The sequence below is a fragment of the Leptospira sanjuanensis genome, from assembly GCF_022267375.1.
Classification (GTDB): domain Bacteria; phylum Spirochaetota; class Leptospiria; order Leptospirales; family Leptospiraceae; genus Leptospira; species Leptospira sanjuanensis.
On the sequence record NZ_JAIZBH010000001.1, the window covers coordinates 1,274,577 to 1,332,247 of the forward strand.

48 protein-coding genes (1 of these 48 only partly in view) are annotated in these 57,671 nt (G+C 45.9%); 17 read left to right on the plus strand and 31 right to left on the minus strand.

Features of this window, described 5'->3' with window-relative positions; all coding sequences use genetic code 11:
* From LFX17_RS05725 to LFX17_RS05765, 9 genes are all read right to left on the minus strand, one after another.
* Positions 1-337 carry the 5' portion of a DinB family protein gene (locus LFX17_RS05725; protein WP_238729400.1) on the minus strand. Its footprint begins 188 nt before the window's first position, so 337 of the gene's 525 nt are visible here — the first part of the coding sequence; the start codon lies at positions 335-337; its stop codon lies beyond the left edge, outside the window.
* Between the two features lie 134 nt (positions 338-471).
* The gene (locus LFX17_RS05730; RefSeq protein ID WP_118955368.1) at positions 472-1,062 is read right to left on the minus strand and encodes an energy transducer TonB; all 591 of its coding nucleotides are present in this window, start codon (positions 1,060-1,062) and stop codon (positions 472-474) included.
* Positions 1,063-1,065: 3 nt separating this feature from the next.
* Entirely contained in the window at positions 1,066-1,482 is a 417-nt protein-coding gene (locus LFX17_RS05735) for an ExbD/TolR family protein (protein ID WP_135780669.1), read from the minus strand.
* Positions 1,483-1,902, minus strand: a complete 420-nt coding sequence (locus LFX17_RS05740; RefSeq protein ID WP_118955366.1) for an ExbD/TolR family protein — start codon at positions 1,900-1,902, stop codon at positions 1,483-1,485.
* Between the two features lie 26 nt (positions 1,903-1,928).
* A complete protein-coding gene (locus LFX17_RS05745; RefSeq protein WP_238729401.1) occupies positions 1,929-2,756 on the minus strand; it encodes a MotA/TolQ/ExbB proton channel family protein in 828 nt (275 codons plus the stop codon).
* A gap of 144 nt (positions 2,757-2,900) precedes the next feature.
* Positions 2,901-5,864 (minus strand): TonB-dependent receptor, encoded by a 2,964-nt coding sequence (locus LFX17_RS05750; RefSeq protein ID WP_238745579.1) that lies wholly within the window; start codon positions 5,862-5,864, stop codon positions 2,901-2,903.
* Complete coding sequence (locus tag LFX17_RS05755; protein ID WP_238745581.1) at positions 5,861-6,481, minus strand: LA3241 family PerA/PerB upregulated protein; 621 nt, start codon at positions 6,479-6,481, stop codon at positions 5,861-5,863. Before LFX17_RS05755 ends, LFX17_RS05750 begins: the two co-directional genes overlap by 4 nt.
* 48 nt (positions 6,482-6,529) lie before the next feature.
* Positions 6,530-7,915: an oxidative stress response protein LipL48 gene (gene lipL48, locus LFX17_RS05760; protein WP_238729404.1), complete on the minus strand. Its 1,386-nt coding sequence runs from the start codon at positions 7,913-7,915 to the stop codon at positions 6,530-6,532.
* Between the two features lie 169 nt (positions 7,916-8,084).
* Complete coding sequence (locus tag LFX17_RS05765) at positions 8,085-8,399, minus strand: LIMLP_04285 family protein (protein ID WP_238745583.1); 315 nt, start codon at positions 8,397-8,399, stop codon at positions 8,085-8,087.
* Positions 8,400-9,307: 908 nt separating this feature from the next.
* On the opposite strand from LFX17_RS05765, the gene LFX17_RS05770 reads away from it, so the two are divergent.
* The gene (locus LFX17_RS05770) at positions 9,308-9,898 is read left to right on the plus strand and encodes a TetR/AcrR family transcriptional regulator (RefSeq protein ID WP_238745585.1); all 591 of its coding nucleotides are present in this window, start codon (positions 9,308-9,310) and stop codon (positions 9,896-9,898) included.
* 55 nt (positions 9,899-9,953) lie between these two features.
* Positions 9,954-11,063: an alkane 1-monooxygenase gene (locus LFX17_RS05775; RefSeq protein ID WP_238745587.1), complete on the plus strand. Its 1,110-nt coding sequence runs from the start codon at positions 9,954-9,956 to the stop codon at positions 11,061-11,063.
* Positions 11,064-11,291: 228 nt separating this feature from the next.
* Here the strand turns inward: LFX17_RS05775 and LFX17_RS05780 are convergent, their stop codons facing one another.
* From LFX17_RS05780 to LFX17_RS05795, 4 genes are all read right to left on the minus strand, one after another.
* The gene (locus LFX17_RS05780; RefSeq protein WP_238745589.1) at positions 11,292-11,663 is read right to left on the minus strand and encodes a nuclear transport factor 2 family protein; all 372 of its coding nucleotides are present in this window, start codon (positions 11,661-11,663) and stop codon (positions 11,292-11,294) included.
* A 120-nt stretch (positions 11,664-11,783) separates the two neighbouring features.
* Positions 11,784-14,309 (minus strand): aminopeptidase N, encoded by a 2,526-nt coding sequence (gene pepN / locus LFX17_RS05785; protein ID WP_238745591.1) that lies wholly within the window; start codon positions 14,307-14,309, stop codon positions 11,784-11,786.
* A gap of 165 nt (positions 14,310-14,474) precedes the next feature.
* The gene (locus LFX17_RS05790; RefSeq protein ID WP_238729409.1) at positions 14,475-15,731 is read right to left on the minus strand and encodes an MFS transporter; all 1,257 of its coding nucleotides are present in this window, start codon (positions 15,729-15,731) and stop codon (positions 14,475-14,477) included.
* Between the two features lies 1 nt (position 15,732).
* Positions 15,733-16,311 carry an NUDIX hydrolase gene (locus LFX17_RS05795; protein WP_238731514.1) on the minus strand — a complete coding sequence of 193 codons (579 nt, stop codon included), beginning with the start codon at positions 16,309-16,311 and terminating at the stop codon, positions 15,733-15,735.
* Positions 16,312-16,493: 182 nt separating this feature from the next.
* Here LFX17_RS05795 and LFX17_RS05800 point away from each other — a divergent pair, with 182 nt between their 5' ends.
* The 4 genes from LFX17_RS05800 to LFX17_RS05815 are packed head-to-tail and all read left to right on the plus strand — an operon-like array spanning position 16,494 to position 21,770.
* Positions 16,494-18,518 carry an ATP-dependent helicase gene (locus LFX17_RS05800; protein ID WP_238745593.1) on the plus strand — a complete coding sequence of 675 codons (2,025 nt, stop codon included), beginning with the start codon at positions 16,494-16,496 and terminating at the stop codon, positions 18,516-18,518.
* Positions 18,519-18,520: 2 nt separating this feature from the next.
* Entirely contained in the window at positions 18,521-19,168 is a 648-nt protein-coding gene (locus LFX17_RS05805) for a tetratricopeptide repeat protein (RefSeq protein WP_240009034.1), read from the plus strand.
* Positions 19,072-21,396: an LIC_12586 family protein gene (locus LFX17_RS05810; protein ID WP_238745594.1), complete on the plus strand. Its 2,325-nt coding sequence runs from the start codon at positions 19,072-19,074 to the stop codon at positions 21,394-21,396. The genes LFX17_RS05805 and LFX17_RS05810 overlap by 97 nt, the downstream gene beginning before the upstream one ends.
* Positions 21,366-21,770 (plus strand): hypothetical protein, encoded by a 405-nt coding sequence (locus LFX17_RS05815; RefSeq protein WP_238729412.1) that lies wholly within the window; start codon positions 21,366-21,368, stop codon positions 21,768-21,770. Before LFX17_RS05810 ends, LFX17_RS05815 begins: the two co-directional genes overlap by 31 nt.
* A 65-nt stretch (positions 21,771-21,835) precedes the next feature.
* Here the strand turns inward: LFX17_RS05815 and lpxB are convergent, their stop codons facing one another.
* From lpxB to LFX17_RS05865, 10 genes are all read right to left on the minus strand, one after another.
* Positions 21,836-23,131, minus strand: coding sequence for a lipid-A-disaccharide synthase (gene lpxB / locus LFX17_RS05820; protein ID WP_238745597.1), 1,296 nt, complete (start codon positions 23,129-23,131; stop codon positions 21,836-21,838).
* Complete coding sequence (locus tag LFX17_RS05825; protein ID WP_238745599.1) at positions 23,085-23,933, minus strand: LpxI family protein; 849 nt, start codon at positions 23,931-23,933, stop codon at positions 23,085-23,087. Before LFX17_RS05825 ends, lpxB begins: the two co-directional genes overlap by 47 nt.
* Before the next feature lie 13 nt (positions 23,934-23,946).
* Positions 23,947-24,180 (minus strand): FmdB family zinc ribbon protein, encoded by a 234-nt coding sequence (locus LFX17_RS05830; protein WP_118955349.1) that lies wholly within the window; start codon positions 24,178-24,180, stop codon positions 23,947-23,949.
* A 37-nt stretch (positions 24,181-24,217) separates the two neighbouring features.
* The gene (locus tag LFX17_RS05835) at positions 24,218-25,651 is read right to left on the minus strand and encodes an SH3 domain-containing protein (RefSeq protein ID WP_238729416.1); all 1,434 of its coding nucleotides are present in this window, start codon (positions 25,649-25,651) and stop codon (positions 24,218-24,220) included.
* Between the two features lie 19 nt (positions 25,652-25,670).
* Entirely contained in the window at positions 25,671-27,290 is a 1,620-nt protein-coding gene (locus tag LFX17_RS05840; RefSeq protein WP_238729417.1) for a TolC family protein, read from the minus strand.
* Between the two features lie 44 nt (positions 27,291-27,334).
* A complete protein-coding gene (gene sucD, locus LFX17_RS05845; RefSeq protein WP_135780686.1) occupies positions 27,335-28,210 on the minus strand; it encodes a succinate--CoA ligase subunit alpha in 876 nt (291 codons plus the stop codon).
* A gap of 12 nt (positions 28,211-28,222) precedes the next feature.
* Positions 28,223-29,395: an ADP-forming succinate--CoA ligase subunit beta gene (gene sucC, locus LFX17_RS05850; protein ID WP_238729418.1), complete on the minus strand. Its 1,173-nt coding sequence runs from the start codon at positions 29,393-29,395 to the stop codon at positions 28,223-28,225.
* Between the two features lie 577 nt (positions 29,396-29,972).
* Positions 29,973-30,611, minus strand: coding sequence for a Holliday junction branch migration protein RuvA (ruvA, locus tag LFX17_RS05855; protein WP_238745601.1), 639 nt, complete (start codon positions 30,609-30,611; stop codon positions 29,973-29,975).
* 83 nt (positions 30,612-30,694) lie between these two features.
* Complete coding sequence (locus tag LFX17_RS05860) at positions 30,695-31,750, minus strand: MBL fold metallo-hydrolase (protein WP_238745603.1); 1,056 nt, start codon at positions 31,748-31,750, stop codon at positions 30,695-30,697.
* 97 nt (positions 31,751-31,847) lie between these two features.
* Complete coding sequence (locus LFX17_RS05865; protein ID WP_238745605.1) at positions 31,848-32,102, minus strand: hypothetical protein; 255 nt, start codon at positions 32,100-32,102, stop codon at positions 31,848-31,850.
* 112 nt (positions 32,103-32,214) lie between these two features.
* Here LFX17_RS05865 and LFX17_RS05870 point away from each other — a divergent pair, with 112 nt between their 5' ends.
* The 6 genes from LFX17_RS05870 to LFX17_RS05895 all read left to right on the plus strand — a co-directional run bounded on the left by LFX17_RS05870 (position 32,215) and on the right by LFX17_RS05895 (position 37,258).
* Positions 32,215-32,808 carry a DUF4256 domain-containing protein gene (locus LFX17_RS05870; protein WP_238745607.1) on the plus strand — a complete coding sequence of 198 codons (594 nt, stop codon included), beginning with the start codon at positions 32,215-32,217 and terminating at the stop codon, positions 32,806-32,808.
* A 165-nt stretch (positions 32,809-32,973) separates the two neighbouring features.
* Positions 32,974-33,234, plus strand: a complete 261-nt coding sequence (locus LFX17_RS05875; protein ID WP_238745609.1) for a hypothetical protein — start codon at positions 32,974-32,976, stop codon at positions 33,232-33,234.
* A 470-nt stretch (positions 33,235-33,704) separates the two neighbouring features.
* Positions 33,705-34,703: a fatty acid desaturase family protein gene (locus tag LFX17_RS05880; protein ID WP_238745611.1), complete on the plus strand. Its 999-nt coding sequence runs from the start codon at positions 33,705-33,707 to the stop codon at positions 34,701-34,703.
* Positions 34,704-34,749: 46 nt separating this feature from the next.
* Positions 34,750-35,676: an aspartate carbamoyltransferase gene (gene pyrB / locus LFX17_RS05885; protein ID WP_238729426.1), complete on the plus strand. Its 927-nt coding sequence runs from the start codon at positions 34,750-34,752 to the stop codon at positions 35,674-35,676.
* A gap of 6 nt (positions 35,677-35,682) precedes the next feature.
* Positions 35,683-36,048, plus strand: a complete 366-nt coding sequence (locus LFX17_RS05890; protein WP_238729427.1) for a DUF2203 domain-containing protein — start codon at positions 35,683-35,685, stop codon at positions 36,046-36,048.
* Positions 36,032-37,258: an LL-diaminopimelate aminotransferase gene (locus LFX17_RS05895; protein WP_238745613.1), complete on the plus strand. Its 1,227-nt coding sequence runs from the start codon at positions 36,032-36,034 to the stop codon at positions 37,256-37,258. The genes LFX17_RS05890 and LFX17_RS05895 overlap by 17 nt, the downstream gene beginning before the upstream one ends.
* A 268-nt stretch (positions 37,259-37,526) precedes the next feature.
* Here the strand turns inward: LFX17_RS05895 and LFX17_RS05900 are convergent, their stop codons facing one another.
* The 5 genes from LFX17_RS05900 to LFX17_RS05915 form a co-directional block, all read right to left on the minus strand.
* Positions 37,527-39,929, minus strand: a complete 2,403-nt coding sequence (locus LFX17_RS05900; RefSeq protein WP_238745616.1) for a right-handed parallel beta-helix repeat-containing protein — start codon at positions 39,927-39,929, stop codon at positions 37,527-37,529.
* A gap of 197 nt (positions 39,930-40,126) precedes the next feature.
* Positions 40,127-41,401 carry an LVIVD repeat-containing protein gene (locus tag LFX17_RS05905; RefSeq protein ID WP_238745618.1) on the minus strand — a complete coding sequence of 425 codons (1,275 nt, stop codon included), beginning with the start codon at positions 41,399-41,401 and terminating at the stop codon, positions 40,127-40,129.
* A gap of 9 nt (positions 41,402-41,410) precedes the next feature.
* Entirely contained in the window at positions 41,411-41,956 is a 546-nt protein-coding gene (locus tag LFX17_RS20965) for a TPR end-of-group domain-containing protein (protein ID WP_406600661.1), read from the minus strand.
* Positions 41,868-44,822, minus strand: a complete 2,955-nt coding sequence (locus LFX17_RS05910; RefSeq protein ID WP_406600662.1) for an anaphase-promoting complex subunit 5 domain protein — start codon at positions 44,820-44,822, stop codon at positions 41,868-41,870. The genes LFX17_RS20965 and LFX17_RS05910 overlap by 89 nt, the downstream gene beginning before the upstream one ends.
* Positions 44,823-44,995: 173 nt before the next feature.
* Positions 44,996-45,901, minus strand: coding sequence for a hypothetical protein (locus LFX17_RS05915; RefSeq protein WP_238745620.1), 906 nt, complete (start codon positions 45,899-45,901; stop codon positions 44,996-44,998).
* A gap of 927 nt (positions 45,902-46,828) precedes the next feature.
* On the opposite strand from LFX17_RS05915, the gene LFX17_RS05920 reads away from it, so the two are divergent.
* From LFX17_RS05920 to LFX17_RS05940, 5 genes are all read left to right on the plus strand, one after another.
* The gene (locus LFX17_RS05920) at positions 46,829-47,998 is read left to right on the plus strand and encodes a transcriptional regulator (protein ID WP_238745622.1); all 1,170 of its coding nucleotides are present in this window, start codon (positions 46,829-46,831) and stop codon (positions 47,996-47,998) included.
* A gap of 148 nt (positions 47,999-48,146) precedes the next feature.
* Positions 48,147-49,601: a transcription termination factor Rho gene (gene rho / locus LFX17_RS05925; RefSeq protein ID WP_238729434.1), complete on the plus strand. Its 1,455-nt coding sequence runs from the start codon at positions 48,147-48,149 to the stop codon at positions 49,599-49,601.
* 19 nt (positions 49,602-49,620) lie between these two features.
* Positions 49,621-49,824, plus strand: a complete 204-nt coding sequence (gene rpmE / locus LFX17_RS05930) for a 50S ribosomal protein L31 (protein ID WP_118955328.1) — start codon at positions 49,621-49,623, stop codon at positions 49,822-49,824.
* Positions 49,825-49,882: 58 nt separating this feature from the next.
* Positions 49,883-50,674 carry a pentapeptide repeat-containing protein gene (locus LFX17_RS05935; protein WP_238745630.1) on the plus strand — a complete coding sequence of 264 codons (792 nt, stop codon included), beginning with the start codon at positions 49,883-49,885 and terminating at the stop codon, positions 50,672-50,674.
* Positions 50,671-50,859: a hypothetical protein gene (locus tag LFX17_RS05940; RefSeq protein WP_238729436.1), complete on the plus strand. Its 189-nt coding sequence runs from the start codon at positions 50,671-50,673 to the stop codon at positions 50,857-50,859. Before LFX17_RS05935 ends, LFX17_RS05940 begins: the two co-directional genes overlap by 4 nt.
* Positions 50,860-51,802: 943 nt before the next feature.
* Here LFX17_RS05940 and LFX17_RS05945 read toward each other — a convergent pair.
* The 3 genes from LFX17_RS05945 to ispG form a co-directional block, all read right to left on the minus strand.
* A complete protein-coding gene (locus tag LFX17_RS05945; RefSeq protein WP_238745632.1) occupies positions 51,803-53,095 on the minus strand; it encodes a FecR family protein in 1,293 nt (430 codons plus the stop codon).
* A 4-nt stretch (positions 53,096-53,099) separates the two neighbouring features.
* Positions 53,100-54,899, minus strand: coding sequence for an adenylate/guanylate cyclase domain-containing protein (locus LFX17_RS05950; protein ID WP_238745634.1), 1,800 nt, complete (start codon positions 54,897-54,899; stop codon positions 53,100-53,102).
* Between the two features lie 557 nt (positions 54,900-55,456).
* Positions 55,457-57,448 carry a (E)-4-hydroxy-3-methylbut-2-enyl-diphosphate synthase gene (ispG, locus tag LFX17_RS05955; RefSeq protein WP_238747686.1) on the minus strand — a complete coding sequence of 664 codons (1,992 nt, stop codon included), beginning with the start codon at positions 57,446-57,448 and terminating at the stop codon, positions 55,457-55,459.
* Positions 57,449-57,671 lie beyond the last annotated feature (223 nt).

The window sequence follows — 57,671 nt, forward strand, 5'->3', positions numbered from 1 at the left end:
ACCCGGTAGCCGGATCTATCAAATAGGAGAGTTCGATGATTTTATTTTCTTCGATCGATTCCAGTTTTCCTAACAATTCGAAAATCTTCTCCCTTGCCGCTAACGGCGAAGATTCATAGAACGGATTTCTATTTCTTCGATCGTAAGATACGTTCGACGTTTCGAGAGCCGCGACCAGATTTTCCAATACTTCGATGCAATGTCGAACGTGTTTTCCGAGACTGGAACCTTTGTTGGGAGCGATTTCCAGCGAATATTGATCCGGTTCGATCGTTGATAAAAAATCGGTCAACTGATGAAACGTATGTTGAATATTTTGGTATTGTATGGGCAACATCGAAAAGTTCTTCGGGTGAAAACTTTAAAAGTTACATGGAGATTTCTTTTTTCACGTTTTTGCAATCATTTCGAGGAAATGAAAATCAAAAAGGGGACAGAGCCGTAACCCTGTCCTGGGAATTTTGAGTGGGGTTAATAAAGACTGAAACGAACCGGTATCAATACTTTTACGGTGATCGGTTTGCCTTCCAGCATAGAAGGAGAATATCTCTTTTTGTAAAAGGCTTCGACTGCGGCTTCGTCCAGACCGAATCCGAGAGGCTTTCCAACGGAACGAACTCGAAGAACATGTCCGTCGTCTCCGATGATTACTTCGAGCGTGGACGTTCCGGTAATTCCTGCGCCTCTCGCTTCCGATGGATATTCCGGAGTTACGTTCGGCGTTAAGTCAACGGGAGCGGTTGCACCGGAAATGATCGCGTCTTGTGCACCCGCGATTCTCGGATCTTCCTTCTTCTTAATCGTATCCGTAACTTCGAATTCTCCGTCGTCCGCCGCTTCGCCAACGTTCGGTTCTTGTATGACCAAGTTGTCGACAAAAGCCACTTCGTCGACGAGTCGATCCAAGCGGTTGAATTCGATCGACGGAGTATACCAAAAGAATAGGATCAGAAGTTGAAGAACTAAGGATGAGGATAGAAAGAATTCCATCCTATATCGATCGATGAATCTTCTGAGCTTACCTCTTCGGATCGTCATGAGTATGGATTTGGATTGTTCCATCGATCAAAGACCTCCGCCTTGCGTAGTCTTTGTTACGAGAGATACTTTGAGAGCGCCCGCTTCCTTCAGGAGTTCGAATGCGTTGTCCAGTTCGGCATAAGGAAGATCTTTGTCCGCATGGACCAGCACTTTAAGATCGGGAGTCGTTGTCAGTTTCGCTCTTACATTATTGATGGCTTCGTTCAAAGGCATCCTAACTTGATTGAAGTAAACTGCTTTGTCCTTATCCGCACTGAGATATAAGTTCGCGATTTTCTTGTTGAGTTGTTCTCCGCCCGGCACGTCCGGAAGTGCGATCGGCAGATCCGGATCCGTATCAAGAACGGAAGTCACCATAAAGAAAACCAGAAGGAGAAAGGCTATATCGGCCATCGAGCTGACAGGAATGGACGGTGGATTCTTTTTCTTTTTTAAGCTCATTTATTTCAGCCTTTTTACGGAGATCTGTTTGAATCCCCGAATTTGAACGGCGGATAACGCGTCGAGCATGTTGCCGTATTTCGTGTCTCCGGTCGTTTTGATCAATGCGACTTTGTTTTCGATATCCGGGATATCCATCAGATTGAGTTGTTCCCTGAAATCGACCAGGTTTCTGTAATCCTTCGTGCCGATGCTTTTGTTCTTCATCTTTACGAGCTCGCCCGTGACGAGGATTTCGTAGATATTTTCGCGGAGAACCAAAGTCGGATTGGAATTCTTTCTCGGAAGCTGAATGTTCAAACCTTCCTTTACGAAGAATACCGCAGTCACCATGAAAAACACCAATAGAAGGAATGCGATATCCGACATAGACGATGCGGATATCTCCTCTAATACGCGTTTCTTTTTGATTCGGATCATAATGATACCTATATTCAAAAAAGCGATTATGCTTTCTTAGAGTTTCTTTTTAAGAATTCTTTGTAAATTCTGTTTGCCGCTTCCTCGATTTCGGAAGTGAATCCGTCGATTCTTGAAGTCAGATATTGGTGAAAGGTCATCGCTGGAATCGCAACGATCAAACCCGCGGCGGTGGTGATAAGCGCTTCTTTAATACCGCCAGCCACCACTTTCGCGTTTACTTGATCGGCGTTTGCGATCGCGTCGAACGCGTTGATCATCCCCGATACGGTCCCTAAGAATCCGATCAAAGGAGCGATGGTCGATACTGCCGCAAGAATTACGAGTCCTCGTTCGAGAACGGTGATTACTTCCGCCGCCTCTCTTTCCACGCCTTTTGCGAAGATTTCCGCGTCGCCGGAAGATACGTCTATGCCGCCCGCAAGAACTTGTGAAATTTTATATTCTTTTCTTTCGTCCAAAAATCCTTGAACTGCGTCGAGTCCTTTCGTGTCCATCGCTTCGCCTAAGTCGATGTTGTATCCCTTAGGAAGAAGTTTTGCGGTCGCAATGAAATAGATTCTTTCGAAGATGATTCCGAGTGCGACGATGGAGGAAAGGGCGAGAGGATACATGGTCCAGCCGCCGAGAAGGAAAAGATCCACGAATCCCCAGTTTTTACCCGCTTGTTGTGCGGGGGTTTCCGTTTTCGTCTCTTCGGCCGCGGGCGCCGTTGTTCCGGTCGCTTCCGTCTTAGCCGGTTCCGATACTTTATCCTGTGCGAATATTACATTTGTGGAAAGCGAAATGAGTCCCGAGAGAATGATCGCCGTTGCGACCCATTTGAATTCTTTTTTTATGGAAGAAAATTTCATCGATATCTCCGATTAAAATATTCCTGTAATATACTTTTGGATTGTTACCGGATGATTACAAAGAAATTACGGATTTGAGACTTAAAGACGGGGAAGAAGAGCCGAATCCGATTCGATTTCGAACCGGATTCGGAGAATTTAAAATCAGAGTTTGTATGTAGCGGAGAAGGAAACATCGACCCCGGTTCTATATTTTTGGAACACGTATTCCTGACCGGTAAGCGGATCGGTTTGCGTGATCTTGAACTGGGTGTTCATGATGTTTCTTGCGGCTGCCCTAAAGTCCAGTCGATCGTTGTGTCTGTATGTGTAGACTACGTCCGAAGTTCCCGTTCCTTTTTGAATCGCGTTAGGAACTCCGTCCGAACCAACGAGAGCGATCCGATCGCTGAAGTAGTTATAGTAGAATCCGACGTTGTGTTTTTTCGTTTTGGAAGTGAATACGTCTATTCTCATGTTCGCAACGAAATCGGATTGTCCCTGGAGCGGGCGATTGAGAGTGGTCGGCGCATAAGCAGCGTAAGTCGAAACAGGATCCACTTGGCCCGTTGCGATGAAGCCGTAGATGTTCGCGTCGATCACATCCACTCTGGACTTGATAAAGAATACGTTCGCTTCCAATCTTAACCACCAGAGAAGTTCCTTACGGTAATCCAACTCGATCCCTCGGATGGTCGCTTGCTGCGCATTCGCGTATTTGTATACCAAACTCGCGCTTCCCGCGACCGGTAATCCGATCAACTCGATCGGATTGGAGAGATTCTTATAGAACGCTCCGACTCCGATATAGTCCGTGTTGGTCACGTAATATTCCCATCGAACATCGTAGTTGTGGATGTAAGTTCTTTGAAGACTTGCGTTACCGAAGATTCTATCCGCCTGAAAGTAGGCCGCAAAACCGAAAGGAGAAAGTTCTCTCAAGTCGGGTCTTGTCAGAGTTTGCGAATAACCGAATCGGAGATTCATGTCTTTTGCGAATTCCCAAGCAACGTTTGCGGAAGGAAGTTTATCCTTCGTTCTCAATTCTCCGATACCGTTGTTGTTGGTGTCGCATACGTTGGATCTTACTAGAAGAAGTCTTTCCTCTTCCGAATTCGTTTTACAACCGTAGTTCGGAATGAATCCGTTCCAGCTGTTCTTAAGATCGTATGTTTGAGTTTTTTGATAACTGTCTTCGTATCGAACACCGACGATGGATTTCAACTTCGCCATGATCGGAACTTCCAATTGTGCGAAAGCCGCTTTGAGAGCTTGTGCGGCGTCGTACGCGTTGTTACCGGAAGCGCGTTCGAAAATTTTTCTATTGCCGTTTATGTATGTAAGCGGGTTGTAGATGATTTCGCCGGGAATCGGGTAGAGATAATCGCGATCGCTGCCGGAAAAGTTTCTTTGTGCGAATTCTCTGAATTCGAAATGTTTGAAACGATCCAGATTGCTCACGCCGAGTTTCAGCTTACTCTGAAGTCCGTCCCATTGACTGAATGGAATCTCGTATTTCAACGATTGGCTGCGGGCGGTGTCCGCGGTAGTCGAAAAGTATCTTGTTCCGTCCGGGTTATTCCCTAATCGACGGAATCCGTTTGCGAGATCGGTTCCGCCTTGGGACCAGGCTTGGTTGCTCGCGTTTGGTTCGTCTCTTTCGGCTAACGCGTAGTTGACGTTCCATTCCAGCTTATGCGGTCTTGCACCTCCTAAAGCGCGGATTTCGTGCTCGCCTCCCAAGGTATTGTTGAAGATCGTTCTGCTCACGAAGTTCAAGTTGGAAGATTTAAAGTTGAAGTTGTCGATGTAATTCGTTCCTTCCCCTTCTCTTACGATCTTATCGGACTGGACCGAATATAAGGTTTTAATAAAGAATTGCTGACCGATCTTCGGTTCGTATGCGAGGTTTAAGTTGTTTCCCCAGAGAACTTCCTCGGTATAGATCTTTTGGTTGTTCTGGTTCAACGGACGCAGCATATTCGAATCTTTTAAATAAAGGGAAATCGGATTCGACGCTTGAAAACGTGCGTTGGCTTCTTCCCTATAGTTATAACTTCTGTTATACGTGGTTCCGGCGAGTACTCCGAATCTTCCCCATTTTTCCGTTTTGAACGAGTTCCCCGCGGAAATGCTGAAGGATTTGTTAAACGGAGAATCCTCTTCTCTCGGAGACCATTCTTGGTTGAACGATAACGCTCCCAGCTTCATCAAATTTGTCGGAATTCCGCCGAAACGGTCTCCTTCCACGAACGGAACGACTTTCGGTAAACCGGAGATTAAATCGGGTAGTTGCTGATTTTTAGAAGGCAAACCGAAGTTGTTGTTCATGTCGCCTACGTTGAACGTTTTGAATTTATGACCCGCTACTTGCGTGTTCTTACCGACGCCTAAAGATACGGAAAGAAGAAGGTTGTCCGGATATTCTTTCGTTTCGATCTTAACGATCCCTCCGGAAAATTCCGCGGAATCTTCCGCCGAAGCCGTTTTGATTACGCGGATATTTTTGATGACTCCCGCGGGAAATAAATCCAAAGGAACGATCCGTTTATCGGGTTCGGGAGAAGGAATGATGGAATCGTTCAGAATCGTATTCGAATATCTCTCACCCAAACCGCGGACGAAAATAAACTTACCGCCGACAAGAGTGATCCCCGTTACTCTTCGAAGGACGTCGCCCGCGGAAGAATCCGGACTTTTCTTGATCGCTTCCTCGCTGATTCCGTCGGAAACTACGCCGCTTTTTCTTTGAAGAGCGAGTAACGCGGATTCGGAATTTTCAAGACCGCGTCCTTTCACTTCCACGGTGTCGAGAACCTGAGCTCCCATAACGACGTTCATCGGAACTTGCCCGCCCGGTGCGATCGTAATCTTTTTGAACTGCGTAGCGAAGCCCATCATTTGGAATTCGACCGTATGTTCTCCCGCGGGAAGATTTAATTCGTATTTACCGTCGAAATCGCTTCGCGTTGCCGCTTTGATCGAACGAACGATAACTACCGCACCGAAAACCGGATCTCCCGATTCCGAATCCACGATCTTTCCCCTGAGTTTCCCCGTATTTTGTCCGAATACCGGGCTTGCCAATATCGAGACAAAGAATAATAAGCTGATTGTTTTCTTTTTCATGTTCCGTACGTACAAACTTTAAATTGATTTTTATGTTCTATAACGAGTTTGATTTCATCGATATGAATCGTCTTTAGATCGACTTCCAGATCGAAGTCCTTGATGATATAGCCGTTGATGTTTGTCAGCTTACGCACGTTATACGGCTTAGGAAGAGGGAGAACTTTGATTTTCCCTTTGGTTCCTTGAAGATTTTGTCTGACTTTATCGATTCCTGCCGTGCGTCTTATTTGAAGAAGATACATCGCGTCTTCGATTTTAGAGTTCGCTATGATGTTGTTTTGATCTAAATTATTAGGAAGATAAATAGTTCGTATTTCGTTCGGACTGCAAGAGTATTGGAACTGATCGTCCGTATTCCCTTTGGAATTTCTGATTTCGGTCAGGGCTTTTTCCAAAGCTTCTTCCACCGATTTGGAAGAATGATCGATATGATATGAATCCTTAAGTTCGGATTTAAGGACGTCCCTGTCTTTTTGAATCTCCGCCGCGAGTTTCGGATCCAAGATTTCCTTGTCGAAGTCGGGCCGTTGTCCTTTTTGTTTGCAATCGATGATCGAAAGAGATACAAGAAGGAGGAGAAGAATATTTAAAAAATTGAATGTTTTCTGGAACATATTCGAAAGCGAAAGAGGATTCTCTTTGGAGAATCCTCTTCGGTAAAATTATCTCGCTCTATAAACCGTCCATCCGCTGGCCCAGTTTTGACCGCTGATCATACCGCCGTAAGTGGTATTATCGGTAAAGAACGCGTCAGAGGATTGTGCAGTAAGGGCAGAACCGGCCGCCGCTGCAGCTTCACCAGAAGGTTGATAATCCGGTTTTGTCGCAAAAGCGCAGTTGTCGGAATCACCCGAACCTAAAGAAACGACCGGAAGTGCGGTAAGTCCTGTTGAAGGAAGAGTGCAAGCCGCAGTGTTTCCGTTTGTTTTAGCCGCTTCTACAAGAACGTTTGCGAACGTAGGAGAGGTCGTAGGACCGCCGCCGGTTGCGTTCAACACGCAGTCGATGTTTCCGGATTGGAATCCGTAGATCAGACCGTTCGTGAATTTTCCTTGAAGACCTTCTCTCAAGCGAGCGCCGAAACCGTTGGAGACGCTTTTTCCGAGAAGAGTAAAGTTGGAAAGTTTAACGTTAGTCGTCGTTTTGGAAGTTGCGGATGCGGTTCCGGAACTGTGAGTTCCGTCCATTTCAAATCCGTGAGGATCGGTCGAAGCCGTTCCGCCGCAAGTGGTTGGATATTTTTGAGCGATTACGAACTGAACTTTTCCGGTGTATGCTTCATCCAAGTCGAGGTCGTCGTCCATACCGCCTGTCATCAGAAGATATTTTCCGGTCCATGCCCCGCCCCAAGATTCAACGCCGTCGTCCAAATGTCTATGAACTTGAACGTGATCCAAAGTAGTGCCGCTACCGACCACATACATGGAAATTCCGTTCAGCTCGTCTCCGACAGATACTTCGTTTCCTGCAAATTCAACGATGGTGTAACTGAAACTTCCGGAAGTGCCCGTATCGTTTGCACCGCTATTGTATTGGAGACCGGTTCCGCCTTCCGTGTTCTGAGCAGCCGCTCTGGAACCGATACCGTCGCCTACGATCAAAATTCCACCCCAGTCGCCCGGCGCTCTGTTGCCGGATGTTTTAGAAGAAGTGAAACAAACCGGAGCCGCAGCGTCGCCTTGTGTAACGATCTTTGCGCCTTGTTCGATGATCAACGCGGAACCTGCCGTTCCGAAAACCACCGCGCCTCTTGCAAACGTCAAAGTTGCGCCGCTTTTTACTCTTACGATTCCGCTTAAAGAAGTGGAAGAGTAGGCTGCGAAACTTTGACTGGAAGTGATGTTTCCGGAAAGAGCGGTGTTTCCACCTTGAATTGAAGCTCCATCACAGATCGCAGAACCTGCGTTATCATTGGAGCTAGCCAGTAAGGCCAGAAGAATGGCCATGTTGTTGTCTTTTTTATCTTCTTTGCAGTTTGCGAAAGAGGATAACAAGAGCGAGAAGCTTACCATTAGAAGCGACACTCTTTTGAAATAAGTCGATTTCATCTTATGACTCCTTGGAGAATAAACCTAAAAGGTCTAAAAGTAAAATAATCGGAGGGCGTTACGTTGGAGTTACAAACGGATATAATTCCCGTAACTTTCGTTTCGGGTAACAGAATTGATTCGAAGAATTTTTCCGCTGTTTTCATAAATATAAAATATTACTAATATATTACGGAAGGGCGAAAAAAAGAATCAGAAGCACTCCTAAGGAGCCGAAAGCGAAATAGCGATCTCCCTTTGTCTCCTCTTTTGATTCCTCTTCCTTATTCCAGGAAACTTCCTTTTTTTCCACGGTGACAGCATCCTTTTTGAAGCCGCGTTTGGTTCCGTCTTCGTATTCCACGATGACGCCTTGTTCGTTTTCGGAAGTCTTAACGTTCTCGATCGTTTCATTCGTTTTAACGTTTTTAACGGTGTCTGCAAAGAGTCCGTTGAACGAGAATAACGCGAATAATAAAAGAGTAATGGATGAGCGTGTAATCATTTTGTAATTCTTCCCAATGAGGATGTTTACCGCTTCTCATTATTACAAAATCACACAAGAGGAAAAACGCTGCGAATGTTACAAACGTGTTAAAGATGATCGATCGGTTTCTTATAGAATGTTTAAGTCGGATTGAAAATTGTGCGGTTATTGAAACAACTTGGAGGCGTTATAACGAATCGGAATGACTTCGTTTAACAAATATGTTATGGGACAGGGTTTCTAAGGATATCGGTTCAAGAAGCTTAAAGAAGAATCACGCGGGTCGAAATCGTCGAGTTACAATCTAATTCCGGCTTTATGAAAAGAATTCAAAACTTCTAAAGAGGAAATCCAATCTCCCACATGAGTGCTTTTCAGATCTTTCGTGTTTAGATTTCTGGGCGTCGTCCTCGTTTCCGGAGAATATTCGGATCGTCTCTTTCAAAGAATTTTCTAAATGAATCGGAGAATTGTTTGGTTTCCCATTCTTCGATTTGTTTCTCTCGCGTGAAAAATAGGAACGATTTCCGAGTGGTGTGAATCGCTTCGGATAAGGTCTGTTTTGGGACCTTCAAGACTGGGACCGATAGGAAATCAAACCGAAACTCAGGCAATTCCAATCACGGAAGCATTGATAGAGACTGTTTTCCGAAACGAAAGGATGGAAATTCTTCGTGTTTTGAGTCTACGAAGTTTGATTCTTTCCTCCACCTTGGGTAGGAATCCGGACTTTCCTGCCCTTTGATTCTTTGAAGTGTCTGAAAAATTGTCAGGAAACGGCACTATTACAAAGAAAATTTCCGGAATGCTTCCTTTCAAAATCACCATTTTCCCGTTTTTCAGATTTTTTTCTTGCACTTGATTTGATTTTTTATATAATAACAGGTGTTCTATAAAAACGATTGTTCGAAATTAAGGAGAATCCATTGCCAAAGGTTGTAGATCACGACGCGTATCGAATTTCCATTTTAAAGCGTTGCCTCGATTTGTTTGCAAGGAAGGGGTATGCGACGGTCACGATGCGGGAGATTTCCAGAGAGCTTCGTGTTTCTACGGGAACTCTATATCATTATTTTCCGACAAAGGAAGTTTTGTTCGAGCAAATGGCGCGATGGATCGTTCGGGACGACGCGGAGCAATTGGAAACGATTCGGATCGAAAGTCGATCAAAGGATTTTCGGGAAAGGCTTGAGGTTCTTTTCGATTTCGTGGAAGAAAGGGAAGGGCATTTTCAAAAACTCATTCTGATCGCTTCCGATCTTTACCGATTGGAAGAGTCCGAACCGGCAAGGGCGATCTTAAAGGAATGTTCTTCCGTCTTTCGGGACGCGATCGAAAGTCACCTCGCGTTGAATAACGAGGAACTGGAAAAACTGTTCTTCGGAGTTTTGATCGGAACCGTTTTTCAAAGAATGCTGGATCGCGAAACGGCGGATTTTGAAAAGACGTTCTCCCTTGTCAGAGGTTTTGCTCCTTTGATTTCGATCGGTTTGTTATTGGAACCTAAAAGAGCATGATGCGGTTCTATCGACTTGCGTCGCTCATGAAAGAGAAAATGGAGAGAATTTTGTTATGACCAATTTGAAACGTTATTCGTTTATCGTTTGTTTTTTAGTGCCGGCCTTTGCGGTGCTCGGATATTATTTAGGCGGAGCATATAACTTTCTTACCTTCGCGGTTGTGTTCGGTTTATTACCGATCTTGGACGTTGTGATCGGAGCCGATCCGTCCAATCCGGTGGAAGAGGAAGTTCCTGCGTTACAGACCGAATTCTACTTTCGATTTTTGACATATATTTGGGCGTGGGTCCAATTCGGTCTTGTCCTTTGGGCCTTGTACGAAATTCAAACGAAGAATCTTTCCGCTCTGGAATGGTGGGGATTCGTTCTGGCGATCGGTATCAACACCGGAGGAATCGGCATTACCGTGGCGCACGAATTGGGTCATAAAAGCAGGAAGATCGAACAATGGTATTCCAAGTTCATTCTGATGACCGTTTGTTATATGCATTTTTTCATCGAACATAACCGCGGCCATCACGTGAATGTTTCGACTCACGAAGACCCGGCTTCTTCCCGAAAAGGCGAATCCTTTTACCGTTTTTATCCGAGAACGGTTTTCGGTTCTTATTTTTCCGCTTGGAAGTTGGAAGCGAAACGTCTTTCGAAAGCGGGTAAATCTTCGTTTTCTTTGGAGAATGAAATGATCTCTTCCACGATCATTCCACTTCTGTTTATCGGATTCGTTACTGCGACATTAACTCTTTATACCGGTCGTTTTTCCTGGGAAGTTCCGGCGTTCTTTTTCATTCAGAGTTTTATAGCATTCTCCCTTTTGGAACTCGTAAATTACATCGAGCACTACGGTCTTCAAAGAAAGGAGATCGCTCCCGGAAAATTCGAAAAAGTGCAGCCGATCCATTCTTGGAATCAAAATTTTGCGGTGAGTAACGCGTTTTTGTTTCATCTTCAAAGGCATTCGGATCATCATGCGAACGCAGGAAGACGTTATTCCGCTTTAAGACATTTCGAGGAAAGTCCGCAGCTTCCGTACGGATATGAAGTGATGGTGTTGATTGCCCTGTTTCCTCCTCTTTGGTTTAAGATTATGGATTGGAGACTGGAGGCCTGGAAAAAGAAATATTACGGTGAGACTGCGCTTGCTGCCGGAGCGAAAGCTTGAGCAGGTCAAGAAAACTGTAAAAGGAGAGATTTGTCGGAGGTACGACGATCCAACCGTAAAATTTCGAGCCCCACCCTAGTTGGGTGGTGGGGAGAGGTGGCGGGATTGTGTGGGAGATTTTCCCATATCAGAAAAATTGCATGCAGTCCAGCGGGATTTTCGTATCTTGTCGGAACACTGAAAAATTTGCCGGAGGCTTGTTGTAAAAAAAATCTTTCGAGACCTCGATCAAAACGCGCCGTTTTCGTTGGGGGATTCTTTGGAAAGGAGTTGGCCTAAGTCCCAAAGTTCCGCAACTAAATCGCCTTCAAAGCGGAATATATGAACAACGGCTATATCGGGTTCTGCAGGATTTTGTCGGGTGACGAGTGAATGTGTAATCACAGTATTACCCTCTTCGAAAACCTGTTTTACTTCGATTGTTTTGTTCGGACTGGATTTGTGCGCTTCTTCCATCGCAGTTAAAAGAGAATTTCGATCCCCTTTGAAATACTGATTGTGGTGAATGAAATTCGTAGCGATATATTTTTCGTAAGCGGATCGGACGTTGCCGGAACCCGCCATTTGTAGGAATGAGATCGCCTTTTCTTTGTTCGTCATAGTTGTTATTATTCCTGTCGGTGTTACGACGACCTTTTCGGAGGATTTTCCAATAACCGAAAAATCCCTTTTCATCAACCGTAAAATTTTTTGCACGGCGTGGGAACTCCTACGAAATCCTCACTGTCTCGAAAGAATTTTCACCGTCCTTTCCAAATCATCCCTGTGTTGTTTTAAGTCCTTCTTGAGCAACGCAGGAATTTCCTTCTGCTCTTTCAAAAAACGATTCGTTTTGTCGACGAGCGCTTGATTCGGTTCTACACCCGGAAACAAGATATTTCCAAAAGCGGAGGAAAAATGAGAATCGCGATCCTTATAAATTCCGATCACCGCAGCAAAGTATAAGTCTTCGTATTGCTTTAGCATATCTTCCTGATGATCCCAGTAAAAACCGCGCATTCCGTAACGAAGCGTATCCGTGGAACGTATCGTTTTTGCATTCGTGAATTCTTTCCAGGCTTCGGCTTTGGATTTTGCATCCGGATAGGCGACTCTCGCACCGTACGCTTTTTTGGCGCCCAGATCGGAAGTGTCCGCTTTTTCCTCTTGCGAGATGAGATCGAGCGCGTCTCTGTTTCCGAACGCGGAGAGGCGAGTCAAAATGCTCCATCTTCTTTCCTGATCGATTTTAATTCCGGGAATGACGATCCTTCCATCCAAAAGATCTTTTAGGTAGGAGAGTTGACCGGGCGTTCTCGAAGTTCCTTCCAGCATTCGATACCATACGATTTTTTCCTCTTCCTTGGTGGATGAGTCGTGTAACCCGCGTTTGGCGAGTTCGTTCAGCTTCGTGGACCATTCTTCCCTGTGTTCTTTTTTGAGATAACTCGCTGCGATGGAAGAAGCCTTCGTTAGGATATGGCTGCTTCGAACCGCGATATCCTCTTCGTAAATTCCTTGTGCGAATACCAGTTCGAGAAAATCCTTCGGAGAAATTTCCGCGTCGCGCGTCATCTGCCACAGGGAACCCCAGAGAATTCTCCGTGCAAAACGATCCTTAAGTTTGTTCAAAGAAGTTTTTAAAAGGGCGATCCCATCCTTCGGGAGATATGTCTTCGCATACGCATAATCGTTCGTGTTCAATACTACGATCTCGGAAGATCCCTGTTTGTGTTTATAAGGGAGAATCGTTTCTTGTCCTTTGACGACTACGCGGTCCTTCCACGCGACTTCGAACGCGTCGCCATGCAGGGAAAAAATCGTAACTTCCAGCGCGTGTGTTCGAAAAAGTCCGTTCTTTTCGGAAGGAAGCTGCCGGATTAACAGATGATCCTCTTTCCATTCGGGAAGGAGAGTGTTCACTCCGGTCGTATCCAGCCACTCTTTACTCCAGCCGCGGATATCGATTCCCGACGTTTCGGACATCGTATCCAAAAAGTCGGTTTGAACCGTATTCGAATTTGCGAATTTCTGAAAGTATTTCCGCATCGCTTTTCGAAAAGAATCCTCTCCGATATAGTACATCAACTGTCTAAGGACGGAGGCTCCTTTGGAATAAGAGATCCCGTCGAAGTTGCTAATGGCGTCTAACGTGTTTTCTGCGCTTCCGGCGATCGGATGAGTCGTGGACAACTGATCTTCCCGATACGCCCATTCTTCCCGAACGTAAAAATGTTCGAGTGCGTCCGGAAATAATTTTCCGTGCGACATCGCGTAATAGGAAAGATAATCCGCAAAACTTTCGTTCAACCAAAGATCGTTCCACCATTTCATCGTGACAAGGTTTCCGAACCACATATGAACCATCTCGTGATAGATCGTATTGGCTCTTCCGAGATATTCGGAGTAGATCCGGGGACTTCTAAAAATATAATGTTCCGAAAACGTAACCGCTCCCACGTTTTCCATCGCGCCCATGTTGAATTCGGGAACGAAGATCTGATCGTATTTGCCGTACGGATACGGAAGGTCGAAATACGATTCTAAGAACGCAAAGGATTCCTTCGTAATCGCAAACAGATTCTCCGCATCCAAATATTTGGAAAGGGACTTTCTGCATAAAATTCTTAGGGGAATGTTTTTGTATTTATCTTCCCAGACCTCGTATGGTCCGGCGATCAATGCGAACAAATACGTGGAGAACAAAGCGGTCTTCTGAAACCGAATGAAGATTTTTTCTTTTTGAACTTCTTCTTGGAGAGGAAGAGTGTTGTGGACGTATTTCCATTCCTTCGGACCTAAGAGAGAAAGTTCGTATGTCGCTTTGAGATCGGGTTGATCGAAACACGGAAACAATCGGTGCGCTTCGAACGGTTCGAAGTCCGTATGAAGATATTCCGAATTGTCCGAAGGATCTTTGAACTGATGAAATCCCGAACCGCTGTGATTGTAGTCGTTCACGTACTTGATCTTGATTTCATTCTTCCCTTGATTGAGCGATTCACCGGGCAAATCCAATGAGGAATCGGTTTTGGTATAACCGGAAAAATCCTTTCCGTTCAGCAGAAATACTTCGATCTTCTTCGTTACGAAGTCCACTTTGAGTTTTCCCTTTCCTTTGCCCGTATAAAAAAAGAGAATCTTCGTTTCTCCCCGATACGTGGACGATCCCGCTTTCAGATCGAGGCGAATTTCGTAGCTGACTTGGTTGACGAGGCTCGCTCTTTCGAGAGCTTCCGATTGTGTGAGTATATTTGGAGCGTCCATGTGATTTCCGTTTTTACAAGAACGCGGGGGTTCCGTAAAGGAAAAAGAGAACGCCCGTGTCTAAGATTTTTCCAGCAATAAATAATTTATAGAGTGTTTTAAAATTCAATTTTTCATTCAGAAACGAATTCGCTATAAGGTTCCGGCTCGTTTAAAGCCGGGTTCCTAAAGAATATCTTTGAGCTGCATTTTCCGAAGACGGGGAGCGATTCCACCCACGAACGCGACCGTCAAAAGGGTCAACGCGCCTCCCGCTACGATGGACTTACGGATTCCGAGCCATTCCGCGGTCACGCCGGATTCGAATTCTCCGATTTCGTTCGAAGAACCGATAAAGATATGATTCACCGCAGAAACCCGTCCCCTCATGTGATCGGGCGTATGCATCTGCACGATCGTATGACGTATCACGACGCTGACCATATCGAAAGCGCCGGCCGCCGCAAGACAAAGAAACGAAATTCTATAATCGTTAGAAAGTCCGAAAAGAATGATGCTAATACCGAAACCGAACACGCAGGAAAGAAGAATCCAACCCGAATGTTTTTTCGGAGGTCTTGCCGCGATGAAGAACGCGCAAAGAACCGCGCCCACTCCTTGAGCAGAACGAAGAATTCCGAAAATCTCCGGACTTTGTCCGAGAATCTTTTCGGTAAACGAAGGAAGAAGTGCGACCGCGCCTCCGAACAACACCGCGAACAAGTCGAGTGAAATCGCTCCGAGAATGATCTGATGCGAAGAAACGAATTTCCATCCGCTGCTGAGGCTTTGCCAGATGGTTTCGCTTTCTTCCGGTTTCGGAGGAACCGGTTTTCCTTTTACGAGAAGCATCATCGTTAAACCGAAGGCCATCAGCAAAAGATCCGCCGAATAGGCGAAATAGAGACCGGCTACGATCAGCATTCCTCCCGTAAGAGGACCTAAAACCAAAGAAGTCTGCCACGCGATTCCGCTCCAAGTCGCCGCGTTCGGAAACGTTTCCTTGTCGACGAGCTGCGTTTGAAACGCTGCCGTTGCCGGATTTAAAAATCCTCTCGCGATTCCGGAAAGAAAGATCACTCCATAGATCGGATACACTCCGAAATCGCGGAGAATCCAATTCATATTAGGAACTACTAATACAAGGAGCAGAAGGGAACAGATCGACAAAAGGCCGAGGGCGGATGTGATGATTTTTTTTCTAGGAAACGAATCGATGATAAGACCGGAAAACAAGGCCATCGTGATCGAAGGAATCGCTTCCGTAAGTCCGATAAATCCGACGTGCAGGTTGCTTCCCGTGAGATGATACATTTGCCAGCCGACCACGGTGGTTTGAATGCTGATGGAAAGAGTCACCATAAACTTGCCGAAAAGAAAGGAACGATAATCGGCGACTTTCAGCGCTTGAAAAGGATCGTGTTTTGTTGAAGTTCGAGTCATTCTAATTTTGGATTGGGTTTTTTATAAAATACATTCCGAGAGCGGCGACCATCATTCCGTGATGAAGAATGTTTTCGTCGATCAAACGGGGAACGTTGCGCAGAGGTGTTTCAAAGATTTCGATTTGTTCGCTGTCGTCCAGATCCTGATCGTGAAGTTTACGAACGTTTTTCGCAATAAAAGTATGACACCAATTGTTCAAGATCGCGGGGTTTCCGGTAACCTTTCCCAAGTATTCCCATTCGTCGGAGACGTAACCCGTTTCTTCCACGAGTTCGGCTTGTGCCGATTCGAGAAGAGTCGCTTTCTCGGCGATTCCTCCGGGGATTTCCAAACTGAAACGATGGATTCCGTGTCTGTATTGATCGATGAGAAGAATTTTGTCGTCCGGAGTGAGTGCGATCACGTTGACCCAATCCAAGGATTCCAAATGAAAAAAGTCCCTCGAAACTTTTCGGTCGGGGGAGGTGGTATGCCAGGAAACGAGTTTGAAAATCGGGGTTTGGATCAGGTCTTTTCGATCGTTTTTGGACCAAAGATTCGAGAGAGGATCGTATTCTTCCGGGTTAAAAGGTTTCATTCTCATCTCCATTCTTTCCAAACCTGTTTTTTTATCCAAGAGAGAATTCCGACCTTGGGAAGAATGACGTTTTTTAGGAAAGAGATCAAGTGGACGGAACTCCTGCCCACAATCGTTTCTAAGAATTCCGGGATGTACAGGATTGACAGAATCTTTCCCGCTCTAATTATGTCACATGTCCCATGAAGCTCAATCCTGAACAGGAAAAAGCGGTTCGTCACGTTGACGGACCGATTCTCATTTTTGCCGGCGCCGGCTCCGGAAAAACGCGCGTGATCTCCAACCGAATCGCGCATTTGATCGAAAACGCGGGAGTTCCCGCGGGAAAAATCGTGGCCTTATCGTTTACGAACAAGAGCGCGCGCGAAATGGAAGAGCGTGTTCGCAAAATGATCCCGCGCCAAAAGCTCAAAGGAATCGTATTGTCCACGTTTCATTCTCTCGGACTCAATATTCTCAAAAAACACATCGGACTTTTGGGATACAAACACCCGTTTCTTTTGATGAACCAAAACGATCAGGAAGGGTTCGTAACTACATTACTCATCGCTAATAAAGTAGAATTAAAAAAAGCGAAAGTTTCCGAGGTTCTCGGAAAAATTTCGAGGATCAAAAACTCCGGACCGGCTTACAGAGAATATCTGGACTCTTCCTTGGTCGAATCGGATCAGATCGCGAATCTCATCTTCGACAGTTATCAGACCTCTCTCAAAGAACAGAATTCTCTCGACTTCGACGATCTCATTCTTTTACCCGGAGTGCTTCTCCGCGATTTTCCGGAAGTAAGAGAAGAATATCATAAGAAGTATCAATACTTTATGGTCGACGAGTTTCAGGACACGAATCAGACGCAGTATGTTTTTCTAAGATCGCTCATGGGGGAGAATCGAAATCTTTGCGTGGTCGGAGACGACGACCAATCCATCTACGCGTTCCGCGGATCGGATCTCAGTTTGATTCTCGGATTCGAAAACGATTTTCCCGAAGCCAACGTTGTGCGCCTTTTGGAGAATTACAGATCCACACAAGTAATCATACAAGGCGCCAATTCGCTTATCAAAAACAATCTTTCGAGAAGATCGAAGGAATTATTTTCCTCCATACCCGGAGGAAGAAAGATCCGTTACATCGAGCGGATGGATGAGAAGGACGAGGCCGCGTACGTCGTCGATTGTATCCGCGACGAAATCATCAAGGATGCGAGAGTCGGAAGCCAGATCGCGATTCTTTTCAGAACCAATTTTCAAACGCGCCCGTTCGAGGAGGAACTCAGAAGCCGTTCCATTCCGTATAAACTCGTGGGCGGATATAATTTTTTCGATCGAAAGGAAGTTCGGGACATGATCTCTTACATCCGTCTGATCGCGAACACGAGAGACGACGCTTCTCTACTCCGAATTTTGAATTATCCGAAGCGCGGGATCGGACCGGGAAGTATTTCTCTCATCCACGAAAAAGCCGCGCACATGGGAGAATCCTTATACGAAATTCTTTTCCGAGTCTGCGAGTCCCCCGATTTCATTCCGGGTCTACAGAAAAAGATTCAATCCGAGATTTACAACTTCGTAAACCTGATCGAACGGACCAAAAAGAAATTTTCGACGGCGCCTAAGATGTATTTTGCGTTCCGCGAATTCATCCAAGAAGTGGGAATCGAAAAGGAAATCCTTCTCGAGGAAAAAGACGAGAAGGTCGCCAAGGCGCGCTCCTTCAACCTTTCCGAACTCGTGAACATGATGTCGTACTTTGAGGAGAATCACGATTCTCCCGAAAAACCGACTCTGTTTGATTTTATCAACCGGCTCAATTTGCTTATGGAAGACGAGACTCCTTCCGAAGATGATAAGGAAGACAATCGGGTCCAGCTCCTCACGATTCATCAATCGAAAGGATTGGAATTCGATTCCGTTTATGTCGCAGGAATGGAAGAAGGAATTCTTCCCAACTCTCGAGTGTTAACCGAAGAATCCTCCGTGGACGAGGAAAGGCGTTTGCTCTACGTTGCTATGACCCGTGCCAGGAAGCATTTATGCTTGACAGGGGCCGCAAATCGACGCAAATTTGGGGAGCAAATGGCTACCCAGGCCTCCCGGTTCCTTACGGAAATCGATTCGGAGACTATGGACTGGGTTTCCAATGATGAGGTTCGGCAACAGGAGACGGATGACTTCTTCGCCGAGCTTGAAAAATTGAAAACAGGATCGTAGACATGACTTTTTACAGAAATATATTTACTCTGGTGATCATTCTCCTTCTTTCCGCTTGCGCGAGCGGTCAGAAATCCGTGGATTCCGGCCTTTCTCAGGAATCCGCAGTCCGCTCCAAGATTCAAGGAATCGATTCCCAACTTTCCGTTTCCAATTTGGACGAAAAAAAACGTTCGTCCTTACTCATGGAAAAAGCAAAATTACTGCTTCAAATCGAATCCTATAAAGAAGCTTCCATCGTTTTAAAACAAATCCAAAGCTCCAAGGAAGGAAAAGGTCTGGAACACTTAGATCATTATCTGGGAGCCGCTTATCTCGGAATCAACGACACGGAAAACGCGATCGTTCACTTCAGAAAATCCGAGTCCTTGGATAAGAATTACGAGTCCACCACCCGTAAGAAAATGTATGCAAAGGCCCTCTACCAAGAGGAGAAATACGGTCTCGCACTCGGAATTTTGGGCCGCGCTTCCAGAGAAAGGGACTTTGAAAAAGACATTCTTTTTTACGAAACCGTAGCCAACAGCTTTATGCGGATCAAGGAATTCAAAAGATGCCAGATGGTTCTGGAAGAGGGTCTTCAGAAATTTCCGGAAAGTCCGGTTCTGAAGGAAATCCAGGAACAACTTTCTCAGGTTCTTCCCCGATAACTCGCCCCGACTTCAAATTCAACTTCCTAAACAGGGTTCTACAAAAGATCAAAACGTTAGAGCCCGTTGATCTCGTCCGCTTTTTCGGTTCTTTCTTTACGTTCTTAAAAGAAAACAAAAGAACCAGAATCATTCTCATCTCCTTTTTGATCGTCGTCGGAGTTCACGCGATCGTAGTCGAATCGGTCGGCTATTACGTTCGAAATTATCTTTTGGATCTCCGAGGTCTGAAGGAACTTTCCAGAAACTTTATCAACAAAGAACTCGGACGCGCGGTGACTCTCGGAGTCGTGGAATACGATTTTCCGAACGCGGTCGTATTCGAGGACTTTCGAATTTCTTCCGAAGAGGATTTCGCTCTCAATCATATTCTTTTTCGAACAAACAAGATCCAATTCAAGCTCGGCGGATTGTGGAAAGGACAACCGTATATTCGCGGAATCGTAGTCAAAGATTCCGCGATCAACATCGATCTGCAGGATCAGATCGCGGGAGAATTGATCGGTTATATCCAAAAGATCAACATTCCCGAAATCCGGCTGATGAACACCACGATCACGATCTCGCGCGGCGGAGAAGAGGTTTTGAACGCGTTGAAAGGAATCGATATCGTGATCACCAAACGGCCCGAAGGTGTAACCGTTGCGGTGAGCGATTCTTTGTTTCCGTTCCCGTATTCCCGTTTTATTCAGGGAAGTTTCGAGACTCAGTTCGATTCTCCCGAATCGAAAAGCAAATTCCGTTTTCAGAACGTAAAAGCGGAAAAGATCCGCGGAGTGTATTCTCTTTTCGGAAGAATGGCTCCGAGTTCCGGAAAAATTTCGGGAGAATACGAGATTCTTCTGAACGGAAAGAAGGTTTCCATCCAAGGAAAGAATCAGTTCACCAACATATCCGGAAAAATTCTCCAGGAACTTCCTTTGGGTTTGAAAATTCCCGATCTCAAAGACGCGGATCTCGTTCACGAGATGGATCTGAAGCTGGATGAAACCGGTGAGAAACAGATTCATACGTTTACAAAAGAAGAGAATCTGTTTCGTCTAACGTATTTCCTGAATCCGAAAAAGCTCGCGAGCTGGGAAGTCTTTGCGGACTGGAAAAACATCCGGGAACTAAAGACGATCTTTCAGTTTCCGGGTGATTTGGAAACTCTCGAAGGTCAGATCAACCTCAAAGGGAAATGGGAAGAATCCGGCAATTACGGGGATTGGGTCAAAAGCAGCGTTTCTCTGAGCCTTTTGGGATTTCATTGGAAAGATCCGTTCTTCGACGTTCGTCTCGATCAGGCCGAGCTGAACATCGCGCCCGGAAATCTGATAGACTTGAATGCGAAGGGTTCTTTGTTTCAAGAAGCGATTGCCACCAAAATCACCGGCAAAACGGGATGGAAAAAAGCGGTTCGCGGGAACGGTTCTTTTTATTATCCTTTATACAACGATTGGAAGTGGGAACTCGAATTGGATCGGGTTTCGGTGAAGGATTTTCTTCCCGTGTATCATTCCTGGAAAAATTGGATTCGAACCGATATCAAGACGCGTCAGGAAAAACTCGTTCCCGAAATCAGTTGGACAAGAACCCCGTTTTATAAATATCTAATGGAGTTCCTTACGATCCAAGTTCGCTGGAAATTGAAATCCTTTCGATTCAAGGATCGGGATCTCGGAAGAGCGACGTTGGACGGAAAGATCGTTCCTTTCTTTTCGCGATTGGATCTGAAAGGATATCGCGAAGAGAATCAGTTTGTGGAGGCGTTCGCCAATTTCACCTTCGGTCAAAACAATCCGTATACGGATCTGAGAATCAAGGTAACCGAAATGCCTTGGGAAGAACCGGTGAACGGATTTTGCGGATCTTGGATTCTGCCGGAAACGGTAACTTCGGATACTACGATCCGATTTTTCGGAGACGATTTTTTGGCGCTTCATAATTCCCTCAACGTGTTGCATAACGTGAGTTTCAACCGTGCGCGTTTTCAGGACAAACGATCGCTTCCTTTGAATCTGAGAGAACCGTTCGATTTCGGATACGAACTCAATCTTTTGCCGACTCTCTCTTATTATAGGAATATTTTTTGGAAAAATGAAAGCGCGGATCTTACGGGTTACGGCGCCGTCGAAAATCATCGCATTCGAATCAACGCCAATGGAAAGTTGAACGATGCGTTTATCAGTAGAAAATTCAAGGAGGAGTCCGGAGAATGCAAACTGGAATCGATCGGAGACAGATAATTCTCATCTCGGCCGGAATTCTTTTGACGATTCTTTTGGCGTTCGGGATTTATCTTTTTATTTTCAGAAGTTCCGGCATTCAGGTCGGAAAGAGTTCCGAGTTCAAGGTGGATCTGATCGGCACATGGAGAGTTTCCCCCATCGTTCCCGCTAAACAGATTCGTTTTATCAGCGAGAAGGAAGCCGTTCTTTTGGAAGAAAACGGGGAAACAAAGTTGTATCTTCTGGAAGACGGAGAAGGACTTCAACTCAGAAGAAGAGGGGAAGAAACTCCGAGCGGTTATTTTTTATTTCGCGAATTGAAGTTGAATACGTGGCAAGGTCTTTGGGGCGATGATCTTGTTGTTCTGAAGCGGATTTCAGCGGAAAATTGAAGAAGTGTAGGAACTACCACATTGTATCGGAGTTGTTTGTCCCTCCGATGTGGGAACTCCTTCAACTATCCCGGTTCTTCCGTTTTTTCCAAACCAGACTTTTTAGCTCCCCCTTTAATCAGTTTCGTAATTTCTCTCGAAGCGTGGCGGGACGAATTCTCGTTTCCCAACGCTTCCTTAACCTTACGGATCTCTTCGATCGTTTTCGAACGGTATTTTTTGTTTTCCAAAAGTGCGATCGATTCTTCCACGATGTGAGGAGGGGTGCATTCCGCTTGAACCAATTCTCTGCAAATTTCCTTTCCGGAAAGAATATTCACAAGTCCGATATGCGGAGTACGGATAAACAGAGAACCGATCACATACGTGAACATGCTGACTTTGTAAAGTATGATCATCGGTTTCTCGAAGTAGGCGACTTCCAGCGTGGCCGTTCCGGAGGTTACGAGAACCAAATCCGAAGCTTCGATGGCGCGCAGAGAACGATCGAAAAGATATTCGATTTTTAGATTCGCGTATTTCGTTTTAGCGAGTTCGATTTGTTCGAGGATAAAGACTTCTTCCTTCTGATTGATGTTCGGCAAAAGGAAACGGATCTTCTTTTTTTCATTTTCATAATGATCGGAAAGTCGTCCTGCGGTTTCCAAAAGATCGTTTAAGATCCTTCGAATCTCGCCGCTACGCGAACCCGGCATCAACGTAATGGTGGAATGAAAATGCGTTTTATCTTCCGGCTCGGGAATGGCGGCTTCCTTGCGGATTTTTTCCCTCAAACGAACGGCGAGAGGATGTCCCACGAATTCGCAAGGCACTCCGTATTTGTCATAAATTTCTTTCTCGAAGGGAAACAAAACGAGCATCAAGTCGATATTGTCTCGGATCGTATAAATCCGATTGAACTTCCAAGCCCAGAGCTGCGGAGAAACGTAGAAGATGACGGTGACGCCGAGCTTTTTTAATTCTTTTGCGAGACGAAGATTGAAGCCCGGATAATCGATCAGAATGGCGTGTGTGCAATTTTTTTCTACGGCTACGTTGAGAAGTCTTCCGATGAGCGCCTTTAAGAACCTGTATTTGAAAAGAATCGCGGAAAATCCGATGATCGACAATTCTTCCATGGATTCGATCGACGTGAATCCTTCTTCGATCATTCTTTCCCCGCCGACTCCGAACGTTTCGAGATCGGGAAAGTTTTTCTTGAGTTCGCGGATGAGTTCTCCTCCCAAGAGATCTCCCGAATGTTCTCCGGCCAACATGAGAATTTTCGGATCTTCTTTTTTGCTCGGCGCGGCCGGGCGTCTGGACGCGGAAGGGCTACTTGATTTTTTGGGTTGTTGAGTTGATTTTCGTAAGGTTGCCACTGCCGATACTCAAGATGTGGATTTTTAATTTTTCTGCAAGGTTAATAAATTCTTTGGGATGAACGATGATCGTCTCTCCGGTTCGGAGCGCGAGCGTGCCGCAGTTGTTTTCATACATTGTGCGGAGAGTTTCCTCGCCGACTGTGGGAAGATCGAAACGGTGATCCTGATTGGGTTTGGAACTTTTACAGACGATCGCCTTTCCTTTTTTTGCGTACGAACCGCCTCGTTGGATCGCGAGGTCCGTTCCTTCGACTGCTTCGACCGCGAGGACTGATTTGTCGAGAACTACAACCGTTTGACCGATGTCGAGACCCGCCATCTTTTCCGCGTATTCCATTCCGAAAGCGACGTCTTCGAGTTCCTTTTTGCCGAGGGACTTTTTCGTGTATCTGCCTTCGGGAAGAAAGAGGGATTTTAAATACGTCTTTTGGGAAATGATCGTGATCTTTTCCTTGGCAAACTCGTCCGAGACCGTCTTGAAGATCGAGTAATCGTGTTTGTTGATCATTCTCGCGAGAAGGCTGATCGCTTTCAGATCAAATTTAAGATTTTTGAATATGATTTCTTTTTTAACTTTTCCGAGAAGAAGAAGCCGATCTATGTTATGTTGTTTGCATAACTTCATCAGCGTCCCGATCTTCACGATATGAATCGGCAAATTGCGGTCCGCGTATTCCCCGACCTGAAAGTCGGATTCGATGATCGAGAGAAAGAGAGGATTCTCTCCGGCCGCGAGAGCCTCTTTCATACCGATATGCGGGAGCTCTCCCGCTCCGGCGAGAATTCCTAATCTTCCCAAAACGAACGGCCCGTTAATCCGAAGAGGAAGAAGCGGACTTTGTGGATTCTCCCGAACCGCTTTTTTTGTAATCGGTCACGTAAAAGCCGGTTCCTTTGAAGATGATCCCGGAGCCGTTAGATATCATTCTTTCCACTTCTCCTTTTTTTCCGCAGAGGTGACAATCCTGGATCGGATCGTCCTTCATGGAATGGAATTGTTCGAACGTTTGTCCGCAGGCTTTACATTTGTAGTCGTATGTCGGCATGGATTTCTCTCTATTCGAATGTTCTAATTTAATATTGCTACGGCACGAATTTGAACTGGAATACGCTCAGGCTCGAATCGCCGTTCTCCCTCGCCATCGGAAGACAAAGTCTCCAGCGAATTCCGGCAACTGAGTCGATCGTTTCGAGGGAATCGATTCCCGAAAGAACCTTTTTTTCCGCAACGATCAACCCGCCTTGAAAACCCGCACCGCCGCTTTGTATGTTTAGACGGAATCTCTTCTTGGAAAAATTGTCTCCGGTGATGTAACGGTTTCGATTGATGGAAATACTTTCCTTATCCATCTCGATCTCGAAGGCTTTTTGCAATTCTCCCGGCGAACCCGCATACAACGTGAAAACGGGGAGGGGCTCGTCTCCGCCTAAAAAGGAAACGTAAAATTCCAGATCACGGAACGGCTCTTCCACCGCGCGGCAAATCGAGTCGTATTTATTTTGGGAAGAATGAAGAACGATTCCCGTGTCTCCGTCGAGTGCGATCTTTTCGGTGGGATGATATTCTCCTTGAAATCCGATCGGAGCCGACGTTTCTTTCCAAGCTTCAAAGTCCCACACGGGCGCTCTATCCAAGGCGCGAAAGGATTCTTCCATGGATTGAGAGATCGTAAGATCGGACGCGACGTTTTTTAAGAAGCCGGAGAAGATCCATCCTACGTTTCCATTGCGAAGATCGAGGACTTGATTCCAGCTTCCCCGTTTGCCCGCGATCGTTTCCGTGCGCGAATCTCGGTCGAGTATGAATACGGTTTCTCCGCCCTTGAATTGGAACGCGATGGGGTTTTCGGTGCCGGGTCCCGTTCTTACGTTCAGATTCTTTCCTTCGATTTCCGCCTTACCACCGCTAAACGGAGAATCCTCTCTTCCCGAAAAGTATTCGAGTAAACGGGACAGTTTGGATCTTCCGTTCTCGTCGAGTTCTTTTGCGGAACCGGCGGACAAAGATTTCAACAACGCAATGTTGTATTCGTTGTAGAGCGGAAGAGGGTTGGACGAAATGAGTTTTGTGAGATATCGGGAAAGAACTTCTGCGGTTTCGTATTCGGCGCCGAGAGTGAGCTTCTTACAAAGCGCCCTGGTTTTGAGAAAGGAACCGTCCGGTAAAAAAGAAAAGAATCGATCTTCGAACGTATAAATCGTCCTTCCGCCGACTTCCCTTTTGGAGAATTTGAGTCCTGATTTTTCCGCGAACTTTTGCGCGGTCTTTTCCTTTTTTTCGGAAGCTACGGTTAAAAGTTGCGCGTTGAATTCAGCGAGAGACAGGGAAGCATACGAGTAGTCTTCCAAATCCGGATCTTTTTTTCTTAATACTTCTAAGACAACGTCTTCCCAATTTCCTTTCGAGAAATTCCTATATACGGAATCGGTTTTGCGGGTCAGAAGTTTCCAGACGAGAAAACCGAGCAGGATGGAAGCGAAGATAAGACCGAGGACTACAAAAAAACTCTTTCTCAATCGTACCTCGACCTTTCTATCAATCTAAATGAGGGAGAAGTTTGTCCCGATCCACTTGAAAGCGTTCGAGCAAAGAATTCTTTGCAAGATAATAGCGAAGAAGATCGATGTTGAAGTTCACTCTCGCTTGTGTCAGTCTGAGTTGATCCTGAACGTGCGTGTCGAGTGCGTTCTTTACGGAAACGGCATCGGCTCTACCTTGACGGAAACTTCTTAAAACTCCGTTGTAATAGTTTTCGGTTTCTCTTTCGGTAATGATGTTGTTTTTATAAATTCTGTGGCTCGCTTCGAGAGCTTCGATTCTGGTTTTCACGTCGTCTCTGACTTCGTTTTTCAGTTCTTCTTCTCGGAGTGTCGCCTGACGCATTCCGATGTTCGCGTCTCTTACCCCGGCATAAATTCCTTTGTCCATGATCGGATAAACGAAGTTCATTTGTCCGGTCCATTCCTTGTATTTTGCGGTGGGAATCCCGTGATTGGAGTCGGTGTAGTTTTCCTGCGGAGAAACGATGTTCTGCGCTTGGCTCGCACCGGTTCCGGAAATCGTCAAGGTAGGAAGACGGTCGTTGTTTGCGTTCTTCAGAGCCGCTTCCGCGATTTCTTTTTGTTTGAGCGCGTTCAAGAAATCCGCTCTGTGTTTATAAGCATATTCTAAATCTTTTGTATATTCCGGTTTTTCCACCAGTTCTTCCAGAAGATTGGTTTCTTCGGAGAGAGCGGTCCCTTCCGGAATTTTTAGGGAACGAACGAGCTTCCGTTTCGCTTCTTCTTTTTGAACCTGTGCGGTTTCCAATTGGTTTTCCGCTTGGGCAAGAAGAGCGTTCCACTGATTGACTTCGAAACTTTCGGAAAGTCCGAGGCCTTGTTTACGAATGGTAAGATTGCGTATGTTCTTCGTATTTTCTACGAGCTGTTTGTAGGTTTTGACCGCTTGGGTTTTGATCGAGTAATCCCAGAAGTCAACGAGTGAATCCACGATTACGGAAGAGATTTGCTGAGACACTTGGTTCTTTGCGATCTCCGCTTGGGATTCTAAGATTTTTACTTCGTTTCTACCTTTGTATCCGAATGCGTTTTTGAGCAAGTCTTGGCTGATGGTCGCTCTTACGAATCCGGTGTATAAAGGAGGAATTCCTAAGGCGGAAAAGCCTGCGGGAGTGGTCGCCGCATTTTCAAACGCGTTCGAGTCGAATCTTCTCGTTCCCGCTTCTACTTTGAAATAGGTTCCGGTGGTTTGGAGAGTTTTTTCAATCCCGCCCTTGATCGTATCATCGGAGATTTTCGTTCCTGAGAGGAGGTTCGCTTGGTTGAAAGGAAGAATGTTCTGACTCGATCTTCCGTCCGCTACCAATCTCCAGGAATACTTGGAATCGTTTTTCAAAAAGTTCGTATCGGATTTCGCCAATTCGTAACGAAGATTCTGTAAGCTATAATTGCTTTCGAGCGCTCGCTTTACGGTTTCTTCCGTGGAAAGTTTTAGCGTCTTATTCGATGTCGCGCCGGAGCTGGAAGCTGGAGCGTCGGTTCCTTCCGCAAAAAGTGTCGCAGACAGAAGAAGAACGAAACTTCCTAAAAGTATCCGGGAAATTTCCCGAACTTTCGGAATCCTTGTTTGAGAATTTTTGATCTTATTTTCCATTCCGTGCTCCTTCCGTTTTGGACCCTTGTAAGAGTAGACCCTGGTTACCCCAGAGCCTTCTTCATTTTTTCTCCAACTTCCGCGATCGATTGGCAAACTTGAATGCCCGCTTCCTGCATCGCTTTCATTTTGGAAGTCGCCGTTCCCAAACCGCCGCTGATGATCGCACCTGCGTGTCCCATTCTTTTGCCGGGAGGTGCGGTTTGACCGGCGATAAAGCCGACTACCGGTTTTTTTACGTGATTTTTGATGTATTCCGCCGCTTCTTCTTCCGAAGTTCCGCCGATTTCACCGATCATCACGATTCCTTTTGTTTCAGGATCTTCGTTTAACAATTTGATCGCTTCGGTGTGGTTCATACCGGGAACGGGGTCGCCTCCGATTCCGATACAAGTGGATTGTCCCAGACCTTGTTTTGTGATCTGAGCCACCGATTCGTAAGTCAAGGTTCCGGAACGGGAAACGATTCCCACGGAACCCGGACTGTGGATAAAGCCCGGCATAATTCCGAGTTTCTGTTTTGCGCGGGGAGTGATCACACCGGGGCAGTTCGGTCCTACCAGTTTTGTTTTAGAATTTCGGAGTACGCTGTAAACTTTCAGCATATCGTGAGTCGGAATTCCTTCTGTGATACAAATTACGAGAGGGAGTTCCGCGAGAATTCCTTCTATGATCGCGTCCGCCGCAAAAGCGGGGGGAACGAAAATTACGGCGGCATTTACGCCTTCGTTTTTTACGGAGTCGTGGATCGTGTTAAAAACGGGAACCTTATCTTCCCATTTGCTTCCGCCTTTTCCGGGAGTCACTCCGGCTACAACCTTTGTGCCGTAAGCGAGCATTTGTGTCGCGTGAAAAGAACCTTCCTTACCGGTGATCCCTTGCACTACAACTTTTGTGTTTTCGTCTACTAATACTGCCATGTATGTTCTCTCTTATTGAATGAGTTTGGCAATCGTACTTGCCGCTTCGCGGAGATCGTCGACTCCGGTGATTTTCAGTCCGCTTTTGTTGAGGACTTCTCTTCCGAGTTCCGAGTTGGTTCCTTGCAGACGAACCACGAGAGGAACTTTCAAATCCACGGCTTTAGCCGCTTCGATGATTCCTTCCGCAACCATGTCGCAACGAACGATCCCGCCGAAGATGTTTACGAAGATACCTTTTACGTTCGGATCCCCTAAAATGATTTTGAATCCGTTGGTTACGGTGGTTTTACTTGCCCCGCCCCCTACGTCCAAAAAGTTCGCTGGTTCCGCGCCGGCGAGTTTCACGATGTCCATAGTCGCCATTGCGAGACCCGCTCCGTTTACCATACAACCGATGTTACCGTCTAACTTGACGTAGTTGAGGTTGAACTCGGAAGCTTGAACTTCGAGAGGATCTTCTTCCGTAATGTCGCGAAACGCCGCGTTATCCGGATGACGATAAAGAGCGTTTTCATCCAGGTCGATCTTGCAATCTCCCGCGATGATTTCATTCTGTTTCGTGAGAATGAGAGGATTGATTTCTAAAAGAGAAGCATCTTCTTTGATATAAGCTTCGTAGATCGCGAAAAGAAGACTTTGAAACGATTTGTGGGATTCGATCGGAAGTCCGAGTTCGAACGCAAGTTGTCTCGCTTGATTGAGTTGGAGTCCGATTCCCGGATCAACGGCGATTTTTAGGATTTTTTCAGGATGAGTTTCGGCAACTTCTTCGATTTCCATCCCGCCTTCCGTGGAAGCCATAATGATGGTTTTGCGGATGGAACGATCCAAAAGGATGCTTAGATAATATTCCTTTGCGATGTCGATTCCTTGTTCCAGGTATACTTTCAGGACTTTTTTTCCTTCCGGGCCGGTTTGGGGAGTGACGAGTTGCATTCCGAGAATTTTGTCGATGGCGGCAAGAGCGTCGTCTTTGGTTTTGGTCACCTTAACACCGCCGCCTTTTCCACGCCCACCGGCGTGAATCTGCGCTTTTACAACTACTACGGAACCTTCGGTTGCGTATGTGACTTCGTCGTGGGCTTTGGATCCGTTTTCTTTATTATCGATTACGACTCCAAAAGGAACGTTGGCTTTGTGCCTTCTCAGGATTTCTTTTGCCTGATACTCGTGAATTTTCATGAATTAACCTTCATTGAACTTAGTTCAGTGCTTTTAGTAGGAGGTACAGTTTACTCAAAATTTATAATGTTTTCGGTAGGAACTTTGGTGTCAGTAAAAAATTAGAAGGATTGCCGAACGGTTTCTAGGAAGTTTTGGGATCGAAGGATTCGTAAGAAATTGGACGGTGAGTCCTGAGTCTTTCGAACGGCGAAGGGACCGCAACCGTCTCTCGTCCGATTTGATCGACGGGGTTGAATGGGCCGGGTCCAGGCAGGAGGTCGTTTCTGCGACAGTCGCCTTTTTGATGGTCGTTTCGACGACAGTCAACTAAGGAGGAAGGAAGAAGATTCGGTTATGGCCGTTTGGAACCGTTTCGGATTCGCGGGTATTGGATAGAGATTTGCGGTGTAAAAACGAAAGGCCCGTGTTCCGTCCGAAGGTCGCGAAAAAAAGCGGATTTGTGGGAACTCCTTCGGTTCCTCTGGACTCTGCGATTTTCTGGAAAGATAGGTGACAGTCGTATATCGCGGATCGAAATCGATAATTTCGTGGGAGTTCCGGCGTTCAACATTGTAAAACGGGGTTGTGGGAACTCTTACAAACTCTTTAAAATTTCACGGATAATTTCTCCTGGGTCGGTTTCCGGAGAATTCTTCAGAACCTTATCCACTTCTTTGCTCGCGGACTTCTCATCGAAACCGAGTTGAACCAAACCGAGAATCGCGATTTCCCTTTTTCTTGCGACGGCCGCTTCTTCCGGCGTTGGAGCGGAAGCGGGAAGTGAAATCGAAAGTTCCTTCGGGGTTCCGGAAAGGAAGAGTTCTAACTTTTTTAAGTTTTGTTTTACTTCAAAGAAGATCTTTTCCGAAGTTTTACCTTTCACTTTCGGAATTTTTTCGAGCTCTTTCGCTTCTCCGGACTGGGCGATTCGATAAAGATCTTCTGCGGAAAAAAAAGAAAGAATCTTAAGCGCCGTTAATTCTCCGATTCCTTGTAAACCTTTGATGACTTTAAAGAATTCTTTATCTTGTTCGTTCAAAAATCCGAAGAGTCTTTGTCCTCGTTCGCTCATCGCGTGAAAAATATGGAGGCGAACATCTTTAGCGGAAGGAAGGGTTTTGAGTTCGAGATAGGTTTTGAATGAGATCGTTACTTCGTACGTCACTCCGCCGGTTTCGATGTGTGCGAAGCCGACTTCTAATTTTTTGAGAATTCCATTTAAACCGGAGATCATCGTTCCATCCAAGGTTCAAAAGACGGAGAGTAAAGTGAATTTTGTCGAAGTTACAACGATCCCCCGTAAAAAATACTTTTCCTTTAAAGATCGATGATTTCTCCGATGGTCCAGACCTTGAGCGGAGGAGCGGTCCCGTTTTTTTCGGAATGTAGTTTTTTCAGAAAGAGCGGAGCTTCCGAAGGAAGATCATCCCCGAGCATAAAAGTTCCCCAATGCATCGGTAGGAGAAGGGAAGAGCGTAGGATTCCGCTTACTTCCAGCGCCTCTTTCGGGCCGATATGCGCAGGTTCCATAAACCATCTAGGTTTGAATGCTCCGATCGGTAAAATCGTCGCGGAGAATCCTTGCGGAAATTTTTTTCCTATATCGGAGAAGTGTTTTGAAAAGCCGGTATCGCCGCCGAAGTATATTCTAATATTCTCTAATTCGAATGCATAACTTCCCCAGTGATACTGGTTCATATCGGTGAGGCCCATTCTACTCCAATGTTTTGCGGGAAGAAAATGAATCTTCGTGCCTGCGTATTCCGTCGTGTTCCACCATTCCTGAATGATCGAATTTTCAAAACCTTCGTCCTTGGCAAAATCACCCATCCCGGAAGGAAGATGAACGGTCGCCTCAGGAAATAATTTCTGGATTCGTTTGATGGAATCGATATCGAGATGATCTCTATGAGCGTGGCTGACCGCAACGACATCGATTCCGGGTAAATCCTCGGGTTGAATCGGAAGCGGGGTCAAGCGAGTAAGAAAAGGAGGAATCCCGGTAAATATCGGATCGGTAAGAATGTGCATTCTCTTTCCATGAAAGTTTGCGGCGATCCAAACGGTTGCATGACCGAGCCAAATGATTCTTACCTTGCCTTCGGGTGCGAGAAAATCTTCCTTCTTCCTCGGAATCACATCCGGAATTTTTTGAACGTCTCCGTCTACGGTTACCGGATCGACCGGACCGAAAATTTTCCAACGAAGAACGGAGAAGAAACTTTTGTTTAGTCTTTCATCTTCCTCCAGATTATGATATTTTCCGTTTTGAAAGTGAGAAGAACGGACACGTTCCGGATCGATCGCAAAACAAGTTTGTAAGAGAATAACTACGAATAGGAAGAACAGAAAAACAAATAAAAGCTTTTTCATAAGTGTGTAATGAATCGTTCGATCCGGTTTTTTTTTCCAGGTTCCGTAAACAGTCTGTGTTCTGCGATTCTTCTTTTGAAAAAAACGACGCGGGGATTTACGTATGTCGCCTAAACAAAGGCAAAGATTTGCTATTTGATCCGCCCGATTGAATGTGTACGACAGTTACATAAATGCAGTTCACAGCTCCGATTGCCTGCAATTTAAGAATCGATTCGGCATTCGTATAAACTGGACGCAGCGTTAAGATCCGCATTCCGCATTCTGCGTTCTGCGTTCTGCGTTCTGCGTCCACGTTCCACGTTCCACGAAAATCTACGACAGACGCATAAATCCGAAAAATCTGCGACATTCGTAAATTTCAAATCCCATAACTAACTCCAAAAAAAATAAAACCGTTGTATTTTACGCATACGAACGCAGACAATCGTTTTCATCCATTAGCCAGAAACGAGGTGAATTCCTTGGGACAATCGAAATCCGCAACCGATACAAAGGGAACTCGAAAAGAATTATCCCCGCCTGAACAAGAAGAGCTGCTTCGAACGTTGAAGGAGCGGTTTGAAAAAAACGGGAAACGCCATAAAGGAATCCTCTGGGCCGATGTTCAGAAACGACTGGAAGCGAACTCCAAAAAACTCTGGTCGCTCCGGGAAATGGAACGAACCGGCGGCGAACCGGACGTCGTCGATTTTGATAAAAAGACCGGAGAATATATTTTCTATGATTGTGCGGCGGAAAGTCCGAAAGGACGAAGAAGCGTTTGTTACGATCGCGAGGCATTGAATTCCAGAAAAGAGTATAAACCCGCTGACAGCGCGATCGATATGGCGTCCGCTATCGGCATTGAATTGTTAAACGAACAACAATATCGTGAGTTGCAAACTTTGGGAGAATTCGATATGAAAACTTCCAGCTGGGTGCGGACTCCTCCTTCGATTCGAAAGCTGGGTGGCGCTTTGTTTTGTGATCGGCGTTACGACGCAGTATTTCTTTATCACAACGGAGCCGAATCGTATTATGCTGCCCGAGGTTTTCGCGGTTCGCTTCGTGTTTAACATTGCGAGGCGAATTCGCCTCCGATCTCTCCTTTAATTCCGCAAAACGGTGTGTACATTCCGACATCCTTAGCCGGATCTATTTTTCTATTTCCTTAATCTTTTTCGATGATATGCTTTTATGATTTGAGAAGAATTTTTTCGATCTCGAAAAGGAGAAACCAAATGAAACTTATATCTATTCTATGGATCTTCCTCTTAGCTTTCGTTATGGTGTTTTGGTCCTGTTCCAATTACGGTCTCGATCAAGACAAACAAAAGAAGGATGAAGATAAAAAGAAATGTCAAACGGCGGTGGCCGCGTATTTGTCGTGCACGTCTTCCAATCCCGCCATGGGCGCATGTGATTCCTTGTATCTTGGAGTTCTCGGTGTTTGCGGAGGCGGTGGATATGGCGGCGGTTCAGGCGGAGGGGGCGGATACTGAGTTTTATTTTCCGAAATGTGGGAATATTATAAAAAAATAATTTATTTTCGAACGGGGACTTGTCTCTGTGAACGAAACGATTTTTATCTTTCTATTCGACTTTTCAAAACGGCTCAGGCAAATAGGCGCTGTTTGAGTCGTCTCGTTTGAGAATTCTGCATCGTATTGCTTGCAGCGGAAACGATCGATGTTTCTCTTTTTAAAAAATCTCGATTTGTGGAGGGTTGCCCCAAAAGGGATCGGAAAGAACGAAACGTTTCACTTCGGTTTCTATTCTTTGCCGAGTGCGATTCGTTGCGAGGTTACAGGATACATGGATTACGAGTCGCACTTATCTTTTTCTTTTCGCCGTTTTTAAACGAGACGTTTCGATTTTTTGTCGCAGTCCGACTCGAAACATTCGGTCATTTTCCATTGCAGAAAATCCCGGGCTTTTTCACAAAGGAAGAAACACATTGTGAAAGCCTAAAATGTCTTATCCTCCTCGAAGAAATCTTCCCGAAAAAACGAATCGAACGATCGCTTTTTTGTTAAGCGCATTCTTTTTTACGTTGTATTTTTGGAATCCGATTTTCAATCGGATAGACGGCTTTTTGTTTTCAATTTCAAAGCCGACCGCGGTAACGATTTCTATGGCGGTCGAAACATCCGAATCGATTTTTTTCGCTACGATCCTCCTTCTTTTTTCCGCGATTTTTTCTTATACGCAGTGGGCGCTCATCCACGAATGCGTTCACGGGAATTTTTCGAACTCGCGGGATGAGAGTCATCTTACGGGAAGAATTCTTTGCATTCTTTTCGGGACTCCGTATCAGGTCGTAAAAACCGCGCATCTCATGCACCATAAATTCAACCGTGCGGAAGGGGAGCGAATCGAATATTTGGAAAACAACAAGACGCCGATTCGGATTCAGAAAATCTTATACTACGTTCGGCTTTGTTTAGGAACGTATTTTCTGGAAGCCGCAGGCGGTTTTCTTCTTTCTCTTCCCTTGTCTTGGAGTGCGCCGATTTCGGGGAAATACGTTTCCAAATATCCGGTTCACGCGGCGTTCTTCAAACAGATCCAAAAACGGGAAATTTTGCGCGAACTTAGAATCGATTCGTTTTTGATTCTTCTTTTATACGGTAGCGCGTTTTATTTTGCGGGTCCGCGGATCGGATTTTTGATCGCGGTCTTATTCCTCCGGGGTTTTATCGTTTCCTTTTTGGATCATTCATATCACTACGGAAAGGAAATCGATAACGTATATTCCTCGTATAACCTTTCTCTTCCGAAATCGTTTTCGTTTCTTTTTCTCAACTTCAACTATCATCGAGTGCATCATCATTTTCCGGGTTGTCCTTGGAACAGGCTGCCGGTTCAATTCGCGAATTCGAATGATACGATGGATTCTCCCCTTTGGAAACAAGCTCTGCGTCAACTGCGAGGGCTTTTGATTCTTCCCGAAAAATCTCAAAACATCTGACTCAATTTGATTGTCAAAAGGGGGTTTTTCTACATTCTGTCGCTTAATGTCCTATAATCATAAGAACGTCCTCGACACGGAACAATTCTCAAAAGCGGATCTTGATTTTCTTATCGGAAAAACGAGAGACATGGAACGATTGGTCGAACAGAACAAAGCGTTCGGAATCCTAACCGGAAAACTTTTGGCTTCGTTGTTCTTTGAAGCTTCCACAAGGACCAGACTTTCCTTTGAAGCCGCGATGGAACGTCTCGGAGGAAGAGTGATTTCCACCGTGGGGTTTCAGTTCTCCTCGATCTCGAAAGGGGAAACGTTGTATGACACCATGAAGATGATCGAAGCCTACGCGGATATCGCGGTGATCCGTCACCCGGTCGAAGGTTCTTCCCGAATCGCCGCGGGCGCGGTGAAGATTCCGGTCATCAACGCCGGAGACGGTGCGGGGCAGCACCCGACGCAGGCTATTCTAGATCTTTATACGATCATCTCCGAAAAAGGAACGTTAGACGGTTTGACCGTCGCGTTTGTCGGAGATCTGAAATACGGCAGAACGATTCATTCGCTTATCAATTTACTCAGACATTATAAAGTTCGTCTGTATCTGATTTCTCCTCCCGAACTTGCGTTACCGGATTCTTATAAAAAAGGTCTGGAAGGATATCCTCTGACACTCGAAGAGACGACCGATATCAAAGCGGTTTGGGATTGCGACGTCGCTTACGTTACTAGAATTCAGGAAGAACGTTTTCCCGATCACAAGGAATACGAACGTCTCAAGGATCTTTTTAAGATCAACAAGGAGTTGATTCTCGCTTCAAAGAAGGAGACGACGATTCTTCATCCTCTTCCGAGAGTGAACGAACTTTCCACGGATGTCGACGATCTTCCGAATGCGGCGTATTTCAGACAGGCAAGATACGGAGTCGTAAGCAGAATGGCTCTTCTTTGTCTTTCTTTGGGTCAGGATTTCTAATCGTCTTTGGAACGGAAACTCTGGACATACGAAGAGGCTCGTAAAATTCTACCCGTAATCAGGGAGATTACGGAGGAATATTATTCTCACGTATCGGAACTGACGGTTCAGCTTCGGGAGCGGATTCTTCCCGAAAACGAAATGGAAAAAAAAGAGGAAGAAGTTCGGATTTCGATCTTCGAATGGTCTTCCAAAATTCAGGAATACGGAATCGAAGTCAAAGGACTTTGGCTTATCGATTTCGATAACGGACACGGATATTATTGCTGGCACCTCGGAGAGGAGGATCTTCTTTACGAACACGGTTACGAGGAAGGTTTTGCCGGAAGAAAACTAATCGATAAGGATAGGGAAGATGGCGAACATCAATGAGAATTATTTAAAATTAAAAGCGGGATATTTATTTCCGGAAATTTCAAAACGCGTAAAGGCTTATTCCGAAAAAAATCCTTCCGCAAAAATCATCCGCTTGGGAATCGGGGACGTGACGCTTCCGATCGTTCCTTCGGTCGTAAACGCGATGGTTGAAGCTTCCAAGGAGATGGGAACCGCGGGCGGTTTTCACGGTTACGGACCGGAACAAGGATATTCATTTTTGCTAAAGTCCATTGCCGATAACGACTACGCACCTCTCGGAATTAAAATCGACGAAAGCGAGATTTTCGTTTCGGACGGATCCAAATGCGATTGCGGAAACATTCAGGAAATTTTTTCCACCGATGCGAAGATCGCAGTGGCCGATCCGGTTTATCCCGTGTATGTCGACACGAACGTGATGGCGGGAAGAACGGGAGAGATCGGAGCCGACGGAAGATACTCCAATCTGATCTACATGCCCGCAACGAAAGAAAACGGGTTTCAACCGGAAATACCGAAAGAAAAAGCGGACATCATCTATCTTTGTTATCCGAACAATCCGACCGGAACCGTGACCACGAAAGAAAACTTAAAGGCTTGGGTGGAATACGCGAAGAAAAACAATTCCATCATTCTTTACGATTCCGCATACGAAGCGTTTATCAGCGAACCGGGCGTTCCGCGTTCGATCTACGAAGTCGAAGGCGCAAAAGAAGTCGCGATCGAGTTTCGTTCCTTTTCCAAGACCGCGGGATTTACTGGATTGCGCTGCGCTTATATCGTCATTCCGAAAGAACTCAAAGGAAGAACCCGCGGAGGAGAAGAAGTCTCCATCAATTCATTATGGAGCAGAAGACATACGACTAAGTTCAACGGAGTTTCGTATGTGACTCAGAAAGGCGCGGAAGCTTGTTATTCTCCGCAGGGCAAAAAAGAAATCCAAGGTTCGATCGCGTATTATATGTCGAACGCGGCAAAGATTCGCGAAGGTTTGAAAAAGGCCGGCTACGAAGTGTTCGGCGGAGTCAACGCTCCTTATATCTGGCTCAAAACTTCTGATAAACTTACCTCTTGGGATTTTTTCGATCTACTTTTGGACAAAGCGCAGGTTGTGGGAACTCCCGGTTCCGGATTCGGTCCCGCGGGAGAAGGTTATTTCCGCCTCAGCGCCTTCGGTAAAAAAGAGGATGTGGAAGAGGCGATCGCAAGAATCTCTTCGCTTTAAGTTTTAAACGTTAAGTCGATCGACTTTGAAAAGGGGACTTTTTTAGTCCCCTTTTTTATGAGAATGTGGGAACTGCTGCAGCGGTTTTCCGGCGGGTTGTTCTAAGCAAAAAGCCGTCGTTATGGAATGCGCCTGACAACGATTCGATGAACGACTCTATGACGTTTCGTTTGGGAATAACGACGGAACGGAGACGTCTGCAAATCGATGTCGTTTTAAAAAATCCGAATAAAAACGAGCTTACACTCGGACCACGCGCGTCTCCCGATCAAGGCGCGCAGTTTCCGTTGACTTCAAACGCTCCGATCGAATAACCGAAAGACCCGAGCGGAACGGGAAGAGGAGCGACGTCGTTCGTTCTCGTGTTTCCGAGCAAGTCCGATTGATACAGTTGCAGCACAGGAGGAGCGAAACCCGGATCGACTCCTCCGTAAACGGAATTGCAGGGGGAAGAGGAGCTGAGCCTAAAAACCTGAGTCGCGCTTGTGGGCGCAGCAAAGTTCGGATTGTGCGAAAAGTTCATTTGCAGATTGTTTGTCAACGGAAGAGAACAGGTGAAGAAATCGAGCATGACGCCCGGTTCCGGTCCGCAGAGTTTATACGGCGCTCCGTTCGAAGTGGCGAGTGTATTGCATCCGATGAAATTGTTACCCGAAACAGTAGACGTAGCGCTTACGTTATTCGTATCGTAGTTCAGGCAGACGCTGGTCGTTGCACCCGGATTTGCGAGAACCTGATTGTTGATCACATTGATACGCAAATTCCCCGGAGAAGACTGTTGATGAATCCCGTAGGAGCGCGTGGTTCCGTTTCCCCCGTAAATCGTATTATTGATAAAGACGAAGTTCGGAGAATTGATGGATAATGCCTGAACCGCCGCGCTCGACCTAACCGAAACGGGAGTCGCGGATGTAATATGATGAGAATTGAATATGTTATTCACGATCCGCAACGATTGTGTCGTATTGGTCGCTGTGTTGTTCACCATAATCCCCAGAGAAAAATCCAAACCGTCGTTGATGTTGACGTGTGAACCGCCGTTGATGTAGTTGTTGCTGATCACACCTTGAGTTCCTTCCAGAATTCTCATACCGACCGAAATCGAATTGCCGCTTCCCCCGAGAATGTAATTTCCCGCTACGACGAGATTCGGACCGACGTTGTAAAGATACATCGCCGATTTCGTAATGAATAGACCGTATGCGGAAGTCACGTCCGTTGCGCCGAGGATCAAGTTTCCCGTGATGATCAAGGAAAAACCCGCGGTATTCAAATTGCTCAGCCAGATTCCGGTCCCCCATGCGTTGAACTGGTTGGTAATGATCGTAAAACCTTGGATCATCATGTTGGAAGTCATCGTAAATGAACCTCCCGCGATCGGAGAGCAGGTTCCGAAATCGGAACCTCCGCAACCTCCGGTTCCCACGTCGTCTCGAATGATCGTCGGATATGCGGTCGAATCTCTCGCTTGAAAGTCGTTTCTGAAACCGCCTAAAAGCTGGAGTTTATCCTTCAGGATAATTCTTTGGCCCATACCGAACATCGAATACGTTCCTTGCGAAACCAAAACGAAACAAGGGGTCGCGGTATTACACTGAGTGATCGCATATTGAATTTCGTTGCAAGCGTTCGCGATCGTGTCGCATGTTCCCGCAGCTAAACCGCCTACCTTGACGTATTTGATCTGACTCGTAACTCCGTAGCGGATCGGAGAAGTTATCTGGAAAGGACGATTGGTTCCGGATTCCGTGCAACCGGAAAGCTGAATGCACTGGCCGAGCCCTCCCGGCCAACTCACGTTAGGCGTAATTGAAACCGTGTTCCCCGCATAACTAAGCGCAGTTATCGGATTGGCGAACGGTGCGAGATCGGAAGAGCAAGCTCCTGACAAAGGTGTCGGCGTCGGTGCGGTAAAGTTACAGCTCAGAGGAGTAACCGGTTTTGAAAACGTAAACTGGATCGTGTCGCCGACGTTAATCGCCGTTTGATTTACGGGAGAAGCGCCCGTCAAACTAAGGCAATTTACGTTGAGTGTCACAGGCGCGTTGTTGATCGTTCCGGCCGAAGGAGGAAGCGCTTCGATTACGCAGTTGTGTTGGTTCGGACTGGAAAGAACTACAACCGAATAATTTCCCGTATCGGGAACTTGCGCCGAAAAAGCATAATTCCCGTCCGATCCGATGCTGAGAGTATCCACGTTTCCGTTTCGAATCGAAAGACTTCCCGTAGCGCCTGAAGCGATCCCGAAAACGTTCACGTTTACGTTGAAAAAACTCGTTCCGCAGTTAATCTCCACAAGATTTAAGCCGGGAGAAACGGTTCCTGTCGGATTCGTGATGACGCAGGTTTGATTGGGAGAAGTGTTCGGTTGCCTTTCGATCGAAACGGTGAAATTGGAGAATCGTTGCAGTTTTTTTGCGAACTCGAAATCTCCGTTGGACGAAATCGTAAGAGTTTCCGAATTCTGATTGGAAATTTGAAAAGAAGCTCCGCTTGCGAGTCCTTGAACTTGAACTTTCAAAGGGAGAGACGAATTGGAAATAAAGTAATTCGAAAATAAGGTCGCGTCAATGATGGATAAACCGCTTGGTTTAGGAACGCAGTTGGAAATCAAGAAAAGGCAGGAAAGAACTTGGAATCCTATTTGTGTGGATTTATAAAATTTATGCATCTTTTTATAAATATAATTATTTAAAGAGGCAACAAATTGACTGTGCGTTTTTACTCGTTTTTTTAATTTTGCGTTTGAAAGTTATAAATAGAAATTCCCGATTTCTCAGATATTCGAGAAATCGGGAATGAAAGAAAGAGGGAAGGTCCGTTTCTCCTTACTCATCGAAACCGATCGCCGAAGTATCAAAACTTGTTCTAAAGGCGCGGAGGTTCGAGTGAAACGATTTTTTGAAAGGGGGAATTTTCTCCGATTTTGAAGGTGAAAAAATTATTTCCGTGAGTGGCGAAAAGATAATTTCCTATTTTCTGAACGCATTTTAAGGAATTCATAGGATAGGCGTTATTCAGTCGCGATGGGTCGAATTTTTCTTCCGAATCGGAACTTGCCGCTTCTTGATTCTTTGCGTTTTCCGCTGAACTCCTGTCATTCTCGGTTTCGTTGGAGTCCTTGAGCTCTTCCTCATCCGAGCCGCTTGAATCTTCATCTTTATCGTCGCTTTCGTAATCTTCCGCTTCATCCGAGTCTGAATCTGCATTATCCTCATCGTTTCCTTCGTCATAGTAATCTCGCTCAACGTCGTATTCCGGGTCGATCCTTTTAGGATTGCTCGGAACTTCGATGTATTCCTTTGAATTACCATCCTCAAACTGTTGAAACAACGGTGCGATTGAATGATTGGAACGATTAAAGAGTGCATACGCATAATCGAATCCGAATAACACGTTTCCATCCGAAAGAGAAAGACAAACCTTCGGAGTTCGTTCGATACGGATCGGTTCTCCTATCGGTTGAAGACTGTCGTTCAATATAAGAATAGAAGAATATTCTTTTTTTCCTTTTTTCGTCTCTCCGAATAACGCCGCACCCGAAGAGATCGTAAATACGTCGGACGGATTGAAATCCGGGAATTCCTTCCGAGAAAGGATCTCGACGTTTCCGTTTTGGACGGAAATCTCATAAAGAAACCGGTCATCGTGCAAACCGTTCGTCATTAAAAAGTGATCGTGGAAGGGAACGAATTGTTTAGCATATCCCTTTGCGATTTTTTGTTTTACGGTCGGTTGGATTTCGTCGGGTTTGCGTAAGTCTACGACTCCGACTCCGTCCCAGTTCATCGCAAGAAGAGCCTTATCGTTTACGATCTGCACGTCGTAAAGATCGTATCCGAGTAGAATGTATGAATCCAAACGTTTCGGATCGGAAACGTTTTCCAACGAGAATTTATGAACCGCTCTTCTGCTTTCCGTCGCATACAATACATCGTCTTGAATGGCTAGGCTGCCGATCGCGCTTTCGAAAGTAAGCGATCGAACTAGATTCGGAGCCTCTGGATTTTCGAGACTAATGATATGAATTTCTCGGGCGCTTCCGTATAATTCGCAGACGAACGCATGATTTTTATGAATTAAAAATCGGTTCGCGCAGGATAAGTTCAGTCGATTGATTAACGTTAAATGATTCTTTGTCATGGATCGCTCTCAGTGGATGGAATTTAAGAATTCTTGATATACGGAATGATCTTTTACGGATTCAAAATCCTTTTCCGCAAGAATCTTCGCCTTATTGTAGTTTTGCGGTCCGATTCGGTTCGCCTCTTTGAGATGAAACACGCATTTTTCCGGATCTTCCAACTTGGAATACAAGCAGGCCGCGTTGAAATGGGCGAGAGAATAATACTGTTTGAAGACGGTGGAATATTGTTCGTTCAAATCCCCTCCGAGAACCTTCTCCGCGAACGTATCGGTTTCGTCTTTTTGATAATCGAAACGACTCCAATCCATCGAAAATAGATTCTCGGCCACCTCCTTTGCTTTTTCCAAGTTTCCGGTTTGAATATGAATCACGCTCAAGTTCGTCGCCGTGAGAACGTATTCAGGTTTTTTAGAATTCATTTTCTTTAATATACTTTCCATCAGGAGCCCGAGTTCGGAAAGTTTACCCTCTTTCTGGAAAGCCCAGTGAACGGAAAGAAAAGAATTCAGGATCGTTTCGTGTTCGAGTTCCGCGACCGATTGAACGATCACCGAAGAATTTTGAAGTTCCTTGAATTTTACAAACAGACTTTTGCTGAGTTCGTTCGCGGAAATATCGCGGTATTTCTTGATAAAGAAAGCGAGGTTCTTTTAGGTGAGGATTTTGATAGAATAATTTCAAGATCGGGAAAGAGGATTCCTGTGTTTCTTCCCAATCCAAGATCTGTAGAAGTTCTTCGGTGAAATTTGCTGCCTGATCGATCAGCCTGTGTGCGATGGAACGATTGAGCGAAGAATTTCCGGGTTTTAAAGATGCGACCAATTCTTCGACGCTAAGAGAATCGGTTTTCGAAACGACTTCGTATTCCTCGGTTTTGGATCGAAGCCAGTCTTTATGCAAATCAATTACGATTTTGGAATATTCCTCCTTGAGGACTTTGGAAAACGGATCGTTTTCGAAAGAATCCAGCCTTCCTGAAAATTTTCCGTCCGTAAAAAAATCCTTTTCGAAATCGATTTTGACTTTTTCGTAAAATGCGTACAGTTTTCCCGCGGAAAGTATTTCCCATCGGTGCTCGGAAGCAAGCAGGTATAAAAAGAACGCTTTTGTAAATACGAAATCGTCCTTCCACAAAATCGGTAAAACAGATCTTAATTCTTCGATTGCGTTTGAAATTCCGTTTTTTCGCTCGATATGGGATACTTTCAAAAAATAGATTAAAGAATTTTTCGGAAATTCTTCGATCGTCTTTTGGATATGTTCGAGCGCGTTCGGTTCGCCGTTCAGATAGGATTCGATCGCTTTTGCGGCGATTCCGCATCGCAGAGAAAACTGATGACTCGGTTCGAGCGATTCGATCGCATTCAATCTTTGAAGGAGTTCGGTCATTTCAGAAACGATTTTAAAAAACTGTTCCTTGTTTTTGCCGGCGGACTTTTTGATTCGTTCGCTATAAAAGAACGCAAAGCGTTGGAGGATCGGTCCGGCGTCTTTTAAGAGAGCCGTTAAAAGAAATTCGAAAATTCGATTTCGATCGGCTTCTTTTTCGATGTTTTCGTAATATAACGAAAAACCGGGATCGCTGTCGTAGAGTAGATTCTCCCATACGGACGCCTTCGCGAGGGAATCGATATCGGTTCGAATCGTTTCGGCAAATTGTTTCCAACGATTGGCCGGAGCTTGTTTGGACCATTTATGATAGAAATCCTCCATGTAGAATTCGTTTCTTTGGTGGAGCTGATGAATTAAAGGATGGATGTCTTCGCAGCCGATTTTATACAAAACCGGAGCGATGTTTCGCGTAGCGTCTTCGTTGAAACGTTCTTTGTTGTATCGTTCCAGAACTTCGATCACCGCTGGGACGGAACGTTTTGCCTTTTGTCCGAGAGAATGGAGGCGGTCTTCGAATACGAAATCCCAGGCTTCTCCAAACCAAGGGAATTCTTCGGGTAAACAACGAACGAGTTCTGTCATTAAATCCAGATACTCTTCCGGCGGATTTTTTTCGATCGGATGCCGTTCGGAAGGTTTCCAATCGTTTTCCTTTAGTTTGTATTCGATCTCGAAAGCGCGGATGCGAAATCCGGGATGGGGAGAATGTTTCATTCGATCGATCGCTTCCTGCAAATACGCCTCCGATTCTTTTTTGAATTCTTCGGGAATTTCAACGTAAGAACTGGTCATGATATATGTGAAATCCTGAATGTAAGGGAGGGCTTGCTTGTAGTTGTCTTCTAGTGGAGCGGGAGGATTGAGAAAAACCTGTTTTTGAAATCGTTTTGCGGATTCCAGATGTGATTGCGGATCTTTCCAGGCGAGTCTCCAAAAGAAGGAAGAGAACGCGGTCGGTCCGAACTTCATGGTTTTTTTCAGAACTGCTGCGAACTCCCGATTCTTCGCATTCGCTTCCAATTGTTCGATTTCTTTTTTCTTTTCCTCATATTCGAGAAAGGAATTTTGAGAGGCTCGTTCCAGGAATTTTTTCCACTGCGGTTCGCCGTGGGTCAAACGGAGCAGAGTCTGGAATTCGTTGGAATCGGATTTGTTCAAAAAATCCAAGGAAAACAAAAATTCTTCCAGAGGGGAAGGGGGTTCTTTCGCCTCTGAGGATTTTTCATGCAAGGATTGATGAGGATTGTCCGTTAGATCCTTCAGCCCGATCGGAGAACGAACCTCCAACAGAAAACGGTCTTTTTTGTCTAAGTCGTAACAACCCTCCGCATTGATAAGAACGTAGAACGGGAAAGCCTTCGGAAATTTCGCAAAGCGTTCGTTTAATAAAAGTGTTTCTACGATTTTACGAATCATTTTAGAAAATAATAATAACTTAATGTGAATGTGAAGCTTCTTCCCCTTTAACTTTTCGCCGAGATAGGAAACATTATATTTTCCCGATTTTAGATCATAGATGAAATCGTAGGATTCGGAAGATTCTTCCGGAGGATAGGAATCGGAGTCCCAGATTAGTTCGTGATTGAGTCCGAAGATCGGCGAGATCTCATGGGTCTTTGCATCGAAGTGAATCGAATCCGCGACCGCATTGCAGAATTCGTAATCGCTCATCTTGAATAAAATTCCGTTGAACGGTTTGAATCGATGGGATTGGAGGGCCGCTTCCGTTAAACTTTCTTCCAGAATTTCGAGAATCCGATCGACTCTGTGCTGCAAGGGTTCGTCGAAGTGAAACTGTTCGACCATTTCCTTGAAATGTCCCGACAAGGTTCCTCTTTTTTGCTCGTCGTCATCGTGAAGAAAATCCGTCGGTTCTCCTTTTCTTCCTTGGTTCGCTTTTTCTTGGAAGATCGTTTCGAGCAATTGCATCGCTCCGTCGAAATCGAAAGTATGAATTCGTCCGTAGAATTCGGAGTCATAGTTGCGGTCCGTTTCTTTTTGAAAGTCTTTCGGTTGGAAAATCATGAGTCACCGTGTCGGGAGAATGTGTTGGATTCAATAACGGATATCCCGCCTTCTTTCGTAGCACTTTTTGTATGTGTCGTGTGCGAAATTAAAAATCGAGAAAAACGATTTGTTATTAAAATGCCGATTGAACTTTCAGTTTACAACTCGACGTCTTTTGACGCCAAAACTGATCAAGGAATGATGACTTTTTTAAATAAGTAGCTGTCCTTGAATCCGCCCGAGCCATCCGAAACCTGATACGAACTGATTCCGATACAAGCGTTCTCGTTATATGTATCCGAATTTACACTGTGAAGTTCGGTTGTATAGGTTCCCGGAGCGACCGAAACGGGGGGTTCGCCTGCGCTGAATAACTCGATATAAGAGAACGGAAATGGCCCTGTTCCTCCGGAAGGAGTGGAAGATGTCAGGTCCATATATAGATATTCCTCTGCGTTAACCGTAGTTACACTTCCTCGAAAATCGATCAGATTTCCGTTGGTCGTTACTTGAATACAATGTTCCGCACAATTCCCGATCGTAGTCGGTGCGGAGACGGCGTTGGCGCAAGGACCGGCCGGGGGAGTAGGCGCCGTGGAAAGAATGGACTTGGATGATTTCCCGAACGAATTCGAAGCCAGCACAAAGATCCGATAGGGTTGTGTCGTTTCCGGAGATAAAAACGTAAATTCATTCGGGAACATTGGGTCGGGATTGAGGCGTTCTTGAATATAGTTTTGTACCGTAGTTCCGTCCGCACTGAGCGCAATAATGTTCGGTCTTCCTAAGTATGCTTTTAGAGTCAAAGGTCCGGATGGAACATTTTGAAACGAAAAAGTAACAGTAACTCTTTGTCGATCGTCGCCACCCGCTCCGGTTACGTACGCAGTTTGAACAGCTAAGTCGTTTAAGATCGGCCTAAACGGAGATTCGGGCTGACTTGGATTTCCAGTATCATTTCCATTCACACCCGTTCCGATCTTGTTGGAACTACCACCGGCTAAGGAAATCAAAAGAGCGCTTAAGTCATCCGATCCGCCGGTCGGCTTGCAGAAGGAAGCTGATAGCAGAAAAATCAAGGCTGCGACTTGTTTCATTTTAAAAACGGATTTTCTTTTTTTATAAGGCAGTGGTGGACGGAACTCCGGTCCAAATTTCATAGATGCACCATTCTATTTTTGTAATTTATAGTTTCATTGTATACTTGCGCGTTATGGGCCAAAAGTGATTTAGTGACGACCGCTTGTGCGAACGTTAGGCCTCTATTGTAGGTAGCAACGTGCTTGAAATTCTTTTTGTCAAATTTTATTCCAAACAAAAAGAGCAGGGTTGTAATATAGGAATCGTTTTATGGGTTAGATTATTTGAAAACTATAATGTAGTCATCTTATTGTAAGTTGATCGTCATTTGGTCTCGCTCGCTGCTCACACATCCTGTTTCTTTCGAATTTTTTGCACATTGAAATCGACGGAGTTCGATCTTCGAAGATTCCTACCTGCTGCTTCCGATTCCGCTCTCAGTCTCCGCTTTTTCGAAACGGGTATGAACTCATAAACCAAGCGACATTCGATGATTTTCCCGATCGGGCATTTGGGTAGAGCGGACTTAGACGCAACGCATCTGATGAAACGAACGTAGTCGCGAATACAGCTAAACTGTCCGAATTTTGAGAACCGACATCGCCACAGTCGAACGACGCTTCTCCGGCTTTTCTCGCAGGAATTTTGGGGAAACGAATCTCGGGATTCTTACGTCGGCGGACTACATATGTCTTGGAAACTGTGGGAACTCCCACGTTCACAGCGATAGAATGGAAAATTGCTTCCGAATTGTGGGAACTCCCACAGTCACAACCGTCGGACGGAAAACAACTCTCGAACTGTGGGAACTCCCCGCAATTGCGAGAAATCTTTTTCCCCGGACCGGCTTTTTAGCACTTCAAAAAAGAGAGGAATTTTCTGACAGACCGGAAAATAAGAGTATTCTGACGCCAAATCGGCACTTGGAAAAAAGATCCGTTTTCATGAAAATAGAAGCCTTATACAAATACTTTCTCATCACTCCGGCCACGCATCTTCCGGTAGTGGACGAATCGGGGGATCTCGTCGGGCTTTTATCGCGCAAGTTGATTCAGATGGAAATGGCGGATCTTAGTTCGTCCGACCGAGAATATTCCCAACTTCCCGAATCCTTTTTAGAAACGGAAATCCCCGAGTCCTTTTTTCAATACTTCCAAAGACAAAGCTCGATTCCGGTGCTTACGAAAACCGGTGAAAAAAAGGAAGAATGGGATAAAGTTCAAGTCATGGCGGGTTTGGGAAAACTCGTTTCCGGAAATCGTCCCGGACCGGCTCCGATCACCGAAGAAAAAAAACAGGAACAAGAGCAGAATTCCCGTTTTTGGTTTATGGAACTCATTCTGCAGAATTTTCCGGACGGACTACTTGCGACGGATCTAGAAGGAAGTTCGATCTTTTACAACGAAACCTTTGAACAGAACATTCTTCCCAAAAAATACTTCCGCGATTCGATCCTGCAAGCGGAACGAATTCTCAAGGAAATGAGCAAGAATTTATTGGCGGACTATCTGAAATCCAACGAACTCAAGCTCGACGGAAATTCTCCCTTCTCTCTGCAAACCTACGTCACCGAACTCGAGTGTAACGTTCGCATCATCGTTCTCAAACAAAATTCCAAGATCGCGGGTTATCTGTATCATTTCGTTTCTCCGCGTTCTTCGGTCGGCCGTCAGGATGAAAGCGGTTTGGAATTCCCATCCGTAAGCGATGCTTTCTTTCAAAAGCTTCCGCTCGAAACCATGCTGAAAGAAGTGGAAAGCTCGTTTATCTTCCATTCGTTAAAGCGAAATCAGGACAATATCTCTCATACGGCTTTGGAGCTCGGCGTTCCTCGAACAACCCTTCAAAATAGGATCAAATTTTTGGATCTGCAAAGCCGTTATTCGCTTTCGAGGGAGAATCCGATTCCTCGTAAAAAGGCGGGTATAACGTCCTCACCATCCGAAGACAAAGGAACGCATCCGAAAACAGTAGAAGGAACGAACGTTTCCAAACAAGCTTCTCCTTCCAAAAAGCAGGGGAAGAATGTTGTGAAAACCGGTTCTTCTCCCAAAAAGAATTCTTCGAAATCGAACGCTTCTAAATCTACCGCAAAAAAAAGAAAAACCCGCTGAATAATTTCGTTGACAGCCTTCTATAAAGTCGGTTACTTCATGAGTAGAGCCGATCTAAACAGATCTCTTCTCCACCCTGTATTCTCAAAAATAAAATCTCAAAAAGGCGAATCCTTCCCCTTTTTTAAAACTCAAGTAGCTCCTTAATATGGCAACAGCAAGACGAGACAATAAGAACAGACACCACCACCAGAATAATAACCACAACCAAAACGAGTCCGAAACGACCGATTCAATCGAAGAAGAAGGCGTCAGTCAAGAATCTCAAGATTTCGAATCTTCCGATAACGCGGATCAAAGATCCCGCAACAAACGCAAACGGGGAGGATACGAAGGTCCGACTCCCGCTCCTATCGATCTCGTCGAACTGAAGAAAAAAGCGATCGCCGATTTAATCGAAGTCGCAAAAGGTCTCGGAGTTGAAAATACCGGCGGTCTTAAAAAACAAAATTTGATCTTCGCCATTCTCCAAGCGCAGGCGGAAAGAGACGGTCAAGTTCACGCCGCGGGTGTTATGGAGAAGTTACCGGACGGTTACGGATTTTTAAGATCTCCCGATTATAACTACGTTCCGGGTCCGGACGATATTTATGTTTCCCCTTCTCAGATCAAACTTTTCGGTCTTCGAACGGGGGATACGGTGGAAGGTCAGATCCGTCCTCCGAAAGAATCCGAACGATTCTTTGCGATGCTTCGTGTGGAAACGGTAAACGGTTATACTCCCGACGTCGCAGGCAAACGCGCCCTTTTTGACAACTTAACTCCTCTGTATCCGAACGAAAGGCTCAAGATGGAATACGATCCTTCGATGCTCGACACGAGAATTTTAGATCTCATGTGTCCGATCGGGAAAGGACAACGCGCTTTGATCGTGGCTCCTCCGAGAACCGGTAAAACGATTCTCATGCAGAATATCGCGAACGCGATCACCTCCAATCATCCAGAATGTACTCTGATCGTCCTTTTGATCGACGAGCGTCCGGAAGAGGTGACCGATATGGCTCGTCACGTTAAGGGAGAAGTAGTTTCTTCCACGTTTGACGAACCGGCACAAAGACACGTTCAAGTCGCGGAGATGGTCATCGAAAAAGCGAAACGTCTCGTGGAACACGGTAAGGACGTCGTCATTCTTCTGGATTCGATCACTCGTTTGGCGAGAGCCTACAACCAGGTCATTCCGACATCCGGGAAAATTCTTTCCGGCGGGGTGGATTCCAATGCGCTTCACAAACCGAAACGGTTTTTCGGAGCCGCGAGAAACATCGAAGAAGGCGGTTCTTTGACCATCATTGCGACCGCTCTAATCGACACCGGTTCCAAAATGGACGAGGTCATCTTCGAAGAATTCAAGGGAACGGGTAATATGGAAATTCACCTCGATCGGAAACTTTCCGACAAACGGATTTTTCCCGCGATCGATATCAATAAGTCCGGAACCCGTAAGGAAGAACTCCTGATCACCAAAGACGTTCTCCAGAAAGTGTTTGTCCTGCGAAAAGTACTTTCTCCTATGAGCATCACGGAAAGCATGGAATTATTGCTGGAAAAAATGCGTCTTTCCAAGACAAACGACGCATTTTTGGCCAGTATGAATACCCAATAAGCGCTTAAAAAGGGAATTTATGAAAACCGGAATTCATCCAAACTATAGAGCGGCGAAAATCAGCTGCGCATCCTGTGGAACCGTTTACGAAACGAGAACTTCCATCGGCGATATCAACGTGGAAATTTGTTCTGCTTGCCACCCATTCTTTACCGGAAAATCCAAACTCGTGGATACGACCGGTCGGGTTGACAAGTTCAAGAAAAAATACAAGATGCAGTGAGAGTTTTCTCTCTCCTATCCTCCTTTATGCCGTCTAAAAACCGGGCAGGTGAACTTTCATGAGTGTAATGGACTTCGCACGGTACAAACAGATCAACGACGATCGCGTCAACTATCGTGAGATGGAGGATGCGACCGTAGTTTCCAACTACCGCAACGTCGGTTGCGGCGACGGTTACCGCATTTATCTTAAAATCGATTCTACAGATCATGTAACGGACGCGAGTTATACCACGACCGGTTGCGGTTTTGGAATCGTCGCTCTGGCGATGGCGACCGAGTTCGCCAAAGGCAAATCCGTTCAAGAACTGAAGGACGTAACTCCGGCCGATCTTGAAAAGATGTTCGAGTTTCCGGAAAGACGTAAAAATTATCCCGAGTCTGCGGTCGCCGCACTTTTGCAAGCGGTGAAAGACTATGAAAGCGGAGAAGGGGTTCCTAAGGAAAAAAGAATCACCGCGGGTAAGGCCCTGGAGATTCTCAAGGAAAAAGGTTCTCTCAAAGGCGAAGACCTTTCCAGTATTATATTAGAAAAACTTAATTTTGACGGAGTCGATTTCAGCGGGGCTAACCTCGGACACGCGTTCCTTCAGAATTCTTCCTTTGTGGGCGCGAACTTTTCGGGCGCGAAACTCAGAGGTTCCTTCTTGAACAACGCCGATCTTCGGAACGCGAACTTTCGCGGAGCCGATTTGCGTTGGGCGAAACTCGCGGGAGCAAATGTGGAAGGCGCCGATTTTACGGATGCGATCTACGATATCGGAACACGTTTGGATCAAAAGCAGATCCATCTATTCAGCGTGATGAAAAAAGAAGGAAAAGATCTTTATCTCAACAAAGAGGCCGAATGAAACCGGGCGACAAAGTTAAGATTACCAAACGTACCTTTCTTCACAACGGAATTTTCGTTCACACAAACACGATCGTAGAAGTGATTTCCTTTGAGGGCGACAAGCTCGTCGTTTTGTTTCACGACAAAGAAGGTTTTACCCACAATATCGAAACTCTCACTCCGGCCGATGTAGTTCCGGCATAGAACACGCCGCTGAGTTATGCCGACCATCGAACGACCCCGTAGGGAGTGAGATGCTGAGTTTCAAATGCGTTCTGTTGGAGTTCCTACGGATCGCTGAAATTCGACAAAAACCGTCTTTTAGGAAAACGTGGTAGTTCCTACAATCTCGAAAATAAAGAATCTACAAAGACGTTGAGGGTTGCGTTTCGGATCGCGACACCCACTTCGCGGAAAGTTTTCGCCGATCGCCCAGCGTGTTTTGGCTAATTCGCTCCCTACGGGTCGCTATTTCTCAAGTTTGACTTGAGAGCCAACGGCGACGCTCCGCTGCCTTTTGGCTAATTCGCTCCCTACGGGTCGCTATTTCTCAAGTTTGACTTGAGAGCCAACGGCGACGCTCCGCTGCCTTTTGGCTAATTCGCTCCCTACGGGTCGCTATTTCTCAAGTTTGACTTGAGAGCCAACGGCGACGCTCCGCTGCCTTTTGGCTAATTCGCTCCCTACGGGTCGCTATTTCTCAAGTTTGACTTGAGAGCCAACGGCGACGCTCCGCTGCCTTTTGGCTAATTCGCTCCCTACGGGTCGCTATTTCTCAAGTTTGACTTGAGAGCCAACGGCGACGCTCCGCTGCCTTTTGGCTAATTCGCTCCCTACGGGTCGCTATTTCTCAAGTTTGACTTGAGAGCCAACGGCGACGCTCCGCTGCCTTTTGGCTAATTCGCTCCCTACGGGTCGCTATTTCTCAAGTTTGACTTGAGAGCCAACGGCGACGCTCCGCTGCCTTTTGGCTAATTCGCTCCCTACGGGTCGCTATTTCTCAAGTTTGACTTGAGAGCCAACGGCGACGCTCCGCTGCCTTTTGGCTAATTCGCTCCCTATGGGTCGCTATTTCTCAAGTTTGACTTGAGAGCCAACGGCGACGCTCCGCTGCCTTTTGGCTAATTCGCTCCCTATGGGTCGCGAATTACATTCTTAAGAATTCTCTTTGTTCCTTGTCTTCCCGTTCTCTTCTGCGTTTTTCTTTCTCTTGTTTCAGAAGTTCTTCGGGAGTCCATTCGCGGGCCGGCTTTGTCTTTTTCATTTCCTGTGAGGAAGTGGAACCGCCGCCTTTGTTGTCTTTTTGAGAAGATTCGGTATTTTTGAATTCTCCGCGGTTTTGATTCGGAGTGGAATCGGACTTTTCTTGAATCTTCGTCTGTTCGTATTTCTGTTTATTGACATAGTCGCCAGGATCATACGTCGAACCGGATTTGGAAGCGCCGGTTTCGTTTTGTTTTGAAGCGTTGTTTTTGTTCGTATCTCCGGGGCGATCGAGTTTTAATCCGGACTTGGTATGCGCACCTGTGTTTCCATTACCACTGGCGGATGTTCCCGAATTTGCGTTGGAAGAATTCGTTCCACCGCTGTTTGAATTGGAACCGGTGGTGGATCTGTAATTCGGATTTCCGTTGTCATAGGTTCCGTAATTTGAGTTAGACTCGGAATTCGTGGAGTTGCCTGGGCTCGTGGCAGATGATCCGCCGGTCGTTAAACCCGTGTTAGACGAAGAGGTGTTTGCCGAAGCAGACGTAGCGCCGGACGAAGAGGAAGCCGCGGAATTGTTTCCGTTTGCGGAAGAATTGGCGGCCGCCGTGATCGACGCGGCTGTTTGAATGCTATCGGGAACGGGGAATAATTTTTCAAATCCATCCAAAGACTTTTTCGGAATCATCGGATACGGATTGCTCGGATCCGCTTTGATCGATCCGGAAAGAATGGAATATTCCAGCGATTTTCGATCCTTCCGTTTTTCGACATTGACGATCCCTTCGACGAGTTTCAGAACTCCGTCCCCGGAACGGATTCCAAGAGAAGAGGGGTTATCTTTGTTGTTCGGTTTTCTCGTTACCTGAAGACCCCCGGAAGAAATTTCCAAACTCGCGCGGTTGTCCAAATAATCGATAAAGACCATGGAATTTTCCGCGATCATAATCTCGCTTCCGTCCAAAAGGCGAACCTTGACTTGGGAGCCTTCCGAGGTTAAAATCGTGTCGCGGTTTTGAATCGAATTCCCCGTTTCGATCTCTCTCCAAACGACTTCGGAATCGTACTTTCTCTGAATGGTATTGGACTTATAAAGAATGGTCCCGATGACTTTTTGAGAACCCTGATATCCGTATTGCGTATAATCATACAAGAATACGGCCGTAAACAGGACTATGTTGAAGATCAAAATCAACAACAACGGTCTGTCGCCTGAAAGAAAGCGATCTCTCATACCGTTATTTAGACCCGCCCGACTTGAACTCCAGTCCGATTTGTTTTCTGAGTTCTTTCAAATTCTTAGGGCAATTCTTATCTTTGGAATGTCCCAAAACCGCGTAGATGGTTTGCAGGGATTGTTTTCCCTTTACCTTGATGGGCTTTAGTTTTTCCACGTTATAGATTCCTTTCACCTTTTCGTAAGAATTCCCGGTGATCAAAATGTCCGCTCCGAATTCTTTCGTGAGGGATTCTACTCGGGAAGCGAGATTGACCGTATCTCCGATGACAGTATATTCCAGACGATCCTCGGAACCGATTTGACCGGCGATGACTTCTCCCGTATTGATTCCGATTCCGATCGAGATCCTCGGTTTTTTATCGGTGCCTCTTCCTTTATTGAACTGCAAAAGACTCTTACGCATATCGAGCGCCGCGTTGATCGCGTTTTCCGTATCGGAATCGGTATGTCCCAATTCTCCCCAAACCGCCATGATCGCATCCCCGATGTATTTGTTGACGCTTCCGCCGTTTGCGTTGATGCACTTAACCATCGCCGTAAAGTATTGATTTAAGAATTCGACGACGAGTTCCGGTTCGATTCTTTCGGAGATCGAAGTAAAACTTCGGATATCGGAGAAAAGAATCACACATTCCCGTTTATCTCCTCCGAGTTTGACTTCTCCTTTGAGAACCATTTCGGCGATGTCCTTGTTGACGAACTTGCCGAACGCGTCCTTCATTTTATCCCGATCCGAAAGTCCCTTTCCCATCTCGACAAAGGAAGAAGTGAGTTTTCCGATTTCGTCTCCGGATTCCGGTTCCAACGTAAGATGAAAATTTCCTTTTTCGATTTCTTTGGAAGCGTCCACGAGTTTGAGAATCGGACGGGTCAATCTTCTTGAATAAAAGAATACGAAGAGGATCGATACGTTTACCACGACGATCATCAGATAGATATTTCGTTTTTGAATATTATAAACTTCTTCAAAGGCTTTCTTTTCCGAAGTGCTTGAAATCACTCCAAGTCCCGCATAACCGATCCTTCGGAAAGAGCCGAGATAGAACTGATTGTCTTTTCCTTTGTAACGTGTTTGCCCGTTGCTCATCGTGCTGTCCAAAAGATTCTTCACGATCGGATCGTCCGAAACATTGATCGGTTGCAGAATCAATTTCGGATCGGAATGCGCGATCAGTTTTCCGTCCTGACTCACGAGAAAAAATTGGGTGATTCCGGACGTTTTAAAAGAATCTAATATAGAATCCATCTTTACGAGGGAAATCACGATGGCGGTATTCACCCCATCTCCGATTGTGATCATAAGATATAAGACCGGTTTTTGGAAATCGGGAGATACGTTCAATGCTACGGGTTTTCCCGGTTGGGCTTTTCGTTGTCCGTTCAAATATTTGCGGACGATCTTATCCGATTCTTCCGGGGAGATCTTCAGTTCTTTGAGGGAGTTTTCGTTGACGATCCGTTTGACTCCGGCGTAATCTCCGTTTTCTTTTCTGAAAATTTTCAGATAGAAGATGTCTTCGTCGTTTTGAAGAATATCGTTCGAACCTTCGGAATTTGCGACGGCCCTTGCAAGAAGTAGGGAACGTTTGGTCAACGATGCCATATCGGAACGAACTTTCTGACTGATCACGTCGGTCAGTTTCAGGTTGTTCTCCTTGATCCGAACCTCGTTGTCCGATTTGAAAAAATACGTTGCGAGAGCGATGATGACTCCCAAAGAAACCAGGATGATGAAGGAAATAATCACCATCAACTTTTGGCGGATATTCCAGTTGTATAAATTGAGAAATGAATTCATAACGTTTCCGTTCGCGTCTTGCTATCCGATAAAAGAGTCTATGTCACCCGGAACAATCTATAAAACAACACTATTTTGCGGATTCTCTTAAAATGATCGGATTTCGGGCATTCAGAATCGAGCAAATAAACGAAACTCATTCGATTTCCATTCTATAAAACGCTGTCTCGTAGCCGGCGCGGCGTCTTTCGGCTCGATCTTTCTGACAAAGTGTGTCCGAGGTCTGGTGGACGCGCCGTAAAAGAAAAATCAAAACAAATCTTGGAAAAAAAATAACTGATCGTTGTCTTTGCTTCGTAAAATAAGGAAAGGTGTGTGTCTGACGTTTCCGCGCATCTCAGCTTTCGCTGAGAACCAACGGCGACACTCCGTTGCCTTTTGGTAATCTCGCTTCCTGAATTGTGATCCGTAGAGAACAATTCACTGTTTTTCAATCCGAAGCTTATAGTGGACTGCAGAACACTTCCTATGGGGCGTGTTCTGGGGCGCTTCCGCGCATCTCAGCTTTCGCTGAGAACCAACGGCGACACTCCGTTGCCTTTTGGTAATCTCGCTTCCTAAGGGGCGCTCGATTCCCGCCACATTCCGTTGTCTTTGATCAGTTCCACGAGTTTTTCATCCGCAACTTCGCTCGGAACGTTCTTCATTACGATTTCCTTCCCTCGGTAGAGGTGTACTTTCCCTGGGCCGGCACCTACGTACCCGAAATCCGCGTCCGCCATTTCTCCCGGCCCGTTTACGATACATCCCATTACGGCGATTTTTACGCCTTTGAGATGTCCCGTTCTGGCCTTGATTCTCGCGGTCGTTTCCTGAAGGTCGAATAACGTTCTTCCGCAGGAAGGACAGGAAATGTATTCGGTTTTTGTCAAACGGAGTCTTGTACCCTGCAAAAGGTCATAAGAAAGTTGGAACGTTTCTTCGAGCTCCTCGAGTTTCGGCGTTTGAATCCGGATCAGATCTCCGATTCCGTCGATGAGAAGTCCGCCGATTCCGATGGCGGCACCGTATAGAGCCTCGTCCACATTTGCAAACGATCCGTGCAACAGGATCGGAAATTCGTGACGGCTCAGAATATTTCCGAGTTTGCGGTAGTCGTAGAGGATTTCTCCGGTTTCGAGGGAAAAAATCACGTTTTTGATTCCAATTTCGGCTAACGTTTCCGGAAGTCCCTTGAGGGATTCGATCCGTTCTCCGCTCGTATGAATCTCGGTATACAATCCGGCGCTTTGTCTTTCCCGCAGAAAGGTCAGCATCTTTTCTCCGTCTTGAAATTGGAGAAACGGATCGAATACGATCTTGGGAAACCGTTTGAGTTCCTTTTGGAGTTTTTCGTTGAGAGAAATGTTCTTGGCGAGAAGAATTCCCACCGGAATTTCCAAAGCCTTTGCGGACTCCGCGATTTCGCTTAATAAATCGGGAGAAGGGGAATCGACCAAGATGCTTTCGGGTTCGATCGAAAGTGGTTTCCCGTATTGGTAGAGTTTGGCGACGTTCGCAAGAAACGAATTGGAGTTTTCGAATGGAAGGACCGTTTCCACGCGCACCGGATGCGATTCTCCCGCTTCGAATTTTCCGATTCGGATTTCACTACTGTAAAATCTTTCGTACGAAAACGGATTTCGAAATTCGGAATATCCTTTCGAACGTTCGGGGGCCGCGCTCCTTGCATTGAACCTGTCGGCGAGGAGTTTTGCGACGGGAACTTCCAGAACCGGATCTTCGGTGAGAGAGACACGAATCGTATCTCCCAGTCCGTCCTCGAGCAAAGAGCCGATTCCGATTGCGGACTTGATTCTTCCGTCCTTTCCGTCTCCCGCTTCGGTCACGCCCAAGTGAAGGGGATAGTCCATTCTAAGTTCGTCGAATCTGGAAGCGAGCAATCGATACGCCTGAACCATCACCTGCGGATTCGAGGCTTTCATGCTTACAATAATATCATAATAATTTAAACTTTCCGCGATGCGTATGAATTCGAGAGCGGACTCGACCATCCCCTGCGGAGTGTCGCCGTAGCGGTTCATGATCCGATCCGAAAGGGAACCGTGATTGGTCCCGATTCTCATAGCGACGCCGAGCTCCTTGCATCGCAGAACAAGCGGAGAAAAAATTTCGCTGATTCTTCCCAGCTCGTCGTCGTACTCCGAATCCGTATAATCCCGAACCGCGAATTTTTTCTTATCCGCAAAGTTGCCCGGATTGATCCTTATTTTTTCAACGTACTCCACGGCCTTCATCGCGACGCTTGGGGTGAAGTGAATGTCCGCGACGAGGGGAACCTTGCTGCCCGCTTTTTTCAACTCCTGTCGAATGGCCGGCAGATTGTCCGCGTCCGCTTGAGAAGGAACGGTCAATCGTACGATTTCGCAGCCAGCTCGCTCCAACTCGAGAATTTGTTTTACCGAGCCTTGCGTATCGGTCGTGTCGCTGTTGATCATCGACTGGATGACGATCGGATTTGCGCCTCCGACTTTCACGTCTCCTACTTTTACTTCTCTCGTTCTTCTTCTCTGATAGCCGAAGGGCGTGTGGTTGTATCTAAAATTCATTCCGTTCATAAGAATCCCCGATCCAACGGAAATTCCCTCTCATCCTAAGACAATTTTGGACGCAATGGTCGCCCCGTCATTCTCCTTTTTTGCGGGATTCCCGCGTCGTTTTTCATCGACGAGATTTGATTCCGGACCTCTCGTTTCCGATAGTACATACACATCTCTGGAAATAAATTGCTTATGGATTTTCCTTCTTTGAAACCCGCCGAAACGTATCGGA

What these genes read in the sequence shown, in the direction of transcription:
- sucC (WP_238729418.1), bottom strand. Translation starts at nt 29,395, where the DNA reads ATGAAAATTCACGAGTATCAGGCAAAAGAAATCCTGAGAAGGCACAAA.
- LFX17_RS05795 (WP_238731514.1), bottom strand. Translation starts at nt 16,311, where the DNA reads ATGAAACCTTTTAACCCGGAAGAATACGATCCTCTCTCGAATCTTTGG.
- rpmE (WP_118955328.1), top strand. Translation starts at nt 49,621, where the DNA reads ATGAAAACCGGAATTCATCCAAACTATAGAGCGGCGAAAATCAGCTGC.
- LFX17_RS05910 (WP_406600662.1), bottom strand. Translation starts at nt 44,822, where the DNA reads ATGATTTTCCAACCGAAAGACTTTCAAAAAGAAACGGACCGCAACTAT.
- pyrB (WP_238729426.1), top strand. Translation starts at nt 34,750, where the DNA reads ATGTCCTATAATCATAAGAACGTCCTCGACACGGAACAATTCTCAAAA.
- LFX17_RS05875 (WP_238745609.1), top strand. Translation starts at nt 32,974, where the DNA reads ATGAAACTTATATCTATTCTATGGATCTTCCTCTTAGCTTTCGTTATG.
- LFX17_RS05805 (WP_240009034.1), top strand. Translation starts at nt 18,521, where the DNA reads ATGACTTTTTACAGAAATATATTTACTCTGGTGATCATTCTCCTTCTT.
- LFX17_RS05810 (WP_238745594.1), top strand. Translation starts at nt 19,072, where the DNA reads ATGCCAGATGGTTCTGGAAGAGGGTCTTCAGAAATTTCCGGAAAGTCC.
- LFX17_RS05790 (WP_238729409.1), bottom strand. Translation starts at nt 15,731, where the DNA reads ATGACTCGAACTTCAACAAAACACGATCCTTTTCAAGCGCTGAAAGTC.
- LFX17_RS05860 (WP_238745603.1), bottom strand. Translation starts at nt 31,750, where the DNA reads ATGAAAAAGCTTTTATTTGTTTTTCTGTTCTTCCTATTCGTAGTTATT.
- pepN (WP_238745591.1), bottom strand. Translation starts at nt 14,309, where the DNA reads ATGGACGCTCCAAATATACTCACACAATCGGAAGCTCTCGAAAGAGCG.
- LFX17_RS05735 (WP_135780669.1), bottom strand. Translation starts at nt 1,482, where the DNA reads ATGAGCTTAAAAAAGAAAAAGAATCCACCGTCCATTCCTGTCAGCTCG.
- ispG (WP_238747686.1), bottom strand. Translation starts at nt 57,448, where the DNA reads ATGAATTTTAGATACAACCACACGCCCTTCGGCTATCAGAGAAGAAGA.
- LFX17_RS05915 (WP_238745620.1), bottom strand. Translation starts at nt 45,901, where the DNA reads ATGAAACAAGTCGCAGCCTTGATTTTTCTGCTATCAGCTTCCTTCTGC.
- LFX17_RS05745 (WP_238729401.1), bottom strand. Translation starts at nt 2,756, where the DNA reads ATGAAATTTTCTTCCATAAAAAAAGAATTCAAATGGGTCGCAACGGCG.
- sucD (WP_135780686.1), bottom strand. Translation starts at nt 28,210, where the DNA reads ATGGCAGTATTAGTAGACGAAAACACAAAAGTTGTAGTGCAAGGGATC.
- LFX17_RS05895 (WP_238745613.1), top strand. Translation starts at nt 36,032, where the DNA reads ATGGCGAACATCAATGAGAATTATTTAAAATTAAAAGCGGGATATTTA.
- LFX17_RS05900 (WP_238745616.1), bottom strand. Translation starts at nt 39,929, where the DNA reads ATGCATAAATTTTATAAATCCACACAAATAGGATTCCAAGTTCTTTCC.
- LFX17_RS05830 (WP_118955349.1), bottom strand. Translation starts at nt 24,180, where the DNA reads ATGCCGACATACGACTACAAATGTAAAGCCTGCGGACAAACGTTCGAA.
- LFX17_RS05765 (WP_238745583.1), bottom strand. Translation starts at nt 8,399, where the DNA reads ATGATTACACGCTCATCCATTACTCTTTTATTATTCGCGTTATTCTCG.
- LFX17_RS05940 (WP_238729436.1), top strand. Translation starts at nt 50,671, where the DNA reads ATGAAACCGGGCGACAAAGTTAAGATTACCAAACGTACCTTTCTTCAC.
- LFX17_RS05755 (WP_238745581.1), bottom strand. Translation starts at nt 6,481, where the DNA reads ATGTTCCAGAAAACATTCAATTTTTTAAATATTCTTCTCCTCCTTCTT.
- lipL48 (WP_238729404.1), bottom strand. Translation starts at nt 7,915, where the DNA reads ATGAAATCGACTTATTTCAAAAGAGTGTCGCTTCTAATGGTAAGCTTC.
- LFX17_RS05740 (WP_118955366.1), bottom strand. Translation starts at nt 1,902, where the DNA reads ATGATCCGAATCAAAAAGAAACGCGTATTAGAGGAGATATCCGCATCG.
- LFX17_RS05750 (WP_238745579.1), bottom strand. Translation starts at nt 5,864, where the DNA reads ATGAAAAAGAAAACAATCAGCTTATTATTCTTTGTCTCGATATTGGCA.
- LFX17_RS05935 (WP_238745630.1), top strand. Translation starts at nt 49,883, where the DNA reads ATGAGTGTAATGGACTTCGCACGGTACAAACAGATCAACGACGATCGC.
- LFX17_RS05815 (WP_238729412.1), top strand. Translation starts at nt 21,366, where the DNA reads ATGCAAACTGGAATCGATCGGAGACAGATAATTCTCATCTCGGCCGGA.
- rho (WP_238729434.1), top strand. Translation starts at nt 48,147, where the DNA reads ATGGCAACAGCAAGACGAGACAATAAGAACAGACACCACCACCAGAAT.
- LFX17_RS05905 (WP_238745618.1), bottom strand. Translation starts at nt 41,401, where the DNA reads ATGACAAAGAATCATTTAACGTTAATCAATCGACTGAACTTATCCTGC.
- ruvA (WP_238745601.1), bottom strand. Translation starts at nt 30,611, where the DNA reads ATGATCTCCGGTTTAAATGGAATTCTCAAAAAATTAGAAGTCGGCTTC.
- LFX17_RS05865 (WP_238745605.1), bottom strand. Translation starts at nt 32,102, where the DNA reads ATGTCGCAGATTTTTCGGATTTATGCGTCTGTCGTAGATTTTCGTGGA.
- LFX17_RS05880 (WP_238745611.1), top strand. Translation starts at nt 33,705, where the DNA reads ATGTCTTATCCTCCTCGAAGAAATCTTCCCGAAAAAACGAATCGAACG.
- LFX17_RS05800 (WP_238745593.1), top strand. Translation starts at nt 16,494, where the DNA reads ATGAAGCTCAATCCTGAACAGGAAAAAGCGGTTCGTCACGTTGACGGA.
- LFX17_RS05945 (WP_238745632.1), bottom strand. Translation starts at nt 53,095, where the DNA reads ATGAGAGATCGCTTTCTTTCAGGCGACAGACCGTTGTTGTTGATTTTG.
- LFX17_RS05775 (WP_238745587.1), top strand. Translation starts at nt 9,954, where the DNA reads ATGACCAATTTGAAACGTTATTCGTTTATCGTTTGTTTTTTAGTGCCG.
- LFX17_RS05920 (WP_238745622.1), top strand. Translation starts at nt 46,829, where the DNA reads ATGAAAATAGAAGCCTTATACAAATACTTTCTCATCACTCCGGCCACG.
- LFX17_RS05780 (WP_238745589.1), bottom strand. Translation starts at nt 11,663, where the DNA reads ATGACGAACAAAGAAAAGGCGATCTCATTCCTACAAATGGCGGGTTCC.
- LFX17_RS05950 (WP_238745634.1), bottom strand. Translation starts at nt 54,899, where the DNA reads ATGAATTCATTTCTCAATTTATACAACTGGAATATCCGCCAAAAGTTG.
- LFX17_RS05730 (WP_118955368.1), bottom strand. Translation starts at nt 1,062, where the DNA reads ATGGAACAATCCAAATCCATACTCATGACGATCCGAAGAGGTAAGCTC.
- LFX17_RS05840 (WP_238729417.1), bottom strand. Translation starts at nt 27,290, where the DNA reads ATGGAAAATAAGATCAAAAATTCTCAAACAAGGATTCCGAAAGTTCGG.